Here is a 42526-nt window from a genome sequence, read left to right on the forward strand (position 1 = left end):
ATGATATTGTACCATAGCGAGGTTTAATAGGAAATTACAACCCTGATGCTCTCCTAGCTGAACTGCATCTTTATATTTTGGTAAATTATACCGCGTTTTGTATTGTTTTACAATATCTGTGAGGTAAATGTACAATTTTCGTCAGAGCCTGGGGAGGTAAAATGTTTTTTCGTAGCAGGAGAAAGCCGGTGCGGTGGCGAAGTAAGGACACAGTAGACCTATGGAATATGGGTGTGATTAGTCCTGTTTATCAAAGGATATTCTTGCTTTATTGCCATAGCGAATAAAAAATATTTATGGTGAATCTTTGTAATAATAGATATAGCATTTTGTATTTTTTCGGCGTATAATAAATGGTATCACTGATAGATGTTTTTTATAGTATCACCAACGAGCCGGTGACGTAAGTCTATAGCAATACATCTGCAAGGATAACATGAGGAGGTAACAAAGTGGACAAACGGGAGAGTATGTGGGATTTATATCTCAAAAAAGGCATGAGCCGCCGCAGCTTTGTTAAAAGCTGCATTGCGCTGACGTCCCTGATGGGCCTCGGCACGGACCAGGTGTCCAAGGTGGTGGAAGCTGCCGAGAAGAAGCCTTTGCCGGTAGTGGTCTGGATTCATGGACATGAATGCACGGGCTGTGATGAGTCCTTCATTCGTTCCGGGGCACCGCTCGCATCTGATTTGGTGCTGAGCCAGATTGCGCTGGAGTATGACCATCTGTTAAGTGCCGCCAGCGGCGAGCCTTTCGAGGCACATTTGGAAGAAACTATCAACAAGTACAAAGGTCAGTACATCCTCTGTGTAGAAGGTGCTGTCTGCACTAAGGAGAACGGCATTTACTGCATGTCCGGCGGCAAGCCGTTCATTCAGACGTTGCAGCATGCTGCCCATAATGCTGCGGCAGTTATCGCTTACGGTACCTGTGCTGTATCCGGTGGTATTCAGGCTGCCAAACCGAACCCGACTGGTTCCTCCGGCATTGCGCATTTCTGTGGCAGAACGCCGGTTGTCAATGTGCCGGGCTGTCCGCCGATTCCGGAAGTTATGACGGGCGTGGTCATGCATGTGGCTCTCTTTGGCACGGTGCCGCCGCTCGATAACGAAGGCCGTCCGAAACAGTTCTACGGCAATCGTATCCATGATACCTGCTATCGCCGTCCGTTCTTTGATGCCGGTATGTTTGCAGAACGCTTTGACGATGAAGGCGCTAAGGCTGGCTGGTGCCTGTATAAACTGGGCTGCCGCGGACCTGAAACCTACAATTCCTGTGGTAATCTGCGCTGGTTCCAGGGCATGAGTTACCCGATTCAGTCCGGTGCTCCCTGCATTGGCTGCTCCAATGCACATTTCTGGGACGAAGACCCGATGACCACCCGTATGCCGGAGTATGGTCCGTTGGGCAACGTGGATAAAATCGGTGCTGCTATGGCTGTGGCCACGGCGGCAGGTGTGGCTGCGCATGGCGCTATGAGCGTTGTGCAGAAGCAGAAACGCGAAGCAGAGAAGGAATAAGGGAGCAGGTGAATAAATGAAACATGTAGTAGTAGATCCGGTAACTCGCATTGAAGGTCATCTTCGTGTAGAGGTGCAGGTTGATGAAGCAACGGGGAAGGTTACAGACGCTGTTTCCTCCGGTACCGCCTGGCGCGGCCTGGAACTGGTTATGAAGAACCGTGACCCCCGTGACGCCTGGGCTTATATCCAGCGTATTTGCGGCGTTTGCACCACGGCTCATGCTTTGGGCTCTGTCCGTGCGGTTGAGGACGCTTTGGGTATTGCTATTCCGAAGAATGCCAATTATATCCGCAACATCATGGCGGCAACGCTGACGGTGCAGGACCATATCGTGCATTTCTATCATCTGCATGCTTTGGACTGGGTAAGCCCGGTAGAGGCTTTGGCTGCTGACGCCATTGCCACGGCTAATCTGCAGAATACGGTGCTGAACACTTACAAACTGCCGTTCCGTGCGCCGGAAACGTCCGTAACGGAAGCCTATGAGCATGACTTCCCGGCAGCTACGCCCCAGTACTTTGAACAGATTAAGAATAAGGTAAAAGCTATCGTAGAAAGCGGCCAGCTGGGTATTTTCTCCGCCAACTGGTGGGACCATCCCGATTACAAGCTGCTGCCGCCGGAAGTTCATCTTTTGGCTGTGGCGCATTATCTGGAAATGCTGGATAAGCAGCGCGAGCTGGTTACGCCGCATGTTATCTTCGGCGGCAAGAATCCGCATCCGCATTATGTGGTGGGCGGTATGCCCTGCTCCATTTCCTTGGAGGACGGCAATGCTCCGGTGAATACGGCACGTCTGGAAATCGTAGACAGAGCCATCAACATGGGGCGCTCGCTGGTAAACAATTATTATCTGCCTGACCTGCTGGCCATTGGTTCCGCTTATGTGAAAGCCGGCCGGGTTGATGGCGGCGGCATGGCTAAGACCTGCGTGCTTGGTTATGGTGCATATCCGATTGAAAGCTACACGGGCACCAGTGATGGCGGTTTCTTCAAGAACCTCCTCATTCGCTGCAACGGCGTAGTGGAAGACTTTGGCAAGGGCCTGGCTGCTGCGAAGTTCACGGAGGTAACGGCAGAAGATGTTACGACGGAAAATATTACGGAAAGCGTTGACCACGCTTGGTATGAGTATCCTGCCGGGAAGAAAGACCGTCATCCTTGGGAAGGTGTTACTGCAGCTAAGTTCACCGGTCCTAAAGAGGGCACGGAAACGGATTGGAAAGCGCTCAATGAAAACGGCAAATATTCCTGGCTGAAAACGCCGAAATGGAAAGGCAAACTTTGTGAAGTTGGTCCGCTGGCCCGTTATATCATCATCTACACCAAGGCTAAGAAGGGCCTGCTGCCGGATATGACCTGGGCAGAAAAGATGATGCTTGACCAGCTCGATGCTGTTTCCAAGGTCCTGGGCCTGGCTCCGGAAGTATGGCTGCCCACGATGGTAGGCCGTACGGCTGCACGTGCTCTGGACTGCCAGCTGGCTGCGGAAATCAACAAGTTCTTCTTTGATAAGCTCATTGCCAACCTGAAGGCCGGTGATACCAAGGTTGCTAATTCCGATAAGTGGGATCCGAATACCTGGCCGAAGGAATGCAAGGGTGTGGGCCTCTATGAGGCACCGCGCGGTGCACTGTCCCATTACATCACCATCAAGGATGGCAAGACGGACAATTATCAGTGCATTGTGCCGACGACCTGGAATGCCTGCCCGCGTGACGATAATGCCGGCAATGGCGCCTACGAAATGGCCATGAAGGACACGCAGGTGAAGGTTGCCGATAAGCCGCTGGAAATCGTCAAGGTTATCCGTTCCTTTGACCCCTGCATGGCTTGTGCAACGCATATGTTTAATGCCAAGGGTGAAAAGATTAACGTCATTACTACGGACCCGTACTCCGGTACCCGGGTGGACAAATAATCTGCAGAAAGGAAAAAGCTATGAAAGAAGTAGTTCGCAGGGAATATTACCTGTTTAGTCCTTGGCTGCGGATCTTTCATTGGATTATGGTGGCAGCCATCTGTGTCCTGTTTATTACAGGCCTGATGATTACCAGTCCGTGGAATATCCATGCGTCGGAACCGACTTTTTCCGGCATGACGCTGGATAATATCCGCAATATCCATTTTCTGGCAGCCTATCTGTTCAGTGCCTCGTTTATCTTTAAGATTTACGGGTTTATCATCAATCGCGGTGACCGGCTGTTTCCGCATGTCTGGAAAGGGTATTTTTACAGAAATACCATTGATGTAGCCATGCATTATATGTTCCTGAAAGCGGAACATGCGTCTTATCTGCGTAATCCGCTGGCCCGTTGCTCCTACGCGTTCCTGTATGTGCTGGTACTTATCGAAATCATCACGGGTTTCGGTATTTACTATATGACGGACCCCTTCGGCATTGGCGGCACGCTGTTTGGCTGGGTAATTCCCCTGTTGGGCGGTGAAATGATGGCGCATCTCGTGCATCACTATGTGGCCTGGGGTATTATCCTCTTTGCTATCGGCCATGTTTACATGGTTATCCGCGCTGAGTTCATGGAAGGTGAAAGTGAAGTATCCTCCATGTTCTCCGGCAGCAAGATTTTGGCGCATGAGCCGCGTGATGCCGGCCATCTCGATGGTACGCTGAAGTAAGTATTGTTATTTGACCACTGGGCAATTTGTACTAGCGGTTTGCTCATATTGATGAAATAAAGGAGGCTTTGCCCATGTGTAAGGAATGCGGCTGCGGACACGAGGGTGGCAACACCCGCTTGCAGTTCACGGTGCATGGCTATACGGCGGAGAGTGCGCAGGCAATGGAAAAGGAGCTTTTGGGATTACCGGGAGTTCTGTATGTTCATATCCATGCGCATGACGGTGAAACCACCGTGGATTACAATCCTGAGAAAACGAAACTCGGGGATATCCTGCAGAGTTTTAGTGCTCGCGGTCTGGAGGCAGTTTTATAACTGCTGCTTGCTTATTACGCCTTCCCTGCCCTATTAGTGTTGGCGGGGAAGGCGTTTTCATTATGTATCGGCTGGGGGGAACGCTCCCCAAAGATGCAAACGAGGTGAAAAATATGCATGAAATGGCCATTGCGGAAGGAATTTTAGATATAGCGCTTGATTATGCCAAGCAGAATGACGCGCAGAAAATCAATGAAATCGGCCTGCTTATTGGAGAGATGTCCGGGGTGGAAGTTGATTCCCTGGAGTTTTCCTTTAATATGCTGGTGCAGGGGACTATGGCCGAGGGGGCTAAACTGGTCATCAAAAATGTACCGCTTATGGGGCGGTGCAGCAAATGTGGCAAGGAGTTTCATATCGAGCATTATGATTTTTGGTGTCCCGAGTGTAAGGACGGGGTACTGACTACCTTGTCAGGCCGCGAAATGCAGGTAGAATATTTGGAGGTAGACTGATGGAGATTAAGGTTATCAAGAATATTTTAGGGGAAAATGACAGATTAGCCGCAGAAAATCAGGCTATGTTTCAGGATAAAAAGGTGTTTGTACTGAATTTCATGGGTTCGCCGGGGGCTGGCAAGACTTCGGTGCTCGAAAAGACCATGGAACGGCTGAAGGATAAAATCAAGATGGCGGTTATCGAGGGCGACCTCTTTACGAGCAAGGACGCTGAGCGAATTGATAAGTATGGTGTGCCGGTAATTCAGATTAACACAGCCGGGGGCTGCCATCTGGACGCCAATATGGTGCAGAAAACCGTGAAGGAAATGAATCTGGACGAGCTGGATCTGCTGGTGGTGGAAAATGTGGGCAATCTCGTGTGTCCGGCGGAGTTCCCCGTAGGGGAAGATGCCCGGGCAGTGGTGCTGTCGGTCACGGAAGGTGATGACAAGCCTTTGAAATATCCGCTGATGTTCAAGGAAAGTGAGATTGCGCTTATCAATAAGGTGGATTTGGCACCTTATTGTAATTTCAATATGGATTCGGCCAAGCAGGATATCACGAGTCTGCACCCTGGCATTGAGGTGCTGGAGGTTTCCTGCACCAAGGGTGATGGCCTTGACCACTGGTGTGACTGGCTGCTGCAAAAGGTGGCGGCGAAAAAGGGGAAGTAAGCATGGCAGATGTATTTGCGGCTGGTGGCACGTCCTGTCTGGACAATGTGCTCTATAAAAATGAAGTAACGATTCTGGGGATTGGCAATGTGATTCTGCGGGACGAGGGGTTTGGCGTCCGGGTGGCAGAATATCTGGATAAGCATTATGAATTTCCGGAGTCCGTGCAGATTGTGGACGGCGGTACTTTAGGTATTGAGCTGACGCAGTATGTCACGGGGACGGAAAAGCTGCTGGTGATTGATTCGATTAACGGCGGTGCTGAGCCGGGGACGACGTTCCGTTTTCACAATGATGATGTAATGGAGCATTTTCAGGATAAGTTGTCGGCGCATGAAGTTGGCATTCAGGATGTGCTGGGATTGCTCACGGTCACGGGGCATAAGATTCCTGATGTGGTGGTTATTGGGGCGCAGCCATATGATGTGGAGGCCGGCGTTGAGCTGTCGGATGGCATGATGGAATTGCTGCCGCAGATGGTGGAGCAGGCGCTGGCAGAACTCAAAAACTGGGGGATAGTGCCGAAACTGCGGAATGTGGCAGAAGATATGGACTACAATAAGGTGGCAGAGGATTTCTCGTCTGTTCGCTAATGCTTGGGGCGGCGGTGGTATTGTGCTTTCGCTTAGACTGTCAGCTAAAAGTATTTTTGCCTTGTGTCCGTAAAATGCCTAAACTCGCTGCGCTCAGACAGTAGGCATTTTGCGGACGGCAAAAATACTTTCTTAACGCTGACAGTCAAACGCTGCAGCCCAATATCACCGCCGCCCTGCGGCGCGTCAAATGATATTTTTTTACGTTGAGTAGTCAGCAAAAGCCTTTCCGCTAAGAAACGAATTAGTTGTTAGGAGGTAATACTATGTGTTTGGCTGTTCCTGCCAAAGTAGTTGCGATAAATGATGCTATGGGGACGGTGGATATTGCCGGGGTTACGCGTGATGTGAGTCTTATGCTGCTGCCGGAAACTAAGCTGGGGGATTATGTGCTTGTACATGCCGGCTTTGCCATGCAGAAGGTGGAGGAGAAGGACGCGCAGGAAACTTATGCGCTGATGGCAGAAATGCGTGGAGCGCCTAGGACGGTGGATAAGCTGTGACGGGACAGGAGAAACTGACGAAAGCTGAGGAACGGGAGTTTGCCCGGGAACTGGTGGCTAAAATCGGTGAGCTGGCGGCGTCTACGGGGCGTAAATTGCGTTTTATGGAGGTTTGCGGCACGCATACGGTGGCGATTTTTCGCGCCGGGCTGCGGCAGATATTGCCTGATTCGGTGGAACTTGTATCCGGGCCGGGGTGTCCGGTATGTGTGACGCCGGATGATTATATGGATAAGGCCATTGCCTATGCGCAGCGTGATGATGTGATTATTGCCACTTTTGGCGATATGCTCAAAGTTCCCGGTTCGAAGTCCAGTTTGAATGAGGCTAAAACCAATGGGGCGGATATTCGTATTGTTTACTCGCCTATGGACAGCATTCAGATTGCCAAAGATAATCCGGATAAAAAAGTTATTTTTCTGGCTGTAGGCTTTGAAACTACGGCTCCCACGGCGGCGGCTACGGTGCTGGCGGCTGAGCAGCAGGGAGTAACGAATCTTTATATGTTGTCGGCGCAAAAACTGGTGCCGCCGGTGATGGAAACACTTTTAAATGATGAGGAAGTCCATGTGGACGGTTTTATCCTGCCGGGTCATGTGTCGGTAGTTACGGGGACAGGCGTCTATGAGCCGGTTATCAGCAAATATCATGTGCCGGGTGTGGTCACTGGTTTTGAACCGCTGCAGATTTTGCGCGGGCTTTACCGGCTGGTGCAGCAGGTCGTCAAGGGTGAGGCTAAGGTGGAAAATGAGTACACCGATGTGGTAAAAGCCGAAGGCAATCCCGTATCCATGGCGATTACCAGCAGAGTTTATGAACCTTGTGATACAGGCTGGCGCGGCATGGGGATTGTGCCTTTGTCGGGGCTGAAGATGAAGGCGGAATATGCTTGTTTTGATATTGAGCAGGTACTGCCGGTGGCCGTGGAGACGGTGACGAAAAAGACGGCCTGCCGCTGTGGTGAGGTGCTCAGGGGCATAGTTACGCCGCAGGAGTGTCCGCTCTTTGGCAAGGCCTGTGTGCCTACGCATGCTATCGGGCCGTGTATGGTGTCAGTGGAAGGTGTATGTGCGGCCTGGTATAAATATGGTCAGGGGAGGTTTGAATATGGCAAATGATAGGGTAACCCTGGCGCATGGGGCCGGCGGCAAAGTGAGTCAGGAATTGATGGAGCAGGTTATTTTGCCGGCTTATGGCAATCCGGTGCTCAATACCCTGCATGATGGGGCATTGGTGAATATGGCAGGTGAAGTGGCGTTCACCACGGATTCCTATGTGGTGCAGCCGCTGTTTTTTGCCGGGGGCAATATCGGCAAGCTGGCGGTCTGTGGTACGGTAAATGACTTGTCAATGACCGGGGCAGTGCCGCGGTATTTGTCGGTGGGGATGATTATTGAAGAAGGGTTCCCCATCAAAGACCTGCAGACCATTGTGCAGACGATGCGTGCTATGGCAGATGAGGCCGGTGTGGTTATTGCTACGGGGGATACCAAGGTAGTGGAAAAGGGCAAGGCCGATGGTATTTTTATCAATACTGCCGGGATTGGCGATAAGATTCCCGGGACGGATATCAGTCCGCTGAATGTTAAGCCGGGCATGAAGGTTATTTTGTCGGGCTTTATCGGTGACCATGCGGCGGCCATTATGGCCGGGCGGCATAATATCAGCCTGCCGGCTAGTGTGCAGACGGACTGTGCGCCGCTTAATAAGATGACCAAAGCGATGCTTGAGGCGGCGCCGGACATCGCAGTTATGCGTGACCCCACCCGGGGCGGTGTGGCAGCCGTGCTCAATGAAATTGCGGCGGCCTCGCAGTGCGGTATTTTGATAGATGAGGATGAGATTCCCATTCATCCTGAGGTGCAGGGTGTCTGTGATATGCTGGGCTTTGACCCGTTGTATCTGGCTAATGAGGGCAAGTGTGTGGCGTTTGTGCCGGCTGCAAGTGCGGAAAAGGTGCTGAAGGCTATGCGGACAAGTCCCTACGGGCAGGCGGCCAGGATTATCGGTGAAGTGACGGCTGAGGCGCCGGGAACCGTAGGATTAAGGACGGCTATCGGCGGTATTCGCGTGGTGGATATGCCGCTGGGGAATATAGTGCCGCGAATTTGTTAAGTTGTTGCGTTGCCTCGGGGCGGTGGCAGTTGGTTGGCTGCGCTGAGAGGCCGGGCTAAAATAATTTTTTGCTATTTATATAACTGGAAAAGCAAAAACTCGCTGCGCTCAGACAGTATGCTTTTCCAGTTATTTTTGTGGTTAGCAAAAAATTATTTCTTCACGCCCGTCCTCTTACGCTCCGCCACCCAACTGCCACCGCCCCTCGAAGTTACGCTTGTTATTCGTGGCTCGATGTTAAGGCTGTCGCGAACCTCTCCCAAAACTTGCATGAAGATGGCTTTTTCGCTATAATGAACCGTGTTTGGAAGAGATTGATTTGATAATTATAGAAAGAAGCGAAATAGATGAAAATTGGGCGGATTTTGCCGTTGGTGGCAGGTTTGTTACTGTGGGGGAGTGTCAGCGTTTTTGCTGAGGATATGCAGTTTGTGGACGCGGTAGGGCCTACGGGGTATTATGTGGACGTAGACTCCATTGGCTATACGCAGACGGTGGAAATGCTGCCGGATAATCAGCAGAAACAGTACGAACTGGTGCAAGCCCGGGTGGCGGTGATTAAAGCACGCACCAACCGCCGTTATATCTATTGGATGCAGTTCAACAGGGAAAAGCTGGTATATCGCATTTTATCTTCCAAGGTGCAGGTTTATGATACCAAGGAAATTGTGGAAGAAAATAATATACCGACACCGGAGTTCCCGTTTGTAGAAACCTCTCCGATGCAGACGGTTGTGAATTTTATTTACGAACAGCCGCGTAAATAAATGCTGGAAATCTCCCCCAAACCTGGGGGAGATTTCTGCTATGCAGAATGGAGGCTATTATGACAGAAATAGATGTGCTAAAAAAAGATACGGCCTATTTGTCGATTATTTCCAATACGGTATTGGTCCTGTTAAAACTCATTGTCGGCATTTGGGGGGGCGCGGTGAGTCTGATTTCGGAGGCGCTGCATTCCAGTGTGGATTTGCTGGCCTCCCTGATTGCCTTTTGGGCTGTGAAAAAGTCTGTCACGCCGCCGGATATGGAGCATGATTACGGCCATGGCAAGTTTGAAAATCTGTCGGCGGCGGTGGAGGCGCTGCTTATCGTCGCTGCGGCCGGCGGCATTGTCTATGAGGCTGTTGAACACATGGGACAGGAAAAAATGCCGGCCATGCTGGAGCTGGGTGTGGTCATTATGCTTGTTTCCATTGTCATCAATCTTTGGGTATCGCAGCGGCTGATAAAGGTGGGGCGCATGACGGATTCGCAGGCGCTGGAGGCCGATGGGCTGCATTTGCGCGCTGATGTCTGGACCTCTGTAGGTGTTATGCTGGGGCTGGTGCTTATGAAGTTTACCGGCTGGGCTTGGCTGGATGGTGTCATTGCTATTGTGGTGGCGGTGATAATCTTCCGCGAAGGCTGGAAAATGGTGGTGTCATCGACTTTGGAACTTACGGATGTCAGCCTGCCGGAGGAACAGGAAAGCCGGATTATGGCCATCATTGACGCTGTGCCGGAGGTCGTAGGCTGTCATTGCCTGCGCACACGCAAATCAGGCTCCTATAAACTGCTGGACGTTCATGTACTCTTTAACGGCAATATGCACCTGTCACATGTGCATGCCATTTGTGACGAGCTCGAGGATCAAATCCGGGCGGAGTTTGGTTCGTTTGATATCCTCATACATCCCGAGCCGGCCGGTATTCATGCCCCGGAAACAAAGGAAAGCCAGTATGAAAATGCAAAAAAACCGGCAGAAATTGAAGAATCTTAATTAGATTTTAACGATATCACGCTAAAATGTGATAGAATAGAAACCGTGATAATAACAAGAATGGGGGAACTTGTCTATGAAATTCCGTAAAATATGTGCGATGATGCTGTCGGCCCTGCTGGTGGTGTCCTCTCTGGGCGTCGCCAGTGCCCAGACACCGGAAACCGTACAGGCCAAGCTGGGGGCAGTAGAAAAGGATACCTATGGTGTAGAACAGACTGGCGCGCTGCTCGACCGTATCAACAAGCTGGAAAAGGATTATATCGGCAGCCACCGCAGCGGCAGCATGATGGCCCGGGTGGACGCTCTCTATGATGATGTTTATACCAACAGCACGACGCCGTCTATCCTGGCGCAGCTGAATGCTGTGGAATGGAACATTTCCCATGAAGTCAGCATGAACTCTGTGGAAAAGCGTCTTGCTGATATGGAAATGACCATCGATGGCAAGACTACGGAAGGTACGTATAAAAAACGTATTTCCAAGTTGTCCAAAGCCTCTTTCGGCGCAGTAGAACTGCCGCTGCAGCAGGTGATTGTTCCGAAAAATACCTTGATTAAGGTAGCACTGGTAGACCCGGTGAACACCAAGAACCTGAAAAAAGGCGATGTTATCCGCTATAAGGTTGCCAGTGATGTTATTGTTGATGGCAAGCTGGTTTTCGCCAAGGGCGAGCCGGGTGACGGTACGGTGCTGAAGGTAAAGCAGGCCAGAAACTTTGGCCGTGATGCGGAACTGGAAATTGACTATAAGCAGACGAAATCCATCGATGGTACTTATGTCAACACCTTCATGGGTGAAGAAGCCAAGGAACAGATGAAGAGCATGGCCATGGCTGCCGGTGCCAGCCTGGCAGGTATCATTATCCTTGGGCCTATCGGCGTAATCGGTGGTGCTTTTGTGAAGGGCAAGAATATCGACCTGCCGGCCGGTACGGAATTCTACATTCAGACGAAAGCTGATACGCAGCTGTTTGGCGTAGTTACCACGGCGGAATAAAAGTAAATGAGTTTTAGGCAGTGTTGGCAGAAGGGAGCTGACACTGCTTTTTTATTATAGTGGCATAATGATATGGTTATGCTCCGCGTTATATTGACTTTAGATTATGGCAGGTGTAAAATAATTGATATAATCAACTTAAATTGAATTGTGTAGTGATATAGGGGAAAATTGCGAAGGAGGATTCATAATGGATGAATTTGTGAACTGGGGACGCTGGTTTTCGATTTTGCACCGCCGCTCACAGTTGTTTGTGGTGGAGGCCTGTCAGAAGTATGGGCTGACTTTTTCTGAATACTGCATGCTGATCCGGCTTTATGACCGTGAAGGTTCCAAGCAGGATGAGCTGGCAGCCATGCTGTATCTGGACAAGGCTGTGGTAACCAGAACCATCAACCTGTTGGTTGATAAAGGTTTTATTGTCCGGCAGGCTGATACCGAAGATAAACGTGTACGCCGGATATATATGACGGAATACGGCCGGGAGCAATATGGATATCTGCGCAACATCATTCAGGGCTGGATAGATTATCTGGTAAAAGATATGGACCCGGCGGAGGTAAAGGGAATGTTTGAAGGGTTCCACAAATTGGTTGACCGGGCCTGTGAGGCTGATTTGGTAGAGCTGGCCAAGCATGTGCCGCAGGGAGGCGAGCGGCGTGAAAAATTGTAAGTTGCTGGCAGTAACGGCTGTATCCCTGGCACTGCTGCTGGGCGGCTGTGGCAGCCAGCCCAAGACGGCTGATAAGCCGCTGCTCGTGAAAACGCAGCAGGCAGGCCTGAGGGCAGAATCGCAGACCGGGAGTTATTCCGGTACGGTAAAAGGCCGTTATGAAACTAATATGTCTTTTCAAGTTGGCGGACAAATTATTGCCCGTAATGTTCAAGTGGGCAGCCGGGTACGGGCCGGGGACGTGCTGATGGTCATTGACAGCCGGGACGTACTCCAAAAGTCCAATCAGGGCGATGCGCAGGTGGCGTCTGCCCGGGCGCAGCTGGACCTGGCTAAGCGCAATCTGGGACGTTATACTCAGCTGTATCACGAAAGCGCTGTATCAAAGGCCACGCTCGACCAGTATCAGGCTAATTATGACGCGGCTTTTGCGTCCTATCGCAGTGCTTTGGCGCAGCAGGCGCAGGGGCATAATGCCCTGGGCTATACCAATCTGACCGCCGGCGCCAATGGTGTCGTGTCCGCTATTTCAGCCGAAGAAGGGCAGGTAGTAGCTGCCGGCCAGACTGTAATGACTTTGGTGCAGTCCGGGGAAATGGAAGTAGAAATCAATGTGCCGGAAAACCGGGTGGCAGAATTGTCCCTGGGTATGCCGGTGTCGGTGAGCTTTTGGGCCCTGCAGGGCCGGGCTGATGGCACAATCCGGGAGATTGCGCCAATGGCTGACACAGTGACTCGTACCTACAGGGTGCGCATTTCCCTGCCGGAACCGCCGGAGGGTATGCAGCTCGGGATGACGGCCAGTGTCAGTATAAAAACTGCCGGCAGCAGCATGGCGGAAGGTGCCGTGCTGCCTTTAGCGGCTGTTTTCCAAAACGGGGATTCGCCGGAGGTCTGGGTAGTCGGGGAAGATAATACGCTGACTGCCAAGCAGGTCAAGGTGGAAAGTCTGGGCGATGATACTGTCCGGGTTACAGGCTTGAATGCCAGTGATGTGGTAGTCGTAGCAGGTGTACATAAACTGCATGCCGGACAGACAGTGCGGACGGAGGGAGACTAATGCGCAATCTTACAGAGGTCTCCCTGAACAATCGCGTTCTGGTATGGTATTTTATTGCGGTTACAGCGCTGGGCGGTATTGCGGCCTATTTCAATCTGGGACGCATGGAGGACCCCCAGTTTACCATTCGGCAAATGGTGGTCACGGCAGCCTGGCCGGGGGCTACGGCTGAGGAAATGCAGGAGCAGGTTACGGATAAGCTGGAAAAGCGCCTGCAGGATACCCCGCATTTAAAGCATTTAAAAAGTGAAAACCGTCCCGGCCAAACTGTTATTTATGTGGGGCTGGACGATGAGATTGCCAAGGAAGATATCCGGCCGGCCTGGCGCGATGTGCGGAATTTCTGCGAAGATGTAAAGCGGAATCTGCCCGATGGCGTATATGGCCCGTTTTATAATGACCGGTTCGATGATGTGTACGGCACCATCTATGCCGTTACCGGTGATGGCTATAACTACGAGGAACTGCGGCAGTATGCCGAAAAGACGCGGCGCCTGCTGCTGAACTGTAAGTCCGTGCAGAAGGTCGAAATTGTCGGTGAGCAGTCGGAAAAGATTTACGTGGAAATCGATGCTCCAAAACTCGCCCAGCTGGGTATAAGCCCTGAGGAAATCGGCGCTGCGCTGAAAAAGCAGAACGTGATGACGGCGGCGGCTATGGTGGATACAAATTCCAGCAATGTGTATCTGCGTCTGACCGGCAAATACGATGATGTGCAGACCATTGCGGAAACGCCGCTCAGTGTGAATGGCCGTTCCTTCCGCATGAGTGATGTGGCCAAGGTCACGCGCAAATACGCTGACCCGGCCGATTCGAAAATGTTTTTCAACGGCCAGCCGGCCGTGGGTATTGCGGTGTCCATGGAAGAGGGCGGCAATATCCTGGAACTGGGCAAAACGCTGAAAGCAACCGTGGAGGCCGTGCAGCGGGATTTGCCGGCCGGGGTGGAAATTCAGCAGGTTGCCAACCAGTCGGAAGTGGTAAACTCTTCCATTGGTGAGTTTGTGGAAACCCTGCTTATTGCTATTGCCATCGTACTGGCCGTGAGTTTCCTGTCTTTGGGCGTTCATACCGGCATGGTGGTCGCCTGCTGTATTCCGTTGGTGCTCTGCGGCGTATTCGTATTTATGTACATGGCTGGTATCGACCTGCATAAGGTGTCCTTAGGCGCCTTGATTATCGCGCTGGGCCTGCTGGTCGATGACGCTATCATCGCCGTGGAAATGATGAGCGTTAAGCTGGAGGCCGGCCTTAACAAGGTGGAGGCGGCCTGTTATGCTTTCACAGCTACGGCCAAGCCCATGCTGACAGGTACGCTTATCACCTGTTCCGGCTTTATACCCGTGGCGTTTGCCAAGGGTATGGCCAGTGAGTTCTGTCAGGCGTTGTTCCCTGTTATCGGTGTTTCCCTGGTGCTGTCGTGGATAGTATCGGTTATGGTGGCACCGCTGCTGGGAACATATATGATAAAGGTGACACCGCACGCGCAGAAGGCAGAGGCAGCCTCTTCCCGCCGGGAGAAATTTTATGCGCAGTTCCGCAGGCTGCTGCACATGTTTTTGGCATACCGGAAAACTGTGCTGGTAGTAACGGCGGCCGTGTTTGTTCTCTCCCTGGTCATGCTGCCCCATATCCGGCAGGAATTCTTCCCGACGTCTACCCGTCCGGAAATTCTGTTGGAGATGAAACTGCCGGAAGGTTCTTCCAAAGCTGCCACGCAGCAGGCTGCTGACCGTATGTCGGCCTTTTTGCAGCGTCATGCGGAGCTTTTGGACAACTACTCCTATTATGTGGGCGAGTATGCACCGCGTTTTGTCCTGACTGTTGACCCCAAGGCCGCAGCGGATAATGTGAGCCAGTTTGTCATGGTGACCAAGGACGTGAAGGCCCGGGAAAAGCTGGCTGCGGCCTTAAACGAGGCAGCGACGGACGAGTTTGCCGATGTGCAGACCAAACTGCAATACATTCAGACCGGGCCACCGGCAGATTATCCCGTAATGCTGCGCGTTACCGGGTATACGACGGAGCAGGCCAAGGAACTGGCCCACCGGGTGAAGGACATTGTGGCTGCTGACAGCAACAATTACAATGTGAACCTGGACTGGGATAATAAGAGCAAAGTGGTAAAGGTAGAGCTGGACCAGGATAAGTTGCGCGAGATGGGGCTCAATGTGCAGGCGGTGAAACAGATGATTTACACCGAGATAACCGGAGCCGCGGCAGCGCAGTTTTATACCGGGGACAGAACGCTGGATATTACCCTGCGGCTGTCGGTACAGGACCGCGATGATTTGAGTGAGCTGGGCAAACTGCCCATTTATATGGGCAGTGCCGGTTATATAACCCTGGAGCAAATCGGCAGAATTTCTTACGATGCCGAGCCGGGCTTTATCAAGCGGTACAATCTGATGCCGGCGATTATGGTGCAGGCTGATATCAAGAGCGGCACCGCCAACGATGCCACGAAAAAGGCGTTTGAGGCCACGAAAGAGCTGCGCGAGGATTTGCCCTTGGGCTGCAATATCGAAGTAGCCGGGGCTTTGGGCGACAGTGCCGATTCCCTGCATTACTTGATGCAGCCGGTACCGGCGATGCTGTTTGTCATTATGACCTTGCTGATGTTCCAGCTGGGCAGCATGAAACAGATGCTGCTGACCTTGCTGACGGCACCTTTAGGCATTATCGGCGTGGTCTGGGGCATGCTTATCACTGATTCGGCCATGGGGTTTGTGGCCGAGCTGGGTATCCTGGCCCTCTTTGGCATGATAATCCGCAATTCGGTTATCCTCATTGACCAGATAAAGCAGCATATCGCCGCCGGGCAAAGTCCCTATGATGCGGTGGTGGATTCCGCGGTACTCCGGTTCCGCCCCATTATGCTGACGGCAGCCGCCGCTATTTTGGGCATGCTGCCGCTGATGGCCAGCACCTTCTGGGGACCGATGGCAGTAGCCATTGCCAGCGGCCTGCTGGTGGCTACCATTCTGACCTTGCTGGTACTGCCGGCCATGTATGCCGTAGCCTATAAAATCCCTTATAAAGAACAATAAACTGATATATAAAGCCCCCTGTGGCAATATTTTTCTTCCGCTTGGACGGTGGAAAAATACTGCCGCAGGGGGCTTTATTATGATTTAGCATTTTAAAGTAAATCGTAAATGAGTTTGCCAATGAGGATAGTCGTCATGATGATGAACAAGGGGCGCACATAGCCCACGCCCTTTTTCAGGGCCATATTGGCACCACAGTAGGCGCCGGCTATCATAGAAAGGCCCATGGGCAGGGCGTAGGCAAAGTTGATTTGTCCGAGATAGCCGAAAAACAATACGGCGGAAATGTTGCTGGCAAAGTTCAGTGTCCGGGCATTGGCGGCGGCGCCGATAAAGTCAAAGCCAATCAGCAGCAGGGCAAAGAGCATAAAGGAACCGGCACCGGGGCCAAAGAAACCGTCATAAAAGCCCAGCGAGAAAGCCACCAGTCCGGACAGCAGCAGCATTTTCCGGGAAAGGCCGGTATAATGGTTTTCCCGGCCCCATTCTTTTTTACAGATACTGTAGATGAGGACGGCAGCCAGCATGACGACGACCAAAGGGCGGAGAATAGCTGCCGGCAGCAGCTGTACAGTCAGTACGCCGAGGGCGGAGCCGATAAAGGAGAGGGGGAAGAGCCGGCGCATTAAGTAACCATCGACCTTGCCGGAGCGGACAAAGGTGATGAAACTGGTCATGGCACCCATAACGGCCGCCCCTTTGTTGGTGCCCAAAGCCGTAACCGGCGGCAGTCCTGTCCAAAGCAGCGCTGGGACGGAGATAAGACCGCCGCCGCCGACCACCGAGTCGATAAAAGAGGCCATAAAGCCGAAGAACAGCAAAAAGGCCAAGGTGTTTATATCCAATAATTCCATATATTCATTCCTCCTGCAGTATAGAATACTACGGAGCAGCCGGCGCTGGCAATAGGTTTATGAGAACCTATTTTGACAGGTCAGAAATGATTTTAAATTTTTTACAATTGTAATCTTGACAAACTGCGATATAACGGGTAGACTTAATTATGAAATTGGTTTCACATTTTGGTTACAGAACTTATAAGTTAGAGTGAGGAATTGTTTAGGAGATAAGAAAGAAGGAGGTTCTCTCATGAAGGATATTCGCTTGGACAGCCCGTTAAAGGGTGACCTGGTAGCTTTGAGTGAGGTTAATGACCCTGCTTTTGCCAGCGGTGCCATGGGCTTTGGCGCTGCGGTAAAGAATCCGGAGGGTAAGGTTTACGCACCAGTAGATGGTGAAATTACGGTGATGTTTGACACGAAACACGCTATTGGTGTACGTGGCAGCAACGGTGAAGAAGTGCTCATTCATGTGGGCCTGGATACGGTAAAACTGAATGGCGAGCATTTCACTGCACACGTTGAGCAGGGCGCACAGGTGAAAAAAGGCCAGCTGCTGCTGGAATTTGATGTTGAGGCTATCAAGGCTGCCGGTTATGATGTAACGACGCCGGTAGTGGTCACGAACTCCAGCGAATTCGGCCAGATTACCATTGCTCTGGGAGATGTGGAGATTTCCTCTGAGGCTCCGGCTGCAGAAAAGGCAGCAACGGTTACGGCTGATGATGAATACGCTGACCTGCCCGATGAAGTCCGGGTGGCTAAGCTGATTGCCAAGTATGTAGGCGGCATGGCCAACGTCCGCAATGCCGAGCATTGTGCAACGCGCCTGCGTCTTATCATCAATGATATGTCCAAGGTTGATGAGAAAGCCATTGAGAATATTGACGGCGTTAAAGGCCAGTTCTTTGCCGCTGCGCAGTATCAGATTATTTTAGGTACTGGTTTTGTTGACAAGGTATTTGCTGAGTTTACGAAGGGGACTAATTTCACGGGCGGCAGCAATAAGGAAGAGGCTTATGCGCAGATGACGCCGCTGCAGAAGATTTCCCGTACGCTGGGTGACGTATTCGTACCTATCATTCCCGTACTGGTGGCCACAGGTTTGTTCATGGGCCTGCGCGGTGCAGCTCAGAGCCTGGGCGTTGAGTTCAGCCCCAATGTGTTGCTGCTCAGCCAGATTCTGACGGATACGGCCTTCATCTTCCTGCCGGCACTGGTTTGCTGGTCCACGATGAAACGTTTCGGCGGTACGCCGGTTATCGGTCTGGTTCTGGGCCTCATGCTGGTAGGTCCTCAGCTGCCTAACGCCTGGGCAGTTGCCGGCGGCGATGTTAAGCCGATTCCGATGGATATTCTGGGCATGACTGTTGGTATCGTTGGTTATCAGGGTTCGGTTCTGCCGGCACTGGTACTGGGTATCTTTGCTGCCAAGCTGCAGAAAGCGCTTAAAAATATCGTACCTGATATTATTGATTTGATTGTTACGCCGTTCGTTACCCTGTTCATTTCCATGATTCTCGGTATTCTCATCATCGGGCCCATCATGCACGCTCTGGAAACGACGATTTTTGGTGCTGTTTCCGCATTCCTGCAGATGCCCATGGGCATTGGCGGTTTCATCGTCGGCGGCTTGCAGCAGGTAATCGTAGTATTTGGTGTTCATCATGTGTTTAACGCTTTGGAAGTACAGCTGCTGGCTACGACGCATGTTAACCCCTTCAACGCTATCATCACCGGTGCTATCGTGGCTCAGGGTGGTGCAGCTGTAGCTGTTGCCCTGAAGACGCAGAACCCGAAAAAACGCGCTCTGTACATTTCCTCGGCTGTTCCGGCTTTCCTGGGAATTACGGAACCGGCAATCTTCGGTATCAACCTGCGTTTCATGAAACCCTTCCTTTATGGCCTGGTTGGCGGCGCTTGCGCTGGCGGTGTAGCAAGTTTCCTGCACCTGGCTGGTACGGGCATGGGCATTACGGTAATTCCGGGCACGCTGCTCTATCTTGACCGTTTGGTTGAATATGTGCTTGTAAATCTTATCGGCTTTGGTGTGGCTTTTGGTCTGACCTTTACGTTCTTTAAGCCGGAAGAATAAGAATCGGGGCTGTCGCGTTAGTGACAGCCCTTTTGTTTAATACGGTTGGTGTGGTGCGTAGTGCGTAGTGCGTGGTGCTAAGGCGGCGCGGTCAGGGAGCTTTCCCCACTTCGCTGTGCCAGCCGGCTAAAATAAAATTTTGCCTTTTAATTAAGCATCTAAACGGGCTTAAACTCGCTGGGCTCAGACAACAGCCCTGTTTAGATGAGGCTATGGTGGGCAAAATTTTATTTCTTAACGCCGGCCGGCAAAAGCTGCGCGGGGAAAACTCCCTGACCGCGCCTTGGGCCAGTGGCCACTGGCCCTCGCGCTGGTGTATTTATCTCTTAAACAAATATGCTATAATAATAGCAATAGTTTTATTGGTAAGCAAAAGGCGCAAGTCTGAGCGGCCTAGGCCGCGCCAATTATTTCGAACAGATTAAGCGTACTATAAAGGAAGGTGACAATAATGGAAAAATTTGACAAAAAAGCAATAGACGAACAGGTCAGAGCCGGTTTCCCGCTGGAACACCGCTGGCACAATAAATTTCATTTGGAAATGCCTTTTGGCCTGATAAATGACCCTAATGGTCTGACCTTCAGTGATGGCAAATACCATATTTTTTTCCAGTGGAATCCCTTGGGCTGCGAGCATAAGAACAAATGCTGGGCTCATACGGAAACCCGTGATTTCATTCACTATGCTGTGCCGCAGCTGGCTATGTGGCCGTCTGATGAACACGACAAGGACGGCTGCTATTCCGGCTGTGGTACGGTGGAAGACGGCCAGCTGCGTGTTCTCTACACCTGCAACCGCAAGGAAGACGGCGTGCGGATTCCGGCCCAGCGCTTTGGCAGCTATAAGGGCGGACAGGTAAAGAAGGAAGAAATCATCGTGGCCGACAAGGCAGAAGGTTATACAGGTCATTTCCGTGACCCGTATATCTTCACGCGCCGGGGCAAGCGTTACTTCATTATCGGTGCACAGCGTGAGGCTGATGAAACAGGCACAGTGCTCATTTATGAAGAAGGTGCCGAGGGCTGGAAGTGTCTGGGCGAGGTCAAAAACCGTCTGGGTGAATTCGGCTATATGTGGGAATGTCCGAATCTCGTGCAGTTTGGCAGCTATGATGTGCTGATATTCTGTCCGCAGGGCTTGGACGAACGTGCCTTTGACCGGCAGAATATCTACCAGGCCGGCTATATTGCAGGCCATTTATCACTCGACAGCATGGATATGATGCAGCATACCAAGTTCCAGGAACTTGATAAGGGCTTTGACTTTTATGCACCGCAGGTGCTCAGTCATGAAGGCCGGCAGCTGCTCTTTGGCTGGATGGGTATGCCGGACAAGGACGGCGAATACCCCACCAAGGAACAGGGCTGGATGTACAGCCTGACCATGCCCCGGGAATTGCGCCTGCGTCAGGGACATATTTACTCCCGCCCGGCCCGGGAAATGAAGGACCTGCGCATTCAGGAAACAGCCGTGGAAATGGAAAGTGAGGCCCTGACAGAAATCGCGCGGCCGCTGTTTGACGGCTCGGAAATCCTGCTTGATATCGAAATGGGCGAGGCCAAGGAATTGGTGGTTGCCCTGAAATATGGCACGGAAAGTCTGCTGTTCATTTACGACAGACGGGAGCAGACGATGTCTATTGACCGCAATGGCATGCGTAATGGCGGCCGTGGCATTCGCCGCTTTAAACTCTTTGCCGACACCAAGCTGTTCCTGCAGATATTTGTCGACAAGACGGCAGTGGAGGCTTTCTTCCAGCACGGGGAAGAGGCTGCCAGCATCTTGGTGTTCCCGGAAAAGAACATTCAGCCGGAGCTGCAGGTCACAGCCGATGGGGAAATGATGTCCCTGAGCGGCAAGATTTGGGAGCTGGACGGTTACTGGTACAGATAAAAAAATATAGTAATAAGCCCCAGAAACCTGAGTTTCTGGGGCTTATTACTGTCAGAAAAGTGGCTGGGGAAGCCACGCACGTCAGTTGTTTACTGCGCGATCTTCAAAAATAGCCTTAAGCGGAATTCGTCTAATACGTTCGAAGGGGATTGACTCAAACGAGTAACGAAGATCTAAATACGCATCGGTTCGATTAAAGATGACTTTTTTTAAGGGAAATTTAGAAGTCATTTTAATACGATTGATGTAATACTGCGCATCTTCCGCTGAAAAGGTGCCATTTTCGATAATAACGCGGACGTTATCGACTATCATGGGGAAACACCTCCAACAAGAAAATCCTGGCAAAGCCGGCCGATTGGGGATTATCAGGGAAAGACCGTCATTGCCCTTTGTTGTTAGCGAAGCAAAGGAAATAGAGTAAATCTTAACAACTCGATATACAGTATACACTATGATTAAAACCTTGTGAAGTAGCAAAAGTTACCAATATTGACCAAAAGTCCCAATATATATGGAATTATTCCCAGTAGTCGAAGGTTATATGAGAATCTCGCCCGATTTTGACAGTTTTTGGCGTTTTTAGAGCATTTTGGGGCAATAAGTTATGATGATATCGCCATAAAAAGAGTATTTATGAAAATTATATAGGCCCTAATCAGCAGCAAGTGATTAGGACCTTTGGGACATTAACTATGATATTGTTATTTGAGAACTTTGCTGTACCAGATAGACATGTGCAGGAATGTGATATACATGAGCAGCTCTGCCAGTTCCTCCATGGTTTCGCCTTCGCTGCCTTCCAGCATCCAGGCATGGTCACCGGCTGTGGAAAGCAGGGCGCAGATGACCGCAATGATGAAAAACGCCGTAGGACGCTGAACTGCCAGCAACTTACGCCAGGGAATATGACGAATGAAGGCGTAGAGCAGCAGGAGCATGTATATACCCAGGAAAACGTAAATGGCCGTATGGAAGGGGAAATCCTTCATGGAGATGAATTCCGGGCCGTGGCTGCCCATGTGGGTGGGGAAAAAGACGCGGCCGTAGGAAAGTTCACGCAGTCCGAGCAGGAACAGGAAGGCCGCGGCGGTGTAGAATACCTTGCCGTAGGCAGGATTTTGACGCGCCGCGATGATGTTGTAAGCGACGCCTAAGAGCAGTGCCACAACCTGTGCATTCTCGATAGGGCCGTTTTCCCATGATACCCATTCGGGCAGAATGTCGCTGACGGGAATTATGGCCAACAGGTACAATATGCTGATAACCAGCGCCGCCTTTAGGGGATAGCTGGTGTTGGGAAATTGCTTAAACAATTTAAATATACCTCCAATAATAGTCAAAAAATGCTATAATATTACATATCTTAATTTAGCAGATATGTATGGCAAAAGCAATAGTACTGCATTGACAACCGGGGAGGTTATTGGTTTGCGTATCGTAGTGGTGGGCGCAGGAAAGCTGGGCTATAGTATAGCGGAGCTTTTATCAAAGGAACAGTTTGACGTGGTGGTAATCGACCAGGACGAAAGCCAGCTCGAGGCAGCAAAGAATACTCTGGACGTGCTGACCATTGCGGCCAATGGTGCCAGCCCCATAACGATGGCTGACCCTGATGTACGGGATGCGGATATCCTCATTGCGGTGACAGCCAGCGATGAAGTCAATATGGTGGCCTGTATTTTGGCCAAGAAACATGGGATAAAACATACTGTGGCCCGTATCAGGGATATGAAATTCATGTCTGAGGCCAAGGATTATCTTAAAAAGAATTTTGACATTGACCTGATGCTGAATCCGGAGCTGATAACGGCCAACGAAATAAACCGCATTCTCATGACGCCGGCGGCGCTCGATGTGGAAGATTTTGCCCACGGCAAGATACGTCTGTTTGAAACGAAGATTCAGCGCAAGTCCTCCATTGCCGGGATTCCCTTGAAGGATATTCAGCTGCCCAAGGGAGTGCTGGCCGGCATGATTTTCCGGGACAAGCGCATGATTATTCCTCACGGTGAAGATTCCCTGCAGCCGCATGACAATGCGTATTTTATCGGGATTCCGGAGGAAATAGAAAAGTTCAGTCAGAAATTTGTCCAGCGTGATGCCCGTAAATTGCACCGTGTGCTGATTATCGGTGCCGGCCGGGCCGGCCGGGCTTTGGCACAGCTGCTTGACAGTCAGGACGTGCATGTCAAGGTCATTGACCATGACCGGGAACGCTGCCAGCTGGTGGCGGCTATGCTCAAAAAGGGCATAGCCATCTGCGGTGATGGCACGGATATTGATTTGCTGGTGGAAGAAGATGTAGCTCATGCTGATGTGGTGGTGTGTCTGACTGAGGACGATAAGCTGAACCTTATGCTGGCATTGCTGGCCCGTCATTTATCCGGCAACCGGACCAAAACGGTGGTGCGCGTGTCCCGTAATGAATACGTGGAACTGATGGAAAAAGTCGGGGTGAATATAGTTTTGTCCACTCGCCTGTTGTCAGCCAGTGAAGTGCTGGCTTTTGCCCGGCGCGGCGGCGTAGTGTCGGTATCCTTGCTGGAAGGAGCCAAGGCTGAGGCCGTGGAGGTCATTGTCCAGGAGGGGGCGCCGGTGGCCGGCAAAAAGCTCATGGACGTGAAACTGCCCAAGGAATGTCTGGTTTGTGCCTATGTACGTGGTACGGAGGCGCAGATTCCTAATGGTAATACCGTGCTGCTGCCCGGTGACAGAACAATTCTCTTCATACAGACGAAATTCTCACAACAGGTCATCAAATACTTCAAAGGGAAGGAATAAATGTGAGCCGTTTAGGACATACCGCTGTGCAGCGGGAACAGGGGCTGGAACTTTTTTGGCTCCTGATGGGGCAGATAGCGATAATGATGGGGGCCGCCATGTGCGTGCCCCTGATAGCTGCGCTTATCTGGCATGAGCCGGAGGCGTGGCTGTTTGTGCTGCCGGCACTGTTTTCCTATGGGCTGGGGCGGAAAATGATTAACCTGGGCAGTTCGGAGGAACGGGGCCGTCAGCTGACAATCCGGGAGGGTGTTTATTTTACCACTTTTGTCTGGCTGCTGATGGCGTTTATTGGCCTGATGCCGTATCTCGGTTCGGGAATCTTTCCCGGATTCAGCGGTGCATTTTTGGAGACGGTCGCAGCCCTGACTACCACCGGCATGTCCTGCCTGCCCTTTGACCGGGGGGATATTCTGCCCCGGTCATTTATCCTGTGGCATAGTATAATGAGCTGGCTGGGCGGACTGACCTTTGTTATTGTCATGGTGACGGTGCTGCCGCAGATAAGCGGCTGTTTTGGCCTGACACTTTCGGCTAGGCAGTCGATTTTCTTTAGTCCGGTCTGGAACAAAATGGCGCAATCGGCCCGGCAGGGGACCACGGTTTATGTGGCTTTGACCGTGTTGGCGGCCGGACTCTATTATCTGGCAGGGCTTAATCCTTTTGAGGCGATTATGCGGGCTTTGATTTCCCTGTCCTCCGGCGGCAGTGCCTCCGTTTATGATTTTATTGACCATGATAACCCCAGCCTGGAACTGGCGGCCGGGGTGGCCATGCTCCTGTCGAGTATGAGCTTGCTGCTGGTATGGAAGGCCTGGAAACTGAAAAGTCTGGGCCTGCTATTGCGCGATACGGAAATCCGGTTCTTTTTGCTGTTGTTTGCCGTTTTTGGCACAATGGTGTCTGTGCACCTGTGGGCGGCCGGTCAGTATGGGCTGGCAGACAGCCTGCGTTATGGATATTTTGCGGTGCTGTCCTTTATGTCAACCAACGGTTTTGTGTCGGCTCCCTTCTGGCTGTGGCCGTCCTTTGACCGTTATGTCCTGTTTATGCTGGTATTTGTCGGCGGCTGTATCGGGGCTACGGCCGGCGGCCTGAAGGTCATGCGCCTGCTGGTGCTGCTGCGGCTGGCCTGGACGGAACTGCCTCGGACATTGCACCCCCGTATGGTAACGGTGGTAAAAGTGGACGGTCTTCCGGTGCCGGATAAGATAGTGGGGCGCATACTGGCGTTTTTCTACCTGTATATTACGGTGTTTATTGTCTTTTCGCTGGTACTGTCCCTGTCGGGTATCAATCTCCTGCAGGCTATGGGCGTAGCGGCTGGCTGCCTCACCAGTACCGGCACTTCGGCGTCCCTGTTTGGCCTGGGCAGTCTTTATGCGCTGCCGGTCTGGGCCAAGTTTGTCTGTGCGCTGCTGATGATTATCGGCCGCGTGGAAATTTTCTCCTTCATGGTTTTATGGGGGCTGGGGCGCAGTAATTTGCAAAAAAGGTGGTGAAGGAATGCAGCTGCAGGTTATATATTATGTTCTGGGCCGTTTGGTGATGGCGGAAACGCTCACCATGTTCATTCCTTTTGCCCTGGCATTTTACTATTGGGAAAGCAGCATTCCCGGCTTTGCCATAGCTTTGGGGCTCAGCGCCTCCGTCGGACTGGTGCTGCAATCGCATGGCCGTCCCAATGTGGATAATCTGTCCATTCGGGAGGGTATTGCCATTACTGGTCTGGGCTGGGCGCTGGCTACGGGCCTGGGCATGCTGCCCTATGTTTGCGGCGGCTACCTGGGAGGGCTGGACGCGCTGTTTGAAAGTATTTCCGGCTTTACCGGCACAGGGGCGACGGTTTTTGAAACTTTGACGGGGCTGCCCAACAGTATTCTGTTTTGGCGGATGATGACGCACTGGTTTGGCGGCCTGGGCATTATCGTCATCTTTATTGCCCTGCTGCCACAGACAGGGCAGAGCTCCGTGTATATGTATAACGCGGAAACCACTGGCCCGACGCAGGACCGGGTATTGCCCCGGCTGCGGAATATGACCAAGGCCCTGTTTCAGATGTATCTGCTGTTCACAGCCGTGGCCACGGTGGTGTATGTTATCTGCGGCCTGGGCCCCTACGAGGCCTTGACGCATGCCATGAGCACTATTGGTGCCGGCGGTTTTTCCATTTATGATGAAAGTGCCATGCATTTTCAGAATCCGGCCTTTGAGTGGAGCATGACCTTTTTCATGATTCTGGCCGGCGGTAATTTTGGTCTTTACTATCGTATATGGCAAAAAGGCCCCGGGGTAATAAAGCATAACTCGGAATTCAAGGCCTATATTTTGCTGCTGTTTACGGCGATGGTGCTGATTGGGGGCAATCTCCTGTACACCATGCCCTATTCACCTGGGGAGGCTGTACGTTATGCGGCTTTTCAGGTGGGCTCCATTTCCACTACGGGCTTTGTGTCAGCGGATTTTGATAAATGGCCGGCTTTTAGCAAGGGCATTCTGCTGATGCTGATGATAAGCGGCGGCTGTGCCGGTTCTACGGCCGGCGGCATGAAGGTCGCGCGCGTGGTGCTGCTGGTCAAAAACACCTGGGCGGTGATACGGCAGAAACTGGCACCACGGCAGCTGGTAGAGGTCAGGATGAATGGCAATCGTGTCAGCGAGGAAGTCCTGCTGCGTGTGGGGCAGTTCTTTTTCCTGTACATCTTTTTTATTGTCTTTTGGGCGTTTTTACTCACGCTGGATGGTCTGGAAATTTTTGATGCCATTGGCATCAGTGTAACGACTATGGGCAGCGTGGGGCCGGCTTTTGGCATTGCCGGCGCTACCTGCACTTATGCCGGCTTGTCAGTGTTCAGCAAGAGCATTTTGTGCATAGCTATGCTCCTGGGGCGGCTGGAAATGTTTACCCTGCTGGTCATGTTGACCCCGGATTTTTGGCAGAAAGGCAATCGGTGGTAATGTGGATTTAATGAATAATTTTCTGGTGGCTGTCGGCGCGGTAGTGCCGTTGTTCACCCTGTTGTTTATGGGGCTGGTTATCAAACGGCTGAAACTGATGACGGAAACGGAACTGGCGCATACAAATCGTATGGTGTTTACCCTGTTCTTTTTCTGTATGATGTTTTACAATATCTTTACGACGGATTTGGCACACACGGTGCGCCCCAAGCTGATGTTGTTTGGCGGCCTGGGCGTCATCAGTATTTTTCTGGTGGCGGCAGCGATGGTCTGCTGGGGGGAAAAGGATAACCGCAAGCGTGGGGCCATGATTCAGGCTATCTTCCGGAGCAACTTTGTTCTGTTTGGTATCCCGATTGTCGGCAATATCTTTGGTGATACAGCCCTGGCCATTCCCACGATGATGATTGCGGTGATTGTGCCTATCTATAATGTGCTGGCCGTGTTTACACTGGAGACGTTCCGGGGCGGCCGCTTTGCTTTGGGCAAGATTTTACTGGGTATCCTCAAAAATCCCATGATAATGGGCGCCCTGACCGCTGTGGTGCTGCGGCTGCTTGATTTCCCTGTGCCCAAGCCTGTACTCAAGGGCATCGGTCAGGTGGCCGCGGCCACGACGCCGGTCGCTTTGATAATTTTAGGGGCGTCCTTTAAAGGCGGCAGTTTTCATAATCACCTGCCCCAGCTTATCAGCTGCGTGGGCGCCCGTCTTATCCTGGTGCCGGCGGCAGCCTTGAGTCTGGCGGTATACCTGGGGTTCCGGGATATAGAGCTTGTAACCCTGCTGGCGGTTTTTGCGTCCCCCTGCGCCGTGGCCAGTTTTGCCATGGCACAGCAGATGGGCAGTGACGCTGATTTGGCTGGCAACTGCGTAGTGTATACCAGTGCCCTGTCCTGCCTGACAATTTTTGGCTGGGTGTTTTTCTTAAAGATAATGGGCTTATTCTGATACATAGACGATAAAGGCAGGAGGCTTTTTGATGAAGGATTTATTGGATGTTCATACACATACATTGGCGAGTGTACATGCCTACAGCACATTACGGGAAATGATAACGGCGGCCAAGGAAAAAGGCTTGTCCCTGGTCGGTATTTCCGACCATGCCCCGGCTATGCCGGGGGCTTTTCATGAGTTCTATTTCTGCAATTTCAAGGTTATTCGCCGTGATGCCTATGGCATAGATTTACTGATGGGCGTGGAGCTGAATATCCTGGACTTTTCCGGTTCCACGGATTTGCGGCAGGAGTATCTGGACAGAATGGATTATGCCATCGCCAGCCTGCATAATCCCTGCATAAAGCCGGGTAACCGTGCGGAAAATACGGCCGCGCTCATCGGAGCCATGCAGAAACCCAAGGTGAAAATCATCGGACACCCTGATAATCCCGACTATCCTGTGGATTTTGACGCGCTGGCGCAGGCAGCGAAGGAGTACCATGTACTGCTGGAATGCAACAACAGTTCCTATACCCCGGGGGGCAGCCGTCAGGGCTCCCGGGAACTGGCCGGACAGCTGCTGGCTGCCTGCCAGCGGCACAATACCATGGTCATCATGGGCAGTGACGCGCATATTGACCTGGACGTGGGCAATCACAGTTATGCACAGGAGCTTATCAGCAAGTATGCTTTCCCCGAGGAATTAGTGATAAACAGTTCGCCGGAAAAGTTTAAGGAATGGGTACAGGGCTGATTATCAGATACAAAATGCAGTATGTTAGTAAGTTTATGATAGCTAGGAGGACAGGCCATGAAAGATGATGCCAGGCCGGTGGATAAGGAGAGGGCAGCCCGGGCCATGCGGGATTTTTTGGAGGCAGTGGGCGTTGACCTGCAGGCGCAGGGTATGGAAAAGACGCCGGAACGCGTGGCGAAAATGTATGAATATCTCTTTAACGGTATGGGCAAGGGAACGTCTGATATTTGGGGCGAAACCTTTGATGCCGGTTCGGAGGGCATTGTCGCCGTCCGCCACGTACCCTTTTATTCCATGTGCGAACATCATTTGGTGCCGTTCTTTGGCGAGGTGAGTATTGCCTACCTGCCGGGGAACGGGCGAGTGGCCGGGTTCAGCAAGTTTTCCCAGCTGGTGGAGCGCCTTTCCCATAAGCCGCAGCTGCAGGAGCGGCTGGCGGCACAGATTGCGGCCGCTGTGCGCAAAGATTTGGGCGCGCGAGGAGTGCTGGTCGTCATTGAGGCGCAGCAGCTCTGTATGACCATGCGCGGTGACCTGGCACATGGCACCCGTACAGTGACTTCGGAATGCAATGGCGTCTTTAAGGAAGATACAGCGCTTTACCAGCAGGCGTGGATGATTTTGGGCGGTGAAAAGGCATGAGGGCAAAGCGGCAATATGTATTTGCTGATGGCAAGCGACTGACATTGGGGGAACGCACCCTGATAATGGGCATTTTAAATATCACACCGGACTCTTTTTCGGACGGCGGTAAGTTTAATAACCGTGACGCTGCCCTGCGCCACATGGAGGAAATGGTGACAGCCGGAGCTGACATCATCGATGTGGGCGCGGAGTCCAGCCGTCCCGGTTTTAAGCCCATGCCGGCGCAGGAAGAGATGGACAGACTGCTGCCGCTGCTCGAAGAAATCCTGCGTCATTGCCCGGTTCCGGTATCAGTGGATACTTTTAAGGCGGAAACGGCCCGGGCAGCGGCCCGGTGCGGCGCCCATATCTTAAATGATATATGGGGCCTGCAGTATGCGGAAGAACCAGGAGCGATGGCGAAAGCAGCAGCGGAATTTAACCTGCCGGTGGTGGTCATGCATAATCAGCAGGGTACAAACTATGATGGTGATATCATTGCAGCCATGCAGAATTTTTTCCAGGAATCGCTCCATATTGGACTGGCTGCCGGCATGAAGAAGGAACAGTTTATCTTTGACCCCGGTATTGGCTTTGGCAAAACCGCGGAGCAAAATGTGGAGGTTTTGCGGCGGCAGGAAGAGCTGCTGCAGGTGGCCGGGGAAGAATATCCCCTGCTGCTGGCGGCCAGCCGCAAGAGCTTTATCGGCAAGACTTTGAACCTGCCTGTGGAGGAACGAATGGAGGCCACGGGGGCAGCCTGTGTGGTAGGTATCACTAAGGGCGCAGGTATTGTACGGGTGCATGACGTGGCGCCTATTGCCCGTATGTGCCGGATGACGGATGTTATATTGAGGAGCGGAGAGAATGGATAAGATAAAACTGACGGGGCTGAATTTTTACGGATATCATGGCTGCCTGCCCGAAGAACGTCAAATGGGGCAGGAGTTCGGTGTGGACGTGTCCATGTATCTTGATTTGCAGGAGGCCGGCGAAACGGATAAGCTGGCGGCTACAGTAAATTACGCAGATGTGTATAAGCTGGTGAAAAAAGTGGTGGAAGGTGAACCGCGGAAACTGATTGAGGCTGTAGGCGAGGAGATAGCTCAGGGCATTTTGGCAGAGTTCTCTTTGGTGGAAAAGGTCCGGGTTACGGTGCATAAACCCCATGCACCGCTGCCGGGCGTGTTCACTGACGCCAGCATAAGTATTGTGCGGACGCGGAGATAAACTGGTGAAAATATATTTGAGTCTGGGCGCTAACTTGGGGCAGCGGGGCGAAACCCTGCGTGAGGCCCTGCGGCGACTGTCCGTTTTACCGCAGGTACGGCTGCTGGCCGTGGCTCCTTTTTACGAGACGGCCCCCTGGGGCAACCTGGAGCAGCCGCCATTTTTGAATACGGCTGCTGTGGTGGAAACAACGCTGACGCCACGGGAATTTTTGCAGGCCAGCCAGCAGATTGAACAGGCTTTAGGCCGGGTGCGGCACGAGCATTGGGGCGCCAGAACCATAGATATTGACCTGCTGGCGGCAGACGGCTATGAGTCCGATACGGAGGAACTCAGACTGCCGCACCCGTATTTGACAGAACGGGCTTTTGTCCTGGTGCCGCTGGGGGTTATTGCGCCACAGCTGGTCATCAAGGGGCGGACGATAGCTGACTGGTGCCGGGACGAACAAATACAGGCCCAGGAAATAACGCCTGCCCCGGAACTGTATGAACCCTATCCCTTGCGTATGATTGCCTGTGTAGACGAACAGGGCGGCATAGGACGGCAGGGGCAGCTGCTCGTACATAATGATGCAGATATGGCCCATTTCCGCCGGCTGACGCTGGGCCAGGTGGTGATTATGGGGAGCCGTACACTGGCGTCACTGCCCGGGGGGCGGCCACTGTCTGACCGGGTGAATGTTGTGCTGTCAAAAAAAATGCAGCGCGATGATGTGCAGGTCTGCCATAATCTGACAGAACTATGGACACTGCTGGGGCGCCTGCAGGCAGAAAATCCCCGGCGGAAATTTATCTGTATCGGCGGCGGCGAAATATATGCGTTGCTGCTGCCTTACGCCAAGGAACTGCTGCTGACCAAAGTGGACGGCGCGTTTGCGGCGGATACGTTTTTCCCGGACTATGCGGAGTTTACAGAAGTATCCCGAGAGCCTGGGAAGGGACTGGCATTTGTCAGATATATGCGAACACACAGGAGTTGTTAACCAAATGGAGATTTTTCATAATGACTGGGCCGGCCTGTTGGACGACGAATTAAAACAGCCGTATTATCAGGAACTGCGCCAGTTTTTAATCAGCGAGTACCGCAGCCGGCAAATTTTCCCGGATATGTATGCCATATTTAACGCTCTGCACTATACCAGTTATGCTGATACGAAGGTGGTTATTTTAGGGCAGGACCCTTATCATGGTGACGGACAGGCGCATGGCTTATCCTTCTCGGTTTTGCCCGGCGTTGAACCGCCGCCCTCCCTGCTGAATATTTTTCAGGAACTTTCTACGGACCTGGGCTGCACCATTCCCAATAACGGCTGCCTAAAGCCCTGGGCTGAACAGGGGGTACTGCTGCTGAACACGGTGCTTACTGTAAGAGCTCATCAGGCTGGCTCCCATCAGGGGAAGGGCTGGGAGCATTTTACGGATAAGATAATAAACCTGCTCAATGAACGGGAAAAGCCGCTGGCCTTTATCCTGTGGGGCGCACCGGCCCGGCGCAAGAAAGCCATGATAACAAATCCGCAGCATTTCATCGTGGAATCGCCGCACCCCAGCCCCCTGTCGGCATATCGCGGCTTTTTCGGCAGCCGTCCCTTCTCCCGCGTGAATGAATTTTTACAGCGGACGGGGCAGTCGCCGATAAACTGGCAATTGCCGAATATTTAAAAAGTGGAACTGATTTCATATTTTGCTTGCCTTTTTGGCAAAAATCTCCTAATATAGAGCATATAACATATTTTTAGGCGCGACTGGGGATGGAATATGGAACAGAAAGTAACAATTAAAGACGTAGCGGAACTGGCTGGTGTATCGAAAAGCACAGTTTCCCGTTATTTGAATAATGGCTACATCAGCATGGAAAAACAGCAGCGAGTCCGTAAGGCTATTGAGGCTACGGGCTTTCAGTCCAATTTTTTTGCCAAGCGGTTAAAGACCAGAAACAGCAAGCTGATCGGGATAGTTTTGCCCCGTATGGATTCAGTGACGGTGGGAAAACTCCTGGCCGGCATAGCCCGAGTGCTGGAGCCGGAGGGCTACCAGAGTATTTTGCTGGTCAGTCAGTTGTCAGGCAAAAAAGAATTGGATAATATGCAAAAACTCCAGCAGCAGGGTGTGGACGCGATTTTGGTTGATTCCGTGGGCATTACGCCGGAACACGTGCGGTGTGCGCAGGAATGGTCAGTGCCTATCCTGTTTACGGGACAGCAGAATGAGGCCGTGCATTGTATAAAAATAGATGACCTGGCAGCAGGTCACCGCATGGGCGCTTATTTACGGCAAATGGGGCACACCCGGGCGGTGTTCGCCGGGGTTACCGAAAGCGACGAGGCCGTCGGCATCGAAAGAAAACGGGGCTTTATCGAAGGTTTTTGCAAGGGCCGTCCGGAGGCGCAGGTGGAGTTCGTGGAAACGGGTTTTGATTTTCTCTCCGCTTATAATCGGGCCGAGGAAATCCGTCAGATGAAGCCGTCCGTAGTGGTAGGGGCCACAGATAATATCAGTCTGGGTATTTTGCGCTACTTCCATGAACGGGGGGTAAAAGTGCCTGAGGATATTTCCGTGGTGGGCTTTGGCGGCTATGAGGTAGGCGCGGTAGTATATCCGGCCTTGACCACGGTTGCTTTTGATTACGAACTGATGGGCATGAAAGCGGCCAGTTTCCTGCTCAATATCCTGCACGGCAAAGAGGAAGAACAGGATAATCTGGCCATGCCGTTGTTTTTTGTGGAGCGCGAAAGCGTCCGCAAAATGAATCAGGAGTTTGTGGCGCAACCGCCGGGGACTTTGACGGGATTGGCGTGAGTAATGATTGACGGGAGACACTTTCTTCGCTATAATTGTGGTGTTTGAATTGAGTATTTATTGTATATAGAGGGAGTGTTATATAGTGAGGAAAATGACGCTTTGCGGCTGGGGATTGGTCGCAGGATTGTTATTAGGCAATGTGTTTAGCGGAACTGTTTGCACTGCCCAGTCGGCACCGAGTTCCATAGAGGTTCGTCCTGTGCCCAAAGAAGTGCCGGAAAATAAGGGTGCATATATAGAGTCTGATGAAATATTTAAAACGGCAGGTCTGCGAACGGGACAGCTTACAGATAACTACAGACTGGGAAAATATGATGTTATTTCGCTTAGTATCTTAGGTTTTCCTGAAGGTTTGGGGTATTCGACCGGTTATACACAGATAACTGCGGAACAGGCGACTGCATCTAAGACTGGTAATATAAATGAAATTATGATTGGCCCGGATGGCTATGCTGCTGTTCCTTATGTGGGAAATGTTCAATTGGCTGGGCTGACCTTGGATGAAGCGAACGATAAAATTCAAAGAGCTCTAAGCCGCTATATAAAAATTCCCAGCATGAGTGTGGCTGTGAAAAGCTATGGTCCGCGCAGAGTTTATGTAATGGGAGAAGTCAAAGAACCCGGTATTCAGAAAATGGATATAGATAGTCTGAATGCTTATGCAGCTATTGTATCTGCTGGTGGTTTCTCTAAACGTGGACGTAGTACTAAGGTACAGATAATTCGTGTGGTAGATGGTACGATGTACTATCGTCGCCTTAATATGAAGGATTATGTTGTAAAGCATGATCTTACGCAAAATGTGACGGTGCAGGATGGTGACATTGTCTATGTACCAAGAACCAATGCTATTTTCTGGGATGAAGATATCCTGCCGTATTTCCAAGTTTGGACGTACTATAAAGCTATAATCAAATAATAGCAATTAAAAAACTCGCTTAGGCGAGTTTTTTTAATTGAGCTAGGAGTTTTTGTTTGCGTTTGCTGACGGTTTGCGGACTTAGGTGGAGCAGGCGGGCGATGGTGTTTTGCGGCAGTTCGTGGTAGTAAAGCAGGCTGAGGAGCTGCTTATCGGCGGTGCTTAGCTGGCGGCTGAGGCGGGACAATTCGTCACGAGCGGTGATGATTCTTTCCGGTGTGGGCGCAGGACTTTCCACCAGATTGTACCAGGGGGCGTCGGTGCCATTGGCTGCAGGATGGGCTGTATGCAGATTGCAGGTGCAGGTTTTTCGCAAGGCTTTATACAGGGCGCCCTGGAGATGGCTTTGTAAAAAGGCGGCAAAGTGAACGCCGCGGCTGGAATCAAACGCATGGACCGATTCCATAAAGGCCAGGGCCAAAATCCCCGGGGCGTCCTCGCTGAGTTCCCGGCCGGATGGTGTGTGCTGATAGCGGTGTGCCATTTTGTGGAGCAGACCGGTGTAAGCCTGCAGGAGCTGCTCACAGGCAGTTTTATTGCCGTGCTGGGCCATGTGGATTAGTTCGTTTTCCTGTTGAATGCTGTACATATTGACCACCTCCGTTGTTTGCCTTTAGCTTAGACAATTAGCCGGGCGGCTGCGCTGGCGGAAACAGGGCTGATTCCTGCAAATATTTGGCTGAAACGGTCAGTTTTTGTTATAATCAAAGAAGAAACGGGGGAATTGTCATGCGAATCGAAGAAATCATCAACCAGCACCGTTTGGACTTGAACGACACGGATATGGTTATCTACAAATACATTTTGCAGCACCGGGCGGCAGTCAGGCATATATCAATTCACGACCTGGCCCGGGCCTGTGCTGTTTCGTCCACGACCATTGTGCGCTTTGCCCAGAAACTGGGGTTTGATGGTTTTGGCGAGTTTAAGGCTGTGCTGAAGATGGAAGAGGCAGCGCAAAGCGTTTATAGTGATGACGTGCTTAAGGACCTGCAGAAATTCTACGCCCAGACTTCGGGCAAGATTTTTAAGCGCAACTTTGACAGCGCCAGCCGCCTGATGCATGAGGCTAACCGCGTCTTTATCTATGCCTCGGGCTGTGTGCAGAGCAATGTCGCCCAGGAGTTAAAACGGCTGTTCTTCTATGACAATGTCATGATTTATGAAATCAGCGGTCAGGAGGAATTCATATCTTTGACCAGCGGTCTTACAGCTGATGACCTGTTTATCTTTGTATCCCTGTCCGGGGAAACGCCGGTGGTGGTGGAATTTGCCCAGCGGCTGAAACTGCTGGACGTGCCCTTTATCTCCATAACCAAACTCCATGACAACACCCTGGCCAGTCTGTCCACGGTAAACCTGTACGTATCCCCGGCTAAATTTCAACTCTATGATAACGAAGATGAACGAATTGCTTTTCAATCCATGCTGCCATACTTCATGTTAGTGGAGGTCTGGTATGTGAAATACCGTATGTACCTGCAACAGCAAAGGGACTGTACCAAAGTACAGGAAATGTAACAAAATACAGCTGCAGGGCTATGGACCTAAAGGCCGCTGACTTATTGCGTCGGTGGTCTTTTTTGTGTATGCTGATTCTAGTGAAGCAAAGTAAAGCTAAGAAGAATAGGGGGCTTTAAAATGACAATCAGCAAAGACCGTCTTATGCAGGGGATGCAGCGGTTTGGCGGCGCTATGTACACGCCGGTAATTCTGTTTGCCTTCTTTGGTCTGACGGTAGCACTGTCAATTATCTGTAAGAATCAGGGGCTGTTGGGGATGATAGCCGCTGAAGGTACAGTATGGTATGATTTTTGGTTTGTGGTAGAGCAGGGGGCCTGGACGGTTTTCGCTCAGATGCCAATTTTGTTCGCTATAGCGGTACCCATCGGTTTTGCCAAAAAGGAACCGGCGCGCTGCGCTATGGAATCATTTGTTATCTATATGGTGTTCAATTACTTTATTGCCGGTTTCCTGACATTGCACGGAGCAGCCTTCGGCGTTGATTACAGTCAGGCGGCCGGGGCTGGCACTGGCCTGGCCATGATAGCCAACATTAAGACCTTGGACATGGGTATGCTGGGCGCTATCTTTATTGCCTGTGTGACAGCGTACCTGCACAATCGCTTTTACGACACCAACATTCCCGACTGGCTGGGAATATTTAAAGGCCCGGCTTTTGTCGTGGCAGTCGGCTTTGTTCTGATGGTACCTGTGGCGCTGGCTTTTTGCTGGATATGGCCGGCTATACAGCATGGCATTATGCAGTTCCAGGATTTCCTGAAAACCAGCGGTCTGGTCGGCGTATGGGCCTACACATTTTCCGAGCGTCTGCTCCTGCCGGCCGGGCTCCATCATTTCATCTACCTGCCCTTTATCTTCGGGCCGGCAGTATGTGATGGCGGCATTCAGGCCTACTGGCTGCAGCATTTAGATGATTTTGCCACTAGTGCCCAGAGCTTGCGGGATTTATTCCCGGCCGGGGGCTTTGCCCTTCATGGCAGCTCTAAGATTTTCGGTCTGCCGGGGGCAGCTTTGGCTATCTATATGTGCGCCAAGCCGGAAAAACGGAAGAAAACAGCAGCACTGCTCATTCCGGCAACGCTTACCGCTGTGATTTGCGGTATCACGGAACCGTTGGAATTTACGTTCCTGTTTGTGGCTCCGCTGCTGTATCTGGTACATGCTGTTCTGGCAGCCTGCCTGTCAGCTGCTCTTTACGCCATCGGTCTGGCCGGCAACTTTGGCGGCGGTCTTATCGATGCCTTTGTGCAGAATTGGATTCCCTTGTTCCAGTATCACGCAGGTACGTATATTTTGCAAATTGTAATAGGCTTGTGTTTTACAGCAATTTATTTCATTGTATTCCGCACTCTTATTATGAAATTTGATTACGCTACGCCGGGGCGGACAGCCGACGATGTAGAGGATAAACTTTTCACCAAGGCTGAGTATCAGGCGAAAAAGGAAATGGAAGAAATGGGCCTGGCAGATAATGCGCTGGCCATAAAAGCCAAGGTATTCCTTGATTCCCTGGGCGGCCCGGACAATATCCGCGAAGTGACAAACTGTGCGACGCGCCTGCGCGTTACGGTGGCTGACCCGGATAAGGTCGCGGCTGTGAGCAAATTTACTAAAGCCGGTGCTTTCGGACTCGTGAAAAATGGCCGTGCCATACAGGTTATAGTGGGACTGTCTGTGCCGCAGGTGCGCAGTTATTTTGACGCCCTGCTGAAAGGTGAGAACATTGACGGCGCGGTACAGCAGCCGGCAGTTAAAGAAACAACCGGAATGGACAACAGCCTGGCCATGAAATTAAGTGCCTGTGTATCCGGCAGACTTATGGATATGACCGAAGTCGATGATGATATGTTTTCCCAGAAGATGATGGGGGACGGTATTGCCATTGAACCTGTGGGGGATACTGTAGTTGCTCCGGCAGATGCGGAAGTCACCATGATTATGGAAGAAAGTCTCCATGCTATCGGCCTGCGCCTGCCAAATGGTGTCGAGCTGCTTATTCATATCGGTATTGATACGGTGAAGTTGAATGGTGAAGGCTTTACGGCGCTGGTCAAGGCCGGGGATAAGGTCAAGGCTGGTACGCCGCTGATTAAGTTTGAACAGGAGATTATCAAGAATGCCGGTTATAAAACTACGGTAATTATGGCGGTAACAAATTCCGGCGATTATCCGCAGATGCAGAAAAAGGAAGATGCAGAGGTGGCAGCCGGAGTAACGCCGGTACTGGTATTCTAAGCGTTTAGTTTCGTACAGGAACTGAGAATAGAGGTAAATATGAGTGATTTGAAATGGTGGCAGAAAACCAATGTTTACCAGATATATCCTAAGAGTTTTCTCGATACCACCGGCAGTGGCACCGGGGACCTGAACGGTATTACCGCCAAGCTGGATTATTTAAAGACTTTGGGGACTGGGGCTGTCTGGCTGACGCCGGTATACCCCTCGCCCATGGTGGACAACGGCTATGATATTGCCGATTTCACGGATATTGACCCTGCTTATGGCAGCATGGCGGATATGGAACGGCTTGTCGCTGAGGCGCGGCGCCGGGATATACGTATCGTAATGGATTTGGTATATAACCATACCTCGGATAAACACCCGTGGTTTGTGGATTCGGCCAGTTCCCGGGATAGTGAACACAGCGACTGGTACATCTGGCGTGACGCTAGGCCGGACGGTACACCACCGACTAACTGGCGCTCCATCTTTGGCGGCAGTGCCTGGACATGGTGTGAAAAACGTCAGCAGTATTACCTGCATACTTTTGCAAAGGCACAGCCGGACCTGAACTGGGAAAATCCGGCCGTGCGCCGGGTGCTGTATGAGGCGGCTAATTTCTGGCTGGACAAGGGCGTGGGCGGTTTCCGCATCGATGCCATTGTGTATATCAAAAAACCGGCGCAGTTTGTGGACGGCGAACCGGACAGTGATGATGGTATGGTCAATATTCACAGCATGATTGCCAATACCCCGGGGATTTTGGACCTGCTGCATGAATTTAAGGCTGCGGTGTTTGCTGGTCATGATATTTTCACGGTGGCCGAGGCCAACGGCGTTGCTCCGGCGGACCTGCCAAGCTGGGTTGGCCCGGAGGGAGTTTTCGACATGCTCTTTGAGTTTTCCCATATGAATTTGGAATTTCCCACGGGAGAATTATGGAGTCAGGCGACAGGCTATACGCCGGACATTATTCCCCGGCTGCAGGAAGTTCTCTTTGCCAGTCAGCAGGCCACCGCGGAGCAGGGCTGGTATCCGGTGTTCTTTGAGAATCACGACCAAATGCGCTGTGTGCGCCATTTCTTCCCCGATGAGGCGGACAGGGCACTGACGGCCAAGGTTATGGCAGTCCTGCTCCTGACACTTAGAGGGACACCCTTCATTTATGAAGGACAGGAGCTGGGGCTGGACAACGTCGCCTGGGACAGCATTGCGGCATATAATGATATTTCTTCCCACGGGCAGTATGAGCTGGCTCGGGCAGAAGGCCGCAGCCAGGCTGAGGCGCTGGCGATAGTAAATCGTTACAGCCGGGATAATGCCCGTACACCGATGCAATGGACAACAGGAAAAAATGCCGGTTTCAGTACAGGGCTGCCCTGGCTGCCGGTGCATGACGACTTTGCCGCTGCCTGTGTTGAGAGTGAAACGGCGGCTGCGGATTCGGTGCTAAACTTTTACCGCCGTCTGGTCGCCCTGCGCTATGACAGCTCCGTGGCAGAGATTTTACAGCAGGGGAGTTTTGCCCCTTTGTTGACCGGGGATGACAGCATTATTGCCTTTAAGCGCAGTCTGGGCAACCGCCATGTATATACTCTGCTGAATTTTTCCGGCAGGCAGCAAACGTACAGCCTGCCGGAATTGCAGGGGGCTGAACTGCTTTTAGGCAATATGGCCGGAGGCAGTCTGGGCAGATTACGGCCGTGGGAAGCCGTTATTTATACACAGAAATGGGTGAAATAAATGAAAATAGGTGCCAGTGATTATGATGGTACGCTCTTTCGGCAGAACAAAATTTCTGCCGAAGATGTGGCCGGGGTTAAAGCCTGGCGGCAAGCCGGTTATAAATTTGGGGTGGTCAGCGGCCGGGATTATGGTATGCTTATGCCCCAGCTGAAATATTATGGTATTGAGTCTGATTATGCGGTGTGCAACAACGGGGGGATAATCTTCCGGGCTGATGGCACGCCGCTGTGGCAGGGCAGCATACCGCTGTCAGTATTGACGGAAATTGTTCGTGAACCGGGAGTGCGCCGTTCGTTCCACTTTGCTTTTTCCGCAGTCGATAGAACGTATTTGTATCATGAGAGTGAGGGTTCGTGGATTAAACGCGAGGCCCGCGAATGGAATTTCCCCATTGTGAAAATAACGGAAAGTGACATTATGGGACTGCCGCAGATACATCAGTTTTGCCTGGGCTATCATAAACCGGCGGAGGCGGACACGGTCAGCGCCGCGGTTAATGACAAGTTCGGCCGTTGGGTTCATGCCTATCCGAATGGCTGCAGTGTGGACATAACTCCGGCCGGCGTCAGCAAAAGTCAGGGCATAAATAAACTGTTGGAGCTGATGGGCTGGCAAGGGGCAGAGGTATATGCCATTGGTGATGAAACGAATGACCTGCCCATGCTGGACACTTTTAGCGGGTTCACCGTGGCAACAGCACGCCAGGCTATACAGGACCGGGCACGAGCCGTATACAGCAGTGTAGGTGATATGCTGCTGAGTAATATATAACGAGGCAGGTAAATGCTCTCACCGCAGCAGGCGGGGACGCCGTTGTTCCAGTTTTGTCTATACAAAACTAGAACAACGGCGTTTTAAATATTTGAAAATATTCTGTGCAGGCAGGCAGGAACTTTCTTTTCCTTGCGCGTATATTACCTTATAGGATACGTATTTTTAGCAGAGGAAAGGATGGGTCTGCTATGGCGAAATTAAAATACTTTATTCTGGTGCTGCTGGTGGTAGGTGTAGCTGGCGGGGCCGGATTTTATGCCGCTGTGCAGTATGACCAAACCAGGGCTATAGTTCAGGCAGAACAGGATAAGAAAGAGGCCGCCAAGCAGGAGAAAATAAAGGCAAAAGAGGCGGAGGAGGCAGCGCAGAAGGCTAAAGCCCGACGCAAGCAGGAACTGCTTGACCGGCGTATGGGGCGTACCGAAGAACCTGACCAGGTTGTTCGCGGACTGACGGCCGATATGCTCGTGAGCAAGGAAATGGACGGCTCAACTTATTATCGTTATGAAGACCCAACTGAAGATGGTATATTCCTACAGCCTTATATAGTTCGTGATGGCGGCGGCAGTGCAGTAATTCACGTAATTCTGCGTCATCGCGGCCATCGCCCAATGGGGTTCCAAGGGGTAGGCTTGCAGACAAGTGAGGAAGATGTTTTTCAGGTCAAAGCCAGCAGTCCGGTGACTACTTCCAAAACCAATGACGGTATTATGGAATGGTGCGACCAGATAGCTGACCGGGAAACCTTAAAAGGTATGAAGGAGGTTGCAGACCAGCTGGCCGGCAAAATCGTTATGCTGGGGGTAAAGGGCGGCTCAAATGATGACCGAGCCTTGTCTGCTACTGAGGCTATGCGTATCAGAAATATGCTGGACCTATGCGACATTTTGAATGGAAAGAAACGCACTTGATATAAGGGAAGGTCGTGAGTTGGGATGGACGTGACTATTTTTCCGCCGTTTGTGGCTCAGGTAATGTTAATTCTGGTAGGTGCCATCAGTCTGGTGGCCCTTGTCGGTATTGCCTACAATTATTCCCTGGTCATCAATGGACGGGAGGAACTGGCTAAAATTGCCGCGCTGGAGAATGAAGTAAAGCAGCTGCAGGCAGAAGTAAAGGAAATACGTGGCTGGATGGCCAAGGCACAGTTAAAAGAAGGTGTGCCGCAGGACAAAGTGCCACGGCCGGATAAAGTAAAACCAGAAGGTACGGCCGAGGTAAAAAAAATACAAACGGAAGTATGGCAGGCGTTTATTGATGACTACAATAATCTGGCCGCCAGTATGGACGTTCCCAAAGCCGCAGAGGCCTGCGTGAATTTTGTCAAAAGCCATAAGCTGCAGATGCTTATCTGTGTAGAGCCGCATGATTCGGCCTCAGGACGTAAGACACCTATGTATGCACCAGTGGACGAAACAGAAATCAGTAACTTCTGGGCCTGGCCGATACCGGGGCAGGAGGAAGATTTTGTGGTAGTGCCTAACCCCCTGCCGGAGTATGATGAAAAGCTGCACAATAAGGGCGGCATGAAGGAAACCTTTGCCTCAAATTATGAAACTGGCACTTTCCATCAAATACAGGTAAAACTGCCGGCGCATTTTAAACAGCATTTGGGCTCCTGGTCAATCACGCAGCCCGGGGTTATCAGGGTAAAATAAGCACAATCATAGACGTTAAATCACCATCATGGCCAATTTTGTCAGGGTGGTGATTTTTTTCGTGATTTTTTTAAGAAATTATAAAAAAGATGTTGACAATGGTTGATGATTCCTGTATTATAATATAAGTCGCTGACAGACACGGCAGGCAAAAGCCCGGCAAACCTTGAATGGTAGCGAGTTTTTGGACGGCCGCAAAGCTTTGAAAATTTTCTAAAAAAGATGTTGACAAGCTAACCTGAATGCGATAAGATAAGTGAGTCGCTTGAAACGACAGGCGATAAACAGATTGTTCTTTGAAAACTAAACAATGCAAATAATCATGCAACATGATTAAAGCCAGATGTTTGAGAAACTTTTAGTTTCTTATTAAAACATCGATTGGTATGAACAACATAGCAATCGGCAATTTCTTT

General features: G+C 51.5%; 40 protein-coding genes. 36 read left to right on the top strand and 4 right to left on the bottom strand.

What is annotated here, in order from left to right; genetic code table 11:
* Positions 1 to 452: 452 nt before the first annotated feature.
* The 16 genes from DL94_RS0112920 to DL94_RS0112995 all read left to right on the top strand — a co-directional run bounded on the left by DL94_RS0112920 (position 453) and on the right by DL94_RS0112995 (position 16347).
* Positions 453 to 1520 (top strand): hydrogenase small subunit, encoded by a 1068-nt coding sequence (locus DL94_RS0112920; RefSeq protein ID WP_028130521.1) that lies wholly within the window; start codon positions 453 to 455, stop codon positions 1518 to 1520.
* A gap of 16 nt (positions 1521 to 1536) precedes the next feature.
* Positions 1537 to 3444, top strand: coding sequence for a nickel-dependent hydrogenase large subunit (locus tag DL94_RS0112925; RefSeq protein WP_028130522.1), 1908 nt, complete (start codon positions 1537 to 1539; stop codon positions 3442 to 3444).
* A 20-nt stretch (positions 3445 to 3464) separates the two neighbouring features.
* A complete protein-coding gene (gene cybH, locus DL94_RS0112930) occupies positions 3465 to 4160 on the top strand; it encodes a Ni/Fe-hydrogenase, b-type cytochrome subunit (RefSeq protein ID WP_028130523.1) in 696 nt (231 codons plus the stop codon).
* A gap of 74 nt (positions 4161 to 4234) precedes the next feature.
* A complete protein-coding gene (locus DL94_RS0112935; protein WP_028130524.1) occupies positions 4235 to 4477 on the top strand; it encodes a cation transporter in 243 nt (80 codons plus the stop codon).
* Between the two features lie 113 nt (positions 4478 to 4590).
* The gene (hypA, locus tag DL94_RS0112940) at positions 4591 to 4932 is read left to right on the top strand and encodes a hydrogenase maturation nickel metallochaperone HypA (protein WP_028130525.1); all 342 of its coding nucleotides are present in this window, start codon (positions 4591 to 4593) and stop codon (positions 4930 to 4932) included.
* Complete coding sequence (hypB, locus tag DL94_RS0112945; RefSeq protein ID WP_028130526.1) at positions 4932 to 5591, top strand: hydrogenase nickel incorporation protein HypB; 660 nt, start codon at positions 4932 to 4934, stop codon at positions 5589 to 5591. The genes hypA and hypB overlap by 1 nt, the downstream gene beginning before the upstream one ends.
* Before the next feature lie 2 nt (positions 5592 to 5593).
* A complete protein-coding gene (locus DL94_RS0112950; RefSeq protein ID WP_028130527.1) occupies positions 5594 to 6184 on the top strand; it encodes a HyaD/HybD family hydrogenase maturation endopeptidase in 591 nt (196 codons plus the stop codon).
* A gap of 266 nt (positions 6185 to 6450) precedes the next feature.
* The gene (locus DL94_RS0112955; protein ID WP_028130528.1) at positions 6451 to 6687 is read left to right on the top strand and encodes a HypC/HybG/HupF family hydrogenase formation chaperone; all 237 of its coding nucleotides are present in this window, start codon (positions 6451 to 6453) and stop codon (positions 6685 to 6687) included.
* 14 nt (positions 6688 to 6701) lie between these two features.
* Positions 6702 to 7805: a hydrogenase formation protein HypD gene (gene hypD, locus DL94_RS0112960; protein ID WP_028130529.1), complete on the top strand. Its 1104-nt coding sequence runs from the start codon at positions 6702 to 6704 to the stop codon at positions 7803 to 7805.
* Positions 7795 to 8802, top strand: a complete 1008-nt coding sequence (gene hypE, locus DL94_RS0112965) for a hydrogenase expression/formation protein HypE (protein ID WP_028130530.1) — start codon at positions 7795 to 7797, stop codon at positions 8800 to 8802. The genes hypD and hypE overlap by 11 nt, the downstream gene beginning before the upstream one ends.
* 347 nt (positions 8803 to 9149) lie before the next feature.
* A complete protein-coding gene (locus tag DL94_RS0112970) occupies positions 9150 to 9569 on the top strand; it encodes a hypothetical protein (RefSeq protein ID WP_028130531.1) in 420 nt (139 codons plus the stop codon).
* A gap of 59 nt (positions 9570 to 9628) precedes the next feature.
* On the top strand, positions 9629 to 10564 hold the full coding sequence (locus DL94_RS14950) for a cation diffusion facilitator family transporter (protein ID WP_037371943.1): 936 nt from the start codon (positions 9629 to 9631) through the stop codon (positions 10562 to 10564).
* 76 nt (positions 10565 to 10640) lie between these two features.
* Positions 10641 to 11564, top strand: coding sequence for a hypothetical protein (locus tag DL94_RS0112980; protein ID WP_028130532.1), 924 nt, complete (start codon positions 10641 to 10643; stop codon positions 11562 to 11564).
* Positions 11565 to 11754: 190 nt separating this feature from the next.
* On the top strand, positions 11755 to 12237 hold the full coding sequence (locus DL94_RS0112985) for a MarR family winged helix-turn-helix transcriptional regulator (RefSeq protein ID WP_028130533.1): 483 nt from the start codon (positions 11755 to 11757) through the stop codon (positions 12235 to 12237).
* A complete protein-coding gene (locus tag DL94_RS0112990; RefSeq protein WP_028130534.1) occupies positions 12224 to 13297 on the top strand; it encodes an efflux RND transporter periplasmic adaptor subunit in 1074 nt (357 codons plus the stop codon). Before DL94_RS0112985 ends, DL94_RS0112990 begins: the two co-directional genes overlap by 14 nt.
* Positions 13297 to 16347, top strand: a complete 3051-nt coding sequence (locus DL94_RS0112995; protein ID WP_028130535.1) for an efflux RND transporter permease subunit — start codon at positions 13297 to 13299, stop codon at positions 16345 to 16347. The genes DL94_RS0112990 and DL94_RS0112995 overlap by 1 nt, the downstream gene beginning before the upstream one ends.
* 92 nt (positions 16348 to 16439) lie before the next feature.
* Here DL94_RS0112995 and DL94_RS0113000 read toward each other — a convergent pair whose 3' ends face one another.
* Positions 16440 to 17201: a TSUP family transporter gene (locus DL94_RS0113000; protein WP_028130536.1), complete on the bottom strand. Its 762-nt coding sequence runs from the start codon at positions 17199 to 17201 to the stop codon at positions 16440 to 16442.
* A 235-nt stretch (positions 17202 to 17436) separates the two neighbouring features.
* Between DL94_RS0113000 and DL94_RS0113005 the strand changes: the two genes are divergently transcribed.
* Positions 17437 to 19281, top strand: coding sequence for a glucose PTS transporter subunit IIA (locus DL94_RS0113005; RefSeq protein ID WP_028130537.1), 1845 nt, complete (start codon positions 17437 to 17439; stop codon positions 19279 to 19281).
* Between the two features lie 451 nt (positions 19282 to 19732).
* Positions 19733 to 21175 (top strand): glycoside hydrolase family 32 protein, encoded by a 1443-nt coding sequence (locus tag DL94_RS0113010; RefSeq protein ID WP_028130538.1) that lies wholly within the window; start codon positions 19733 to 19735, stop codon positions 21173 to 21175.
* Positions 21176 to 21256: 81 nt separating this feature from the next.
* Here the strand turns inward: DL94_RS0113010 and DL94_RS0113015 are convergent, their stop codons facing one another.
* Positions 21257 to 21490, bottom strand: coding sequence for a hypothetical protein (locus tag DL94_RS0113015; RefSeq protein ID WP_028130539.1), 234 nt, complete (start codon positions 21488 to 21490; stop codon positions 21257 to 21259).
* 389 nt (positions 21491 to 21879) lie between these two features.
* Positions 21880 to 22491, bottom strand: coding sequence for a hypothetical protein (locus DL94_RS0113020; protein WP_028130540.1), 612 nt, complete (start codon positions 22489 to 22491; stop codon positions 21880 to 21882).
* A gap of 115 nt (positions 22492 to 22606) precedes the next feature.
* On the opposite strand from DL94_RS0113020, the gene trkA reads away from it, so the two are divergent.
* The 12 genes from trkA (at position 22607) to DL94_RS0113080 (ending at position 34188) form a co-directional block, all read left to right on the top strand.
* Entirely contained in the window at positions 22607 to 23959 is a 1353-nt protein-coding gene (gene trkA, locus DL94_RS0113025; protein ID WP_028130541.1) for a Trk system potassium transporter TrkA, read from the top strand.
* Positions 23960 to 23961: 2 nt separating this feature from the next.
* Positions 23962 to 25461: a TrkH family potassium uptake protein gene (locus DL94_RS0113030; protein WP_231464704.1), complete on the top strand. Its 1500-nt coding sequence runs from the start codon at positions 23962 to 23964 to the stop codon at positions 25459 to 25461.
* 4 nt (positions 25462 to 25465) lie between these two features.
* The gene (locus tag DL94_RS0113035; RefSeq protein ID WP_028130543.1) at positions 25466 to 26917 is read left to right on the top strand and encodes a TrkH family potassium uptake protein; all 1452 of its coding nucleotides are present in this window, start codon (positions 25466 to 25468) and stop codon (positions 26915 to 26917) included.
* A gap of 10 nt (positions 26918 to 26927) precedes the next feature.
* Entirely contained in the window at positions 26928 to 27866 is a 939-nt protein-coding gene (locus tag DL94_RS0113040) for an AEC family transporter (protein WP_037371891.1), read from the top strand.
* A gap of 31 nt (positions 27867 to 27897) precedes the next feature.
* Positions 27898 to 28608: a phosphatase gene (locus DL94_RS0113045; protein ID WP_028130545.1), complete on the top strand. Its 711-nt coding sequence runs from the start codon at positions 27898 to 27900 to the stop codon at positions 28606 to 28608.
* A gap of 57 nt (positions 28609 to 28665) precedes the next feature.
* The gene (gene folE, locus DL94_RS0113050) at positions 28666 to 29253 is read left to right on the top strand and encodes a GTP cyclohydrolase I (RefSeq protein ID WP_028130546.1); all 588 of its coding nucleotides are present in this window, start codon (positions 28666 to 28668) and stop codon (positions 29251 to 29253) included.
* Positions 29250 to 30110 carry a dihydropteroate synthase gene (gene folP, locus DL94_RS0113055; protein WP_028130547.1) on the top strand — a complete coding sequence of 287 codons (861 nt, stop codon included), beginning with the start codon at positions 29250 to 29252 and terminating at the stop codon, positions 30108 to 30110. Before folE ends, folP begins: the two co-directional genes overlap by 4 nt.
* Positions 30103 to 30465, top strand: a complete 363-nt coding sequence (folB, locus tag DL94_RS0113060) for a dihydroneopterin aldolase (protein ID WP_028130548.1) — start codon at positions 30103 to 30105, stop codon at positions 30463 to 30465. The genes folP and folB overlap by 8 nt, the downstream gene beginning before the upstream one ends.
* Positions 30466 to 30469: 4 nt before the next feature.
* Positions 30470 to 31450, top strand: coding sequence for a 2-amino-4-hydroxy-6-hydroxymethyldihydropteridine diphosphokinase (gene folK, locus DL94_RS14955; protein WP_037371893.1), 981 nt, complete (start codon positions 30470 to 30472; stop codon positions 31448 to 31450).
* Between the two features lie 4 nt (positions 31451 to 31454).
* The gene (locus DL94_RS0113070) at positions 31455 to 32129 is read left to right on the top strand and encodes a uracil-DNA glycosylase (RefSeq protein WP_028130549.1); all 675 of its coding nucleotides are present in this window, start codon (positions 31455 to 31457) and stop codon (positions 32127 to 32129) included.
* A gap of 96 nt (positions 32130 to 32225) precedes the next feature.
* Positions 32226 to 33266: a LacI family DNA-binding transcriptional regulator gene (locus tag DL94_RS0113075; protein WP_028130550.1), complete on the top strand. Its 1041-nt coding sequence runs from the start codon at positions 32226 to 32228 to the stop codon at positions 33264 to 33266.
* 94 nt (positions 33267 to 33360) lie between these two features.
* A complete protein-coding gene (locus tag DL94_RS0113080) occupies positions 33361 to 34188 on the top strand; it encodes a polysaccharide biosynthesis/export family protein (RefSeq protein WP_072023127.1) in 828 nt (275 codons plus the stop codon).
* A gap of 19 nt (positions 34189 to 34207) precedes the next feature.
* Here the strand turns inward: DL94_RS0113080 and DL94_RS0113085 are convergent, their stop codons facing one another.
* Positions 34208 to 34777 (bottom strand): RNA polymerase sigma factor, encoded by a 570-nt coding sequence (locus tag DL94_RS0113085; RefSeq protein WP_028130552.1) that lies wholly within the window; start codon positions 34775 to 34777, stop codon positions 34208 to 34210.
* Positions 34778 to 34917: 140 nt separating this feature from the next.
* Between DL94_RS0113085 and DL94_RS0113090 the strand changes: the two genes are divergently transcribed.
* The 6 genes from DL94_RS0113090 (at position 34918) to DL94_RS0113115 (ending at position 42110) form a co-directional block, all read left to right on the top strand.
* A complete protein-coding gene (locus DL94_RS0113090; protein WP_028130553.1) occupies positions 34918 to 35709 on the top strand; it encodes a MurR/RpiR family transcriptional regulator in 792 nt (263 codons plus the stop codon).
* A 120-nt stretch (positions 35710 to 35829) separates the two neighbouring features.
* Positions 35830 to 37947 (top strand): alpha-glucoside-specific PTS transporter subunit IIBC, encoded by a 2118-nt coding sequence (locus DL94_RS0113095; RefSeq protein ID WP_028130554.1) that lies wholly within the window; start codon positions 35830 to 35832, stop codon positions 37945 to 37947.
* 39 nt (positions 37948 to 37986) lie between these two features.
* Positions 37987 to 39675, top strand: coding sequence for a glycoside hydrolase family 13 protein (locus DL94_RS0113100; protein WP_028130555.1), 1689 nt, complete (start codon positions 37987 to 37989; stop codon positions 39673 to 39675).
* Positions 39676 to 40449: an HAD-IIB family hydrolase gene (locus DL94_RS0113105; protein ID WP_028130556.1), complete on the top strand. Its 774-nt coding sequence runs from the start codon at positions 39676 to 39678 to the stop codon at positions 40447 to 40449. It abuts the gene before it with no gap.
* Positions 40450 to 40640: 191 nt separating this feature from the next.
* A complete protein-coding gene (locus DL94_RS0113110; protein WP_028130557.1) occupies positions 40641 to 41363 on the top strand; it encodes a hypothetical protein in 723 nt (240 codons plus the stop codon).
* 24 nt (positions 41364 to 41387) lie between these two features.
* Positions 41388 to 42110 (top strand): hypothetical protein, encoded by a 723-nt coding sequence (locus DL94_RS0113115; protein ID WP_028130558.1) that lies wholly within the window; start codon positions 41388 to 41390, stop codon positions 42108 to 42110.
* Positions 42111 to 42526 lie beyond the last annotated feature (416 nt).

It is taken from the genome of Selenomonas sp. AE3005 (assembly GCF_000686945.1).
GTDB lineage: Bacteria > Bacillota > Negativicutes > Selenomonadales > Selenomonadaceae > Selenomonas_A.

What these genes read in the sequence shown, in the direction of transcription:
- DL94_RS0112925 (WP_028130522.1), top strand. Translation starts at nt 1,537, where the DNA reads ATGAAACATGTAGTAGTAGATCCGGTAACTCGCATTGAAGGTCATCTT.
- cybH (WP_028130523.1), top strand. Translation starts at nt 3,465, where the DNA reads ATGAAAGAAGTAGTTCGCAGGGAATATTACCTGTTTAGTCCTTGGCTG.
- DL94_RS0112935 (WP_028130524.1), top strand. Translation starts at nt 4,235, where the DNA reads ATGTGTAAGGAATGCGGCTGCGGACACGAGGGTGGCAACACCCGCTTG.
- hypA (WP_028130525.1), top strand. Translation starts at nt 4,591, where the DNA reads ATGCATGAAATGGCCATTGCGGAAGGAATTTTAGATATAGCGCTTGAT.
- hypB (WP_028130526.1), top strand. Translation starts at nt 4,932, where the DNA reads ATGGAGATTAAGGTTATCAAGAATATTTTAGGGGAAAATGACAGATTA.
- DL94_RS0112950 (WP_028130527.1), top strand. Translation starts at nt 5,594, where the DNA reads ATGGCAGATGTATTTGCGGCTGGTGGCACGTCCTGTCTGGACAATGTG.
- DL94_RS0112955 (WP_028130528.1), top strand. Translation starts at nt 6,451, where the DNA reads ATGTGTTTGGCTGTTCCTGCCAAAGTAGTTGCGATAAATGATGCTATG.
- hypE (WP_028130530.1), top strand. Translation starts at nt 7,795, where the DNA reads ATGGCAAATGATAGGGTAACCCTGGCGCATGGGGCCGGCGGCAAAGTG.
- DL94_RS0112970 (WP_028130531.1), top strand. Translation starts at nt 9,150, where the DNA reads ATGAAAATTGGGCGGATTTTGCCGTTGGTGGCAGGTTTGTTACTGTGG.
- DL94_RS14950 (WP_037371943.1), top strand. Translation starts at nt 9,629, where the DNA reads ATGACAGAAATAGATGTGCTAAAAAAAGATACGGCCTATTTGTCGATT.
- DL94_RS0112980 (WP_028130532.1), top strand. Translation starts at nt 10,641, where the DNA reads ATGAAATTCCGTAAAATATGTGCGATGATGCTGTCGGCCCTGCTGGTG.
- DL94_RS0112985 (WP_028130533.1), top strand. Translation starts at nt 11,755, where the DNA reads ATGGATGAATTTGTGAACTGGGGACGCTGGTTTTCGATTTTGCACCGC.
- DL94_RS0112995 (WP_028130535.1), top strand. Translation starts at nt 13,297, where the DNA reads ATGCGCAATCTTACAGAGGTCTCCCTGAACAATCGCGTTCTGGTATGG.
- DL94_RS0113000 (WP_028130536.1), bottom strand. Translation starts at nt 17,201, where the DNA reads ATGGAATTATTGGATATAAACACCTTGGCCTTTTTGCTGTTCTTCGGC.
- DL94_RS0113005 (WP_028130537.1), top strand. Translation starts at nt 17,437, where the DNA reads ATGAAGGATATTCGCTTGGACAGCCCGTTAAAGGGTGACCTGGTAGCT.
- DL94_RS0113010 (WP_028130538.1), top strand. Translation starts at nt 19,733, where the DNA reads ATGGAAAAATTTGACAAAAAAGCAATAGACGAACAGGTCAGAGCCGGT.
- DL94_RS0113015 (WP_028130539.1), bottom strand. Translation starts at nt 21,490, where the DNA reads ATGATAGTCGATAACGTCCGCGTTATTATCGAAAATGGCACCTTTTCA.
- DL94_RS0113035 (WP_028130543.1), top strand. Translation starts at nt 25,466, where the DNA reads ATGCAGCTGCAGGTTATATATTATGTTCTGGGCCGTTTGGTGATGGCG.
- DL94_RS0113040 (WP_037371891.1), top strand. Translation starts at nt 26,928, where the DNA reads ATGAATAATTTTCTGGTGGCTGTCGGCGCGGTAGTGCCGTTGTTCACC.
- DL94_RS0113045 (WP_028130545.1), top strand. Translation starts at nt 27,898, where the DNA reads ATGAAGGATTTATTGGATGTTCATACACATACATTGGCGAGTGTACAT.
- folE (WP_028130546.1), top strand. Translation starts at nt 28,666, where the DNA reads ATGAAAGATGATGCCAGGCCGGTGGATAAGGAGAGGGCAGCCCGGGCC.
- folP (WP_028130547.1), top strand. Translation starts at nt 29,250, where the DNA reads ATGAGGGCAAAGCGGCAATATGTATTTGCTGATGGCAAGCGACTGACA.
- folB (WP_028130548.1), top strand. Translation starts at nt 30,103, where the DNA reads ATGGATAAGATAAAACTGACGGGGCTGAATTTTTACGGATATCATGGC.
- DL94_RS0113070 (WP_028130549.1), top strand. Translation starts at nt 31,455, where the DNA reads ATGGAGATTTTTCATAATGACTGGGCCGGCCTGTTGGACGACGAATTA.
- DL94_RS0113075 (WP_028130550.1), top strand. Translation starts at nt 32,226, where the DNA reads ATGGAACAGAAAGTAACAATTAAAGACGTAGCGGAACTGGCTGGTGTA.
- DL94_RS0113080 (WP_072023127.1), top strand. Translation starts at nt 33,361, where the DNA reads ATGACGCTTTGCGGCTGGGGATTGGTCGCAGGATTGTTATTAGGCAAT.
- DL94_RS0113085 (WP_028130552.1), bottom strand. Translation starts at nt 34,777, where the DNA reads ATGTACAGCATTCAACAGGAAAACGAACTAATCCACATGGCCCAGCAC.
- DL94_RS0113090 (WP_028130553.1), top strand. Translation starts at nt 34,918, where the DNA reads ATGCGAATCGAAGAAATCATCAACCAGCACCGTTTGGACTTGAACGAC.
- DL94_RS0113095 (WP_028130554.1), top strand. Translation starts at nt 35,830, where the DNA reads ATGACAATCAGCAAAGACCGTCTTATGCAGGGGATGCAGCGGTTTGGC.
- DL94_RS0113100 (WP_028130555.1), top strand. Translation starts at nt 37,987, where the DNA reads ATGAGTGATTTGAAATGGTGGCAGAAAACCAATGTTTACCAGATATAT.
- DL94_RS0113105 (WP_028130556.1), top strand. Translation starts at nt 39,676, where the DNA reads ATGAAAATAGGTGCCAGTGATTATGATGGTACGCTCTTTCGGCAGAAC.
- DL94_RS0113110 (WP_028130557.1), top strand. Translation starts at nt 40,641, where the DNA reads ATGGCGAAATTAAAATACTTTATTCTGGTGCTGCTGGTGGTAGGTGTA.
- DL94_RS0113115 (WP_028130558.1), top strand. Translation starts at nt 41,388, where the DNA reads ATGGACGTGACTATTTTTCCGCCGTTTGTGGCTCAGGTAATGTTAATT.